General features: G+C 67.4%; 38 protein-coding genes, 1 tRNA gene, 3 pseudogenes and 1 other annotated feature (1 of these 43 cut by a window edge). Of the genes and pseudogenes, 19 read left to right on the forward strand and 23 right to left on the reverse strand.

Annotation, left to right across the window (positions count from 1 at the left end; all coding sequences use genetic code 11):
- The 4 genes from JUB11_RS21215 to JUB11_RS21230 all read left to right on the forward strand — a co-directional run.
- Nucleotides 1-28, forward strand: partial view of an ATP-grasp domain-containing protein gene (locus tag JUB11_RS21215; RefSeq protein WP_207460602.1) — the final stretch only. It extends 944 nt beyond the left edge of the window; the window shows 28 of its 972 coding nt (coding positions 945-972); the start codon falls outside the window, past its left edge; its stop codon occupies nucleotides 26-28.
- The gene (locus tag JUB11_RS21220; RefSeq protein WP_207460603.1) at nucleotides 21-1070 is read left to right on the forward strand and encodes a hydantoinase/oxoprolinase family protein; all 1050 of its coding nucleotides are present in this window, start codon (nucleotides 21-23) and stop codon (nucleotides 1068-1070) included. The genes JUB11_RS21215 and JUB11_RS21220 overlap by 8 nt, the downstream gene beginning before the upstream one ends.
- A 151-nt stretch (nucleotides 1071-1221) precedes the next feature.
- Nucleotides 1222-2670: an aminodeoxychorismate synthase component I gene (pabB, locus tag JUB11_RS21225; protein ID WP_207460605.1), complete on the forward strand. Its 1449-nt coding sequence runs from the start codon at nucleotides 1222-1224 to the stop codon at nucleotides 2668-2670.
- Between the two features lie 3 nt (nucleotides 2671-2673).
- Entirely contained in the window at nucleotides 2674-3483 is an 810-nt protein-coding gene (locus JUB11_RS21230) for an aminotransferase class IV (protein WP_207460606.1), read from the forward strand.
- Nucleotides 3484-3513: 30 nt separating this feature from the next.
- Here the strand turns inward: JUB11_RS21230 and JUB11_RS21235 are convergent, their stop codons facing one another.
- From JUB11_RS21235 to fae, 3 genes are all read right to left on the reverse strand, one after another.
- Nucleotides 3514-3819, reverse strand: coding sequence for a HigA family addiction module antitoxin (locus JUB11_RS21235; protein ID WP_207460608.1), 306 nt, complete (start codon nucleotides 3817-3819; stop codon nucleotides 3514-3516).
- Between the two features lie 96 nt (nucleotides 3820-3915).
- Complete coding sequence (locus JUB11_RS21240) at nucleotides 3916-4203, reverse strand: type II toxin-antitoxin system RelE/ParE family toxin (protein ID WP_207460609.1); 288 nt, start codon at nucleotides 4201-4203, stop codon at nucleotides 3916-3918.
- 163 nt (nucleotides 4204-4366) lie between these two features.
- On the reverse strand, nucleotides 4367-4903 hold the full coding sequence (gene fae / locus JUB11_RS21245) for a formaldehyde-activating enzyme (protein ID WP_207460611.1): 537 nt from the start codon (nucleotides 4901-4903) through the stop codon (nucleotides 4367-4369).
- Nucleotides 4904-5292: 389 nt separating this feature from the next.
- Here fae and JUB11_RS21250 point away from each other — a divergent pair, with 389 nt between their 5' ends.
- The 6 genes from JUB11_RS21250 (at nucleotide 5293) to JUB11_RS21275 (ending at nucleotide 10883) form a co-directional block, all read left to right on the forward strand.
- Nucleotides 5293-6075, forward strand: coding sequence for an ABC transporter ATP-binding protein (locus JUB11_RS21250; RefSeq protein ID WP_207460613.1), 783 nt, complete (start codon nucleotides 5293-5295; stop codon nucleotides 6073-6075).
- Nucleotides 6068-6790 carry an ABC transporter ATP-binding protein gene (locus tag JUB11_RS21255; RefSeq protein WP_207460615.1) on the forward strand — a complete coding sequence of 241 codons (723 nt, stop codon included), beginning with the start codon at nucleotides 6068-6070 and terminating at the stop codon, nucleotides 6788-6790. Before JUB11_RS21250 ends, JUB11_RS21255 begins: the two co-directional genes overlap by 8 nt.
- Nucleotides 6791-6902: 112 nt before the next feature.
- Nucleotides 6903-8108, forward strand: a complete 1206-nt coding sequence (locus tag JUB11_RS21260; protein ID WP_207460616.1) for an ABC transporter substrate-binding protein — start codon at nucleotides 6903-6905, stop codon at nucleotides 8106-8108.
- Nucleotides 8109-8203: 95 nt separating this feature from the next.
- Entirely contained in the window at nucleotides 8204-9091 is an 888-nt protein-coding gene (locus JUB11_RS21265) for a branched-chain amino acid ABC transporter permease (protein WP_207460618.1), read from the forward strand.
- A gap of 3 nt (nucleotides 9092-9094) precedes the next feature.
- Complete coding sequence (locus JUB11_RS21270; RefSeq protein WP_207460620.1) at nucleotides 9095-10063, forward strand: branched-chain amino acid ABC transporter permease; 969 nt, start codon at nucleotides 9095-9097, stop codon at nucleotides 10061-10063.
- A 34-nt stretch (nucleotides 10064-10097) separates the two neighbouring features.
- Nucleotides 10098-10883, forward strand: coding sequence for a 3-hydroxybutyrate dehydrogenase (locus tag JUB11_RS21275; RefSeq protein WP_207460622.1), 786 nt, complete (start codon nucleotides 10098-10100; stop codon nucleotides 10881-10883).
- A 130-nt stretch (nucleotides 10884-11013) separates the two neighbouring features.
- On the opposite strand, the gene rpmG is transcribed toward JUB11_RS21275, so the two are convergent.
- The 11 genes from rpmG to JUB11_RS21330 all read right to left on the reverse strand — a co-directional run bounded on the left by rpmG (nucleotide 11014) and on the right by JUB11_RS21330 (nucleotide 24294).
- The gene (gene rpmG, locus JUB11_RS21280; protein WP_207460623.1) at nucleotides 11014-11181 is read right to left on the reverse strand and encodes a 50S ribosomal protein L33; all 168 of its coding nucleotides are present in this window, start codon (nucleotides 11179-11181) and stop codon (nucleotides 11014-11016) included.
- 131 nt (nucleotides 11182-11312) lie between these two features.
- A complete protein-coding gene (locus JUB11_RS21285; protein WP_247887225.1) occupies nucleotides 11313-12821 on the reverse strand; it encodes a S41 family peptidase in 1509 nt (502 codons plus the stop codon).
- A 217-nt stretch (nucleotides 12822-13038) separates the two neighbouring features.
- On the reverse strand, nucleotides 13039-15270 hold the full coding sequence (gene rnr / locus JUB11_RS21290) for a ribonuclease R (RefSeq protein ID WP_207460629.1): 2232 nt from the start codon (nucleotides 15268-15270) through the stop codon (nucleotides 13039-13041).
- A 4-nt stretch (nucleotides 15271-15274) separates the two neighbouring features.
- Nucleotides 15275-18118 (reverse strand): type I DNA topoisomerase, encoded by a 2844-nt coding sequence (gene topA, locus JUB11_RS21295; protein WP_207460630.1) that lies wholly within the window; start codon nucleotides 18116-18118, stop codon nucleotides 15275-15277.
- 50 nt (nucleotides 18119-18168) lie between these two features.
- Nucleotides 18169-19290 carry a DNA-processing protein DprA gene (gene dprA / locus JUB11_RS21300; protein ID WP_207460634.1) on the reverse strand — a complete coding sequence of 374 codons (1122 nt, stop codon included), beginning with the start codon at nucleotides 19288-19290 and terminating at the stop codon, nucleotides 18169-18171.
- Between the two features lie 101 nt (nucleotides 19291-19391).
- The gene (plsY, locus tag JUB11_RS21305; protein WP_207460635.1) at nucleotides 19392-20000 is read right to left on the reverse strand and encodes a glycerol-3-phosphate 1-O-acyltransferase PlsY; all 609 of its coding nucleotides are present in this window, start codon (nucleotides 19998-20000) and stop codon (nucleotides 19392-19394) included.
- A 3-nt stretch (nucleotides 20001-20003) separates the two neighbouring features.
- Nucleotides 20004-21320 carry a dihydroorotase gene (gene pyrC, locus JUB11_RS21310; RefSeq protein WP_207460636.1) on the reverse strand — a complete coding sequence of 439 codons (1317 nt, stop codon included), beginning with the start codon at nucleotides 21318-21320 and terminating at the stop codon, nucleotides 20004-20006.
- Nucleotides 21317-22279, reverse strand: a complete 963-nt coding sequence (locus JUB11_RS21315) for an aspartate carbamoyltransferase catalytic subunit (protein WP_207460637.1) — start codon at nucleotides 22277-22279, stop codon at nucleotides 21317-21319. The genes pyrC and JUB11_RS21315 overlap by 4 nt, the downstream gene beginning before the upstream one ends.
- A gap of 92 nt (nucleotides 22280-22371) precedes the next feature.
- The gene (locus JUB11_RS21320) at nucleotides 22372-22902 is read right to left on the reverse strand and encodes a hypothetical protein (RefSeq protein ID WP_247887226.1); all 531 of its coding nucleotides are present in this window, start codon (nucleotides 22900-22902) and stop codon (nucleotides 22372-22374) included.
- 43 nt (nucleotides 22903-22945) lie between these two features.
- Entirely contained in the window at nucleotides 22946-23323 is a 378-nt protein-coding gene (locus tag JUB11_RS21325; RefSeq protein ID WP_207460640.1) for a DUF6152 family protein, read from the reverse strand.
- Nucleotides 23324-23403: 80 nt separating this feature from the next.
- Nucleotides 23404-24294, reverse strand: a complete 891-nt coding sequence (locus tag JUB11_RS21330; protein ID WP_207460641.1) for a transcriptional regulator GcvA — start codon at nucleotides 24292-24294, stop codon at nucleotides 23404-23406.
- Nucleotides 24295-24485: 191 nt separating this feature from the next.
- Here JUB11_RS21330 and JUB11_RS21335 point away from each other — a divergent pair, with 191 nt between their 5' ends.
- Complete coding sequence (locus tag JUB11_RS21335; protein WP_207460643.1) at nucleotides 24486-24770, forward strand: DUF1127 domain-containing protein; 285 nt, start codon at nucleotides 24486-24488, stop codon at nucleotides 24768-24770.
- Nucleotide 24771: 1 nt separating this feature from the next.
- Nucleotides 24772-25209, forward strand: coding sequence for a GFA family protein (locus tag JUB11_RS21340; RefSeq protein WP_207460645.1), 438 nt, complete (start codon nucleotides 24772-24774; stop codon nucleotides 25207-25209).
- A 15-nt stretch (nucleotides 25210-25224) separates the two neighbouring features.
- Here JUB11_RS21340 and JUB11_RS21345 read toward each other — a convergent pair whose 3' ends face one another.
- The 4 genes from JUB11_RS21345 to ruvX all read right to left on the reverse strand — a co-directional run bounded on the left by JUB11_RS21345 (nucleotide 25225) and on the right by ruvX (nucleotide 28770).
- Nucleotides 25225-25701 (reverse strand): hypothetical protein, encoded by a 477-nt coding sequence (locus JUB11_RS21345; RefSeq protein WP_207460646.1) that lies wholly within the window; start codon nucleotides 25699-25701, stop codon nucleotides 25225-25227.
- A gap of 167 nt (nucleotides 25702-25868) precedes the next feature.
- Nucleotides 25869-26780 (reverse strand): AEC family transporter, encoded by a 912-nt coding sequence (locus JUB11_RS21350; RefSeq protein ID WP_207460647.1) that lies wholly within the window; start codon nucleotides 26778-26780, stop codon nucleotides 25869-25871.
- Nucleotides 26781-26882: 102 nt separating this feature from the next.
- A complete protein-coding gene (locus JUB11_RS21355) occupies nucleotides 26883-27959 on the reverse strand; it encodes a hypothetical protein (protein ID WP_207460648.1) in 1077 nt (358 codons plus the stop codon).
- 274 nt (nucleotides 27960-28233) lie between these two features.
- Nucleotides 28234-28770 carry a Holliday junction resolvase RuvX gene (ruvX, locus tag JUB11_RS21360; RefSeq protein ID WP_207460649.1) on the reverse strand — a complete coding sequence of 179 codons (537 nt, stop codon included), beginning with the start codon at nucleotides 28768-28770 and terminating at the stop codon, nucleotides 28234-28236.
- A gap of 176 nt (nucleotides 28771-28946) precedes the next feature.
- On the opposite strand from ruvX, the gene gatC reads away from it, so the two are divergent.
- The 4 genes from gatC (at nucleotide 28947) to JUB11_RS21380 (ending at nucleotide 32986) form a co-directional block, all read left to right on the forward strand.
- A complete protein-coding gene (gene gatC / locus JUB11_RS21365; protein WP_207460650.1) occupies nucleotides 28947-29234 on the forward strand; it encodes an Asp-tRNA(Asn)/Glu-tRNA(Gln) amidotransferase subunit GatC in 288 nt (95 codons plus the stop codon).
- On the forward strand, nucleotides 29234-30715 hold the full coding sequence (gatA, locus tag JUB11_RS21370) for an Asp-tRNA(Asn)/Glu-tRNA(Gln) amidotransferase subunit GatA (RefSeq protein WP_207460652.1): 1482 nt from the start codon (nucleotides 29234-29236) through the stop codon (nucleotides 30713-30715). Before gatC ends, gatA begins: the two co-directional genes overlap by 1 nt.
- A gap of 21 nt (nucleotides 30716-30736) precedes the next feature.
- Nucleotides 30737-32188: an Asp-tRNA(Asn)/Glu-tRNA(Gln) amidotransferase subunit GatB gene (gene gatB, locus JUB11_RS21375; RefSeq protein WP_207460654.1), complete on the forward strand. Its 1452-nt coding sequence runs from the start codon at nucleotides 30737-30739 to the stop codon at nucleotides 32186-32188.
- A 183-nt stretch (nucleotides 32189-32371) separates the two neighbouring features.
- Nucleotides 32372-32986: a glutathione S-transferase N-terminal domain-containing protein gene (locus JUB11_RS21380; RefSeq protein WP_207460655.1), complete on the forward strand. Its 615-nt coding sequence runs from the start codon at nucleotides 32372-32374 to the stop codon at nucleotides 32984-32986.
- 88 nt (nucleotides 32987-33074) lie between these two features.
- Here the strand turns inward: JUB11_RS21380 and JUB11_RS21385 are convergent, their stop codons facing one another.
- Nucleotides 33075-33311, reverse strand: coding sequence for a hypothetical protein (locus JUB11_RS21385; RefSeq protein WP_207460656.1), 237 nt, complete (start codon nucleotides 33309-33311; stop codon nucleotides 33075-33077).
- Between the two features lie 206 nt (nucleotides 33312-33517).
- On the opposite strand from JUB11_RS21385, the gene JUB11_RS21390 reads away from it, so the two are divergent.
- Nucleotides 33518-33609, forward strand: a tRNA-Ser gene (locus JUB11_RS21390).
- A gap of 577 nt (nucleotides 33610-34186) precedes the next feature.
- On the opposite strand, the pseudogene JUB11_RS32860 reads toward JUB11_RS21390, so the two are convergent.
- The 4 genes and pseudogenes from JUB11_RS32860 to JUB11_RS21405 form a co-directional block, all read right to left on the reverse strand.
- Nucleotides 34187-34568, reverse strand: a pseudogene (locus JUB11_RS32860) (IS3 family transposase); the annotation flags it as partial.
- A gap of 79 nt (nucleotides 34569-34647) precedes the next feature.
- Nucleotides 34648-34731: a sequence feature (AL1L pseudoknot), on the reverse strand.
- Nucleotides 34675-34960, reverse strand: a pseudogene (locus JUB11_RS32865) (IS3 family transposase); the annotation flags it as partial. It overlaps the preceding feature by 57 nt.
- A gap of 213 nt (nucleotides 34961-35173) precedes the next feature.
- On the reverse strand, nucleotides 35174-36850 hold the full coding sequence (locus JUB11_RS21400) for a hypothetical protein (protein WP_207460657.1): 1677 nt from the start codon (nucleotides 36848-36850) through the stop codon (nucleotides 35174-35176).
- 5 nt (nucleotides 36851-36855) lie between these two features.
- The gene (locus JUB11_RS21405; protein WP_207460658.1) at nucleotides 36856-39555 is read right to left on the reverse strand and encodes a glycosyltransferase; all 2700 of its coding nucleotides are present in this window, start codon (nucleotides 39553-39555) and stop codon (nucleotides 36856-36858) included.
- Between the two features lie 1035 nt (nucleotides 39556-40590).
- Between JUB11_RS21405 and JUB11_RS21410 the strand changes: the two genes are divergently transcribed.
- Both JUB11_RS21410 and JUB11_RS32870 read left to right on the forward strand, forming a co-directional pair.
- On the forward strand, nucleotides 40591-41244 hold the full coding sequence (locus tag JUB11_RS21410) for a GDP-mannose 4,6-dehydratase (RefSeq protein ID WP_348771482.1): 654 nt from the start codon (nucleotides 40591-40593) through the stop codon (nucleotides 41242-41244).
- A pseudogene (locus tag JUB11_RS32870) lies at nucleotides 41244-41354 on the forward strand (GDP-mannose 4,6-dehydratase); the annotation flags it as partial. The gene JUB11_RS21410 and the pseudogene JUB11_RS32870, both read left to right, overlap by 1 nt.
- Nucleotides 41355-41457: the final 103 nt, after the last annotated feature.

Consider the following 41457-nt stretch of genomic DNA (forward strand, 5'->3'; position numbering starts at 1 on the left):
TATGAAGGACATGAGCGAGCATGGTTGAGAGTGTTGGGCGGGCGACGATCGGCTGGGACCTGGGAGGCGCGCACCTGAAGGCGGCGCGCGTCGGCGCGTCGGGCCGGCTGGAGGCGGTGGTGCAGGTTCCCTGCCGGCTCTGGCAGGGGCTGGGCGAGTTCGACGCGGCGGTGGCGGCGGTGTTCGAACGGATGCCCCCAGCGGACAATCACGCCGTGACCATGACCGGCGAGCTGGTGGACCTGTTCGAGAGCCGGTGCCAAGGGGTGGAGGCGCTGATCGACCGCATGGCGTCGGCCCTGAACGGCGCCCGACTGCGCGTTTTCGCCGGCCGTCTCGGGCTTCTCGACCCGGCCGACGCGCGCGGCGCCGTGCTCGACGTCGCCTCCGCCAACTGGCTGGCGAGTGCTGCGCTGGTGGCCCGCCGGCTGGAGGAGGCGCTGTTCGTGGACATGGGCAGCACCACGACGGACCTCGTGCCCGTACGGGCGGGCCGGGTCGAGGCGCGCGGCCGCACCGACCATGAGCGCATGGCGGTGGAGGAGCTGGTCTACACTGGCCTGACCCGCACGCCGGTGATGGCGATGGCGCGGAGCATGCTCGTGGCCGGGGAGCGCGTGCCCCTGATGGCCGAGTATTTCGCCACCAGCGCTGACGTCCACCGCGTGCTCGGCACTCTGGACGAATCGGCCGATCAGCACCCCGCCGCGGACAACGGCCCCAAGACCCCGCAGGCGAGCGCCCGGCGCCTCGGCCGCATGGTCGGCCGCGACCTGGAGGAGCTGGACATGGAGCGCTGGCGCGACGTGGCGCGCGACCTCGCCGAGGGCCAGCTGCGGACGATCCACGACGCGGCCCTGCGCGTCCTGTCGGCCTGCCCGCTGCCGCAGGGCGCTCCCCTGGTCGGGGCAGGGGCGGGGCGGGCGGTGGTGAAGGCGCTCGCTGATCGGCTCGGGCGTCCCTACCGGGACTTCGCGGAGATCGCCGGAGCCGAGGGAGAGGACCTCGCCGCTTGGACCAGCCATTGCGCGCCGGCGGCGGCGGTCGCGCTGCTTGGCGCCGAGGGGTGAGGGGGCCATATCGCAGGAGTACGCACCGTCCTCCACGACCATCGGAGCATGGACGCCGCACCGGCAAAGAGAGTAGGACATCCACAAGGATGGTCCGACAAATCCAGGGAGGATCGAGCGGAAGGCAAGGGCCTTCACCGCTCCAAAGCCCATGCAGCACTGCGCCGCCGACAGCACAATCCAGCACAGTGCCCCTTCGCCGGGCCGGTTCGATCTGCTGGTGCGGGAGATTCCCTTCCGCGACCCGCTGGCCGCCTTCGCCCCCTGGGCGGGGGAGCCGACGGCGGCGCTCCTGCACAGCGCGGCGGAGGCCGGGGGGCGGGGGCGCGTCACCTATCTGGCGGTCGAGCCCTTCCGCATCATCGAGGCCTTTGATGACGCCGTGACGGTGGATGGAGGGCCGGTCGCGGGCGACCCCTTCACCGTGCTGGAACGGGAACTTGCCGCCTTCCGCCTTCCGCCGGGCGTGGCGCCGGTGCCCTTCGCGACCGGGGCGGTTGGGTTCCTCGGTTACGAGCTTGGCCGGACGCTGGAGCGGTTGCCGGCCCGCCACGGCAACGACCTCGGCATTCCCGACATGGCCTTCGGGCTGTACGACGTCGCCATCGCCTTCGACATGGTGGAGCGCCGCGCCTGGATCCTGTCGAGCGGCTTTCCCGAGCGCGATCCCGCGGCCCGGCAGGCGAGGGCCGAGCGCCGCGCCGACGCCGTCGCGGCCCGAGTGGCGCAGGCTCCCGACGAGCTGCCGCCCCCGCCGCGCGCCGTGGCGTCCTGGCGGCCGGAGTTGAGCCGTGAGGAGTACATGGCGCGGGTCGCCCGCATCTTGGAATACATCCGGGCCGGCGACATCTTCCAGGCCAACTTCACCGGCCGCATGCTGGCACCCCGCCCGCAGGGTGTCAGCGCCTATGACATCTTTCGCCGCCTGACGGCGCTGAGCCCGGCGCCCTTCGCGGCCTATCTCGGTTGCGGCGAACGTCTGACTCTCGCCAGCGTGTCGCCCGAACGCTTCCTGAAGCTCGACGCCGACGGCCGTATCGAGACGCGCCCGATCAAGGGCACCCGTCCGCGCGGCGCGACGCCGGAGGAAGACGCCGCACTCGCCCGTGACCTCCACGCCAGTGTCAAGGACCGCGCCGAGAACTTGATGATCACCGACCTGCTGCGCAACGACATCGGCCGCGTCTGCGCCATCGGCAGCGTCCGGGTGCCGGCGCTCTGCGAGGTCGAGACCTTCGCCTCGGTCCATCATCTGGTGTCGGTGATCGAGGGCCGGCTGCGGCCGGGGCTCGGGCCCATCGACCTGCTGCGCGCCACCTTCCCCGGCGGCTCCATCACCGGCGCGCCGAAGATCCGCGCCATGGAGATCATTGACGAGCTGGAGGAGGCCCGGCGCGGTCCCTACTGCGGCTCCGTCGCCTGGATCGGCTTCGACGGCGCCATGGACAGCAGCATCGTCATCCGCACGCTGGCCCTGACGCATGAGGCCGTGGTCGCCCAGGCCGGCGGCGGCATCGTCGCCGATTCCGATCCCGGCAAGGAGCATGACGAGATGATGGTGAAGATCCGCCCCCTGCTGCGGGCGCTGGGAGAGGATTAGGCCATGCCGGTCTGGCTCGACGGCGCCCTGGTCGAGGATGCCGATGCCCGCATAGCGCCGAACGATCGGGGCTTCACGCTGGGCGATGGCCTGTTCGAGACGGTGCGCTTGCGCGGCGGGGCCGTGCTGCGGCTGGACGCGCATCTGGCACGGCTGCGCCGGGGCGCCGCGCTGCTGGGCATACCGCTCCACTGGACCGACGAGGCGCTCGGGCGGGCGCTTCTTGAGACGGCCCAGGCGTCCGGCTGTGCTGAGAACGGGGCGGCGCGCCTGACCCTCACCCGCGGCCCGGCCCCGCGGGGCGTCCTGCCGCCGCGCGATCCCAGCCCGACGCTGCTCGTCACCGCCGGCCCCGCACCGGGGCCGCTGCCGCCCGCCCGGCTGGTGGTGGCGCGGGTCACCCGCCGGAATGAGCATTCGCCGCTCAGCCAGGTGAAGTCGCTGAACTATCTGGACGGCATCCTGGCCCGGCGGGAGGCGGAGGAACGCGGCGCCGACGACGCGCTGCTGCTGAACACCGCCGGGCGGCTGGCCGAGACGACGATCGCCAACCTCTTCTTGGTTCTGGACGGCAGGCTTGTGACCCCGCCCCTGTCCGAAGGCGCCCTGCCGGGCGTCATGCGGGCCGCCCTGCTGGAACGGTTCGACGCCGTCGAACAGGCGCTGCCGCCGGAAGCACTGGAACGGGCGTCGGAATTCATCCTGACCAACAGCCTCGGCGTGAGGGCGGTCGCTTCGGTGGACGGGCGTCCGGTCGGTCAGGGGGCGCCGGGGCCGCTGTTCGAGGCGCTGAAGCAGGCTTTGGACGCCTGAGCTTGCTCCGTCCGGCTCGCCTACGACGTCTCACGCAGCGCGCGGGCGAACCTCGGTTTCGAGGCGATCGCCAAGTTCGTCCTTGGCAACTTCGATCTCGTAATTGGTCTGTAAATTGATCCAGAACCTCTCCGACATGCCGAAATACTTAGACAGGCGGAGAGCCGTGTCCGCCGTTATGGAGCGCTTTCCATCAAGGATTGCCGTGATCCTTGTCAGTGGCACGCTGATATCTTTGGCAAGTTTGTATGCCGATAAGCCCATAGGCTCAAGGAACTCCTCCCGGAGGATGGTGCCTGGATGGATTGGAGCGTAATCGCTCGGGGACGTGTGCATAGCTGGTGTTTCCAAGTCAGATTGCCCATCGATCTGAGCAATGGAGATGGTTGTTGTGCCTCATGGAGGTGAGTGAGGCGTGGCTCGCTCCGGGGTTCAGTGGTAATCTGTGATTTCCACGTTTCGCGCGCCTCCCTCGGTCCATTCGAAGCAAATGCGCCACTGATCGTTGATTCTGATTCTGATGCTGTGTTGTCCAGCGCGGTTTCCCGACAGAGCTTCCAAGCGGTTGCCGGGGGGCTTGGCAAGATCCTCAAGCGCCTCCGCGGCTTTGACCAACTGGATCTTCCTATGAGCCACCCTTTGAATGTCCTGCGGCAGCTTTTTGGAGAAGCGCCGCTGGGCAACCAACTCCGTTTCCTTGTCGCGATACAGAGGAGGCATCGTAGCACGTCGTCACCTGTGATCAGGTAACGTGGAACGGAACTATAATTACGTCAAGCGTTATCATCTGACCCGGAAGGCGGAGTCCCTGCGAGCCTGCACCTCTCAAGTCTCGGCCCGAATTCAAGCCACCCGGCCCCGAGGGGCCGGGCGGACGCGCGCCTTACTCGGCGTCGCTGTCGTTCATGCAGTGCTGGACCGACTGGCGGTTGGCGATCAGCTCGTCGATGGTCGGCTCGTTCTTCATCGCGCGGGAGATCGCGATCTTCGTCGCCTCGTAGTTGGTCCGGTAGAGGTCCTTCTTGTCGAGGTTCGGGTCGGTCGGGCAGCGCGGGTCGATCCAGATCATGGCGAGGATGCAGAGGTCGTCCACTTGGTCGCGCGGCAGGGTGCCGTCGATGACGCAGTCCAGCACGGCGTCGGCGGTGGCCGCCTGCACGATGCCGCCGAACAGGTCCACGTAGGCGCTCGACTTCATCGTGACCTTGGACACCATCATGGTCGCCGGGCGGACCATCTGGTTGCAGTCGCGCACCGCGAACATGCGGGTGTGACCGGCCGTCTGCCCCATCATGTTGGCGAAGGCCTGGCCGGCCGGGCCGCGGACGGAGCCGATCAGGATTTCCGGCATCGCGTCGGTGAACTGGCCCTCGGCGGCGAACACCGTCGCCTCGCCGGTGCGGAAGAAGATATCGGTCATGGTCTGCTCGCGAGTGGAGGGGAACCGTTGGAAGGGCGCACTATACGGAATGCCGCCCGCCGGCCAAGCCCGCCGAAAGTCGCGGGCGCGACCGCGGCACCTCCGCCTCTCCGGACCGGCACCGGCGGCGCCTTCCGCCCGCGACTGTCCACCAACCTCGTGCCGGGCAACGGACCGTTTGCGACTGCGAACTCGCCGTCTGCGACCCGGGGGCCGTTGCGAGCCCCTCGCAAGAGGCTGATTCTGCTTCTGTTTTAGGCGGTTGGTCGAACTGTTCATCCTGCGAACGGGGGGCGCTTTTTCGCACAAGCCGTGCTATAAGACAAAAAAGCGCCGGAATGGGGACGAACCCCGAACGACAATGGGCGAGAAGGGAGGACAACGGCACGATGAGTGACGACATCATTCTCGAAGCGCGGGACCTGACGAAGGAATTCAAGGGCTTCGTCGCGGTGAAGGAGGTCAACCTCCGGGTCCGCCGCGGCACGATCCACGCTCTGATCGGCCCGAACGGGGCCGGCAAGAGCACGGTGTTCAACCTGCTCACCAAGTTCCTGACGCCGACGCGCGGCACCATCCTGTTCAAGGGCCGCGACATCACGCGCACCCGTCCGGCGGACATCGCCCGGCTCGGCATGGTGCGCTCCTTCCAGATATCGGCCGTCTTCCCGCACCTGTCGGTGCTGGAGAACGTGCGCGTCGCCCTGCAGCAGCCGGTCGGCACCAGCTTCCATTTCTGGAAGCCGGAACGCAGCCTGCACCGTCTGCATGACCGGGCGCATGAGCTGATCGAGGCGGTCAACCTCACCAGCTACACCGACCACCTCGCGGCCGAGCTGCCCTACGGGCGCAAGCGCGCGCTGGAGATCGCCACGACCCTGGCGCTCGACCCGGAGGTGCTCCTGCTTGACGAGCCGCTGGCCGGCATGGGGCACGAGGACATCGAGCGTACCGCCCAGCTCATCAAGCGCGTGGCGGCCAGCCGCACCGTGCTGATGGTGGAGCACAACCTGTCCGTCGTGGCCCATCTGTCCGACACCATCACGGTGCTGCGCCGGGGCGAGATCCTGGCGGAGGGTCCCTATGCGACCGTCTCGCGCAACCCGCAGGTGATGGAGGCCTACATGGGCTCCGCCCCCGCCCCGACCGCCGGAGGAGCCGGACATGCCTGACGCCGGGGGAACCAAGACGGCCATGCTGGAAATCCGCGACCTCCAGGCCTGGTACGGCGAGAGCCACGTGCTGCACGGGGTCAACCTCGACATCCGCCAGGGCGAGGTGGTGACGCTGCTCGGCCGCAACGGGGCGGGCAAGACCTCCACCATGCGCTCGATCATGGGCATCATTCCCAAGCGCACCGGCACCATCCGGTTCGAGGGGAAAGAGCTGATCGGCATGGCGCAGCACCGCATCCCGCGGCTCGGCATCGGCTATGTCCCGGAGGAGCGGGGCATCTTCTCCTCGCTCAGCGTGGACGAGAACCTGATGCTGCCCCCGGTGATCCGCAGCGGCGGCATGACGGTGCAGCAGATTTACGAGCTGTTCCCGAACCTGAAGGGCCGGGGCTCGACCCAGGGCACGCGCCTGTCGGGCGGCGAGCAGCAGATGCTGGCGATCGCGCGCATCCTGCGCACGGGCGCCAACCTGATCCTGCTGGACGAGCCGACCGAGGGGCTGGCCCCCGTCATCATCGAGCAGATCGGCGTGGCCGTGCGCGCGCTGAAGCAGCGCGGCTTCACCATCCTTCTGGTCGAACAGAACTTCCGCTTCGCCTCCACCATCGCCGACCGCCATTACGTGATGGAGGAGGGGCACATCGTGGACATGATCCCCAACGATCAGCTCGCCCAGAACATGGACAAGCTGCACTCCTACCTCGGCGTCTGACCCCGGTCCGACGCCCGGGTGCCCCCGTCCGGCCGTGGCATGAACGGCCGGACCACCAAAAAGACTGCCAACAAGCGCCGGCGCCGCCGGCTGGACCTTAGGGAGAAGACGAATGCTCAAGACGCTTCTGTGCGGGACCGCTTTCCTGGCCCTGGCCGCCGCGGCCGGGACGGCCCAGGCGCAGGTGTCCAACAACGTCGTCAAGATCGGCGTGATGAACGACCGGTCCGGCGTCTACGCCGACCTGGCGGGCGAGGGCTCGGCCATCGCCGCGCGCATGGCGGTCGAGGAGTTCGGCGGCAAGGTCGCCGGCGCGCCGGTCGAGGTCGTCGTCGCCGACCACCAGAACAAGGCCGACATCGCCGCCAACACGGCCCGCCAGTGGGTGGACGTGGACAATGTGGACGTCATCGCCGACGTGCCGAACTCCGCCGCGGCGCTGGCCGTGCAGGGCATCACCCGGGACAAGAAGCGCATCTTCCTGATGTCCGGCCCCGGCTCCACCGACCTGACCGGCAAGGCCTGCTCGCCCTACGGCTTCCAGTGGACCTACGACAACTACGCCATGGCCGCCGGCACCGGCCGCGCGCTGGTCGAGCAGGGCAAGAAGAACTGGTACTTCATCACCGCCGACTACGCCTTCGGCCATTCGCTGGAGGCCGAGACCACCAACATGGTCAAGCAGCTCGGCGGCACGGTGAAGGGCAACGTCCGCCACCCGCTGGGCACCTCGGACTTCTCCTCCTTCCTGCTCCAGGCCCAGGGCTCCGGGGCCGACGTGATCGGCTTCGCCAACGCCGGCGGCGACACCATCAACGCCGTGAAGCAGGCCGCCGAGTTCGGCGTCACCCAGTCCGGCCAGAGCCTCGCCAGCCTGCTGCTCTTCATCAGCGAGGTGCACGCGCTGGGTCTGGAAGCGGCGCAGGGTCTGATGCTGACCACCGGCTTCTACTGGGACATGGACGAGCAGACCCGCGCCTGGTCCGCCAAGTTCGAGCAGAAGCACGGCAAGAAGCCGACGATGGTGCAGGCCGGCGTCTATTCCGCCGTGCGCCACTACCTGAAGGCCGTCGAGGCCGCGGGCACCGACGACGCCGACAAGGTGGCGGCGAAGATGCGGGAGCTGCCGGTCGAGGACATGTTCGCCAAGAACGGCAAGATCTACCCGAACGGCCGCATGGCGCACGACATGTACCTGGCCCGCGTGAAGAAGCCGTCGGAGTCGAAGGGCCCGTGGGACTATTACCAGATCGTCTCCACGCTGCCCGCCGCCACGGCCTTCATGGACCCGGCCAAGACCGCCTGCGCGCAGAAGTAAGCGCAGCCGCGGGCTGACCGGAACCCTCCGCCTTCCCGGCCATCTCCGGCGGGAAGGCGGGGACGGCTCAAAAAGAAGAAATGGGAGGCTGGAACATGTTCGAAATGCTGGGGATACCGCCCCAGGTTCTGTTCGGCCAGTTGCTGCTCGGCTTGATCAACGGCTCCTTCTACGCGCTGCTGAGCCTGGGGCTGGCGGTGATCTTCGGCATGCTGAACGTCATCAACTTCGCCCATGGCGCGCTCTACATGGTCGGCGCCTTCGTGGCCTGGCTGCTGCTGACGCAGCTCGGGCTGGGCTACTGGTGGGCCTTCGCTCTGACGCCCTTCATCGTCGGCGCCTTCGGCATCCTTCTGGAAAAGACGATGCTGTCGCGGCTGTACAAGCTCGACCATCTCTACGGGCTGCTGCTGACCTTCGGCCTCGCCCTGATCCTGGAGGGGCTCTTCCGCCATCAGTACGGCGTGTCGGGCCAGCCCTATCCGGTGCCGCCGTCGCTGTCCGGCGGGCAGAATCTGGGATTCATGTTCCTGCCCAACTACCGGGGCTGGGTCATCGCCTGCTCGCTGGTCGTGTGCTTCGGCACCTGGTTCGCCATCGAGCGCACCCGGCTCGGCGCCTATCTGCGCGCCGCGACCGAAAATCCGGTGCTGGTCCAGGCCTTCGGCATCAACGTGCCGGTCATGGTCTCGCTGACCTACGGCTTCGGCGTGGCGCTGGCCGGGCTGGCCGGCGTGCTGGCGGCCCCCATCTACCAGGTGAACCCGCTGATGGGCTCCAACCTGATCATCATCGTCTTCGCGGTGGTGGTGATCGGCGGCATGGGCTCGATCCTCGGCGCGATCCTGACGGGCATCGGGCTCGGGCTGCTGGAAGGGCTGACCAAGGTCTTCTACCCGGAAGCCTCCAACATCGTCGTCTTCGTCGTGATGGCGATCGTCCTCATGATCAAGCCCGCCGGGCTGTTCGGGCGGGAAAGGTGAGCCATGGCTGAAACCCACATGTCCTCCGTCTCCGCGCGGAGGGGCGCTTCGTCGGGCCTCCGGCCGGAACTCCTCTACGGCGTCGGGCTGCTGCTGGCGCTGGCCGCACCCTTCGTTCTGTACCCCGTCTTCCTGATGAAGGTGCTGTGCTTCGCGCTGTTCGCCTGCGCCTTCAACCTGCTGATCGGCTTCGCCGGCCTCTTGAGCTTCGGCCACGCCGCCTTCTTCGGCGGGGCGGCCTACGTTACCGCCCACGCCGCCAAGGTGTGGGGCTGGACGCCGGAGCTGGCCCTGCTGGCGGGCACGGCGAGTGCGGCCATCCTCGGCCTCGTCATCGGGGCGCTGGCGATCCGGCGCCAGGGCATCTACTTCGCCATGATCACGCTGGCGCTGTCGCAGATGGTATTCTTCCTGGCGCTCCAGCTTCCCTTCACGGGCGGGGAGGACGGCATCCAGGGCGTGCCGCGCGGCTTCCTGTTCGGCGCGCTCGACCTGAACCAGCCGCTCACCATGTATTATTTCGTGCTGGCGATCTTCGTGTTCGGCTTCGCGCTGATCTGGCGGACGGTGCATTCGCCCTTCGGGCAGGTGCTGAAGGCGATCCGCGAGAACGAGCCGCGCGCCATCTCGCTGGGCTACCGGACGGAGCGCTACAAGCTCGTGGCCTTCCTGCTGTCGGCCAGCCTCGCCGGGCTCGCCGGCGGGACCAAGGCGCTGGTCTTCCAGCTTGCCAGCCTCACCGACGTGCAGTGGCAAATGTCGGGCGAGGTCGTGCTGATGACGCTGCTGGGCGGCATGGGCACGCTGTTCGGGCCGGTGGTCGGCGCCACGCTGGTGGTCACGCTGCAGAACTACCTGGCCGGCACGAACCTGCCCGTGACCGTGGTCATCGGCGCGATCTTCGTCGTCTGCGTGCTGGTCTTCCGGCGCGGCATCATCGGAGAGATCCAGGCCCGGCTGTCGAACCGCTGAGCGGATAGAAGACAAGAAGACGGAGACCATTCTCATGACGTTGAAGGGCAAAGCGGCCGTCGTCACCGGATCGACGAGCGGCATCGGGCTTGGCATCGCGCGGGCGCTGGCCGGGGCGGGAGCCGACGTGGTGCTGAACGGCTTCGGCGACGCCGCGGAGATCGAGACGATCCGCGCGGGCATCGCCACGGAGTTCGGCGTGCGCGCGACCTACCACGGCGCCGACCTGTCCAAGCCGGACGAGGTCAAGGCCCTGGCCGACCACGCGGCGGCGGAGTTCGGCAGGGTGGACATCCTCGTCAACAACGCCGGCATCCAGCACGTCGCTCCGGTGGACGAGTTCCCGGCGGAGCGCTGGGACGCGGTGATCGCGATCAACCTCAGCTCCGTCTTCCACGGCACCCATCACGTGCTGCCCGGCATGAAGCAGCGCGGCTGGGGCCGGATCATCAACATCGCCTCGGCCCACGGCCTCGTCGCTTCGGCCAACAAGTCGGCCTACGTGGCGGCCAAGCACGGGGTGGTCGGGCTGACCAAGGTGGTGGCGCTGGAGACGGCGGGCACCGGCATCACCTGCAACGCCATCTGCCCGGGCTGGGTGCTGACCCCGCTCGTCCAGAAGCAGATCGACGCCCTGGCGGCGAACAAGGGCCTGTCGGGCGACGAGGCGCGGGCGGAGCTTCTGGGGGCCAAGCAGCCGTCCGGCGACTTCGTGACGCCGGAACAGCTCGGCGCCTTTGCGGTGTTCCTGTGCACGCCCGCGGCGGCCCAGATCACCGGATCGGCCCTGTCCATGGACGGCGGCTGGACGGCTCAGTAAGGGCCGGCCAGTGCTTTCCGGACGCCTGTCCCCAGGGGCGGGCGTCCGGCCCTTCCAGGGCATGCGGAACCCCCAAACGCAAAAGGCCGCCCCGAAGGGCGGCCTTTCCGATTCCCGGGAACCGAAGATCTTACTTGATCTTGGATTCCTTGAACTCGACGTGCTTGCGCACCACCGGGTCGTACTTGTTGAACGACAGCTTCTCGGTGGTCTTCTTCGGGTTCTTCTTCTTGACGTAGAAGAAACCGGTGTCGGCCGTGCTCACCAGCTTGATGAGGACCGTGTTCTGCTTGGCCATATTCTCAATCCCGCGACTAAAATTCCGTGCACCGCCGGCCCGGCGGGGGCGGCGTCGTAGCGGCGGAAGATAGCCGTTCGCGCCGCCATGTCAAGTGTTTGAGTCTGTTTCGCCCGTATCTCAGCTGTGTCTCAGCGCTCCGCGACCGTGTGGGTGGAGGCGAGCGCCACCGCGCGCTGGTACAGCGCCGGCTCTTCCACAAGACGCAGCGCGACCTTCAGGTCGAGTTCCGGCGCATGCTCCTTCCAGGGGCAGGCGGAGCGGAGATGGTTCAGCGCCTCCTCGTCGTCGGCCGCCTTGGCGCGCCAGCCGGCGAACTGGGCGGCCGAGCGGCCGTTGCCGTCGCGCAGCTCGGAGAGCAGCGCCACCGGGTCGTCCTGCCCGTTGCGGCTCGTGCAGACCATCGGCTGCACGCCCTGGCGGTGCAGGGTGTAGCCGGCCGGCGTGTAGATGCGGCTCCAGGTCAGGAAAAGCTCGCCGTCGTTGGGCAGGCGCGTGACGGTCTGGACGCTGCCCTTGCCGTAGGAGGAGGCGCCGACGACCACCGCGCGGCCCGAATCCTGGAGGGCGGCGGCCACCACCTCGGCGGCGGATGCCGAGCGGCCGTCCACCAGCACGACCAGCGGCAGGCCGTTCGTGACATCGTCGGGCGAGGCGTCGAAACGCTGCCGGCTGTCCGGGTGGCGCCCCTCCGTGGTGATGATGCGGCCCCGCGTCATGAAGAGGTCGGCGACCGCCACGGCCTGGTCGAGCAGCCCGCCGGGGTTGCCGCGCAGGTCCAGCACGAAGCCGCGCACGCTGGCGCCGATCGTGCCCTTGGCGGTCTGGATGGCTTCCCGCAGGTTGGCGGCGGTCGAGGCGTTGAAGCGCTCCACCTTCAGCACGCCGGTGCGCTCGACGATGGTCGTGCTGACCGTGTTGGGGACGACCCGCTCGCGGCGGACCGGCAGGCGGCGCGGCTCGCCGGCGCTGCCGCGCACGGTGATCATCACCATCGTGCCGGTCGGCCCGCGCAGCCGGTCGCGCATGTCATCCTCGGTCAGGGATGCCGCCATGTCGCCGTCGATGGCGAGCAGGGTGTCGCCGGCTCGGATGCCGGCCCGCTCGGCCGGGCTGCGGGGCAGCACGTCGCTGACCCAGGTGCGCCCGTCCTTGCGCTCCAGCGCGAGGCCGATGCCGCCGTAGCCTTCGCGCTGGGCGCGCTCGGTGCTGGCGCGGCGGGTACCGGTGTAGCGGGAATAGCCGTCGAGGTCGGCGGCCACCGCGTCGAAGACCGCCTGGTAGATGCGCTCCGGCGCCGCCTGGCTCAGCAGGGGCGAGCGGGAGCGCACGCTGTCCAGGATGCGCGCGGTGAGCGAGGCCCAGCCGGCGGCGTCGGAGGGGGCGGGTGCGGCGAACTCCTCCGCGGGCGCGTCCGACAGCTGGACGCGCACGAGGCTGTCGCTGCGTTCGATGCGCAGGGTCGGGTCGATGGAGGCCAGCCCCTTCAGCCCGTCCGGGCCGAGCCGGCCGAGATCCACCGGCTGGAGATAGGCCTCCGCGATTCGGCCATAGCCGACGGCGAAGACCTGTTCGCTGACGAAGGCGGGATCGGCCGACGCACGCCCGGGCAGGAGCCCCTGCGCGGCGAGGGTGAGCATGCAGGCCGCCAGCGGAGCGGCGAAGCGCCGTTTCGGCGTGGTTCCACGATCACGATTGCCCATGGCGCGCAGACCGCAGCCTCCCTATCCCAAGGGCTGGACCCGGCGCCGGGGCGCCGTTCCCGAATGGGTAAGGGATAGCACTTCCGTTCGAGCGCAAAGCGAGACAAATGCCGTGATGAACACCCGGAGCGGGAGGTTTATTCCACTCTGTGCCTCAGCCGCCACGCCGTTGCGGACGGGAGCCGGAGGGACGCGGCAAGGCCGCCGCCAGAGGGTCTTCCCCGGCCTTCTCCTCCCACAGGGTGAGAAGCGTGCTGCCGGTCAGGAAATCGGCCTCCCGCAGGACGAGGCGGACCCGGGCGCCCAGCCGGTAGGCGCGGCCCCAGCGCTTGCCGACCAGCGCGTGGGCCTTCTCGTCATGCTCGTACTGGTCGTCCGGCAGGGTGCCGGCGGGCACGAGCCCGTCGGCGCCCGACTCGTCCAGCCGCACGAAAAGGCCGAACCGCGACACGCCGCTGATTCGGCCGGAGAAGCTTTCGCCCACCCGGTCGGCGAGATGCGCGGCGGTGTAGCGGTCGATCGAATCGCGTTCGGCCAGGGCGGCGCGGCGCTCGGCCTTGGAGATGTGCTCGCCGATGTCCGGCAGCGCGGCCACCGCCTCGTCGTCGAGTCCGCCGACGCCCAGCTTGTGCGCCCGGATCAGGGCGCGGTGGACGATCAGGTCGGCGTAGCGGCGAATGGGCGAGGTGAAATGGGCGTAGCGTTCGAGCGCCAATCCGAAATGGCCGAGATTCTCGGGGCTGTAGACCGCCTGCGACTGGGCGCGCAGAATGATCTCGCTGACCAACGGCGATTCGGGGCGCCCCTCCGCCTTCTGCAGGATACGGGTGAAATGCTCGGGCTTCAGCGCCTCGACCTTGGGCAGGCTGTAGCCGAGGTCTCCCAGGAACTCGCGCAAGCCCTCCAGCTTGGCCATCTGCGGCTGGTCGTGGACGCGGTAGAGGAGCGGCATGCCGGCCGCCTCCAGGCTTTCCGCGGCGGCGACGTTGGCGGCGATCATGAACTCCTCGATCAGCCGGTGGCTGTCGAGCCGTTCGCGCGGGGCGATCTCCGCCACCCGGCCACGCTCGTCGATGCGGATCCGGCGCTCCGGCAGGTCGAGTTCCAGCGTGCCGCGCCGCCCGCGCGCCTGCCACAGCAGGCTGTAGGCGCCGTAGAGCGGGAGGATGACCGGCTCCAGCAGCGGCGCCGTAACCTCGTCGGGGCGGCCGTCGCGGGCGGCCTGGACCTGTTCGTAGGTCAGGCGCGCGGCGGAGCGCATCAGCCCGCGGACGAAGCGGTGGCGCAGCAGCGCGCCATGCCGGTCGATCCACATATGGACGGCGAGGCAGGCGCGGTCCTCGCCGGGGCGGAGCGAGCAGAGGTCGTTGGACAGCGCCTCCGGCAGCATCGGCACGACGCGGTCCGGGAAATAGACGGAGTTGCCCCGGTCGAAGGCCGTGCGGTCCAGCGCCGTGCCGGGGCGGACGTAATAGGCGACGTCGGCGATGGCGACCAGCAGGTGCCAGCCGCCCTCGTTTGCCGGATCGGAGTCGGGCTCGGCGAAGACGGCGTCGTCGAAGTCGCGGGCGTCGGCGCCGTCGATGGTGACCAGCGGCACGGCGCGCAGGTCGTCGCGGCCGGTCGGGGTCGGCGGCTTGGCCCGGGAGGCCTCGTTCAGCGCCGCGTAGGGGAAGTCGGCGGGAATGCCGTGGCTGTGGATCGCGATGAGGCTGATCGAGCGCGGCTCCTCGACCGAGCCGAGCCGTTCGGCCACCCGCGCCTGCGGCATGCCGAGGCGCCCGGCCGGCAGGATATCGGCCAGCACGAGGTCGCCCGGCTCGGCCTCGTTCCGGTTGGCCGGCAGGACGAGGAAGGCGGTCTTGTTGCGCTTGTCGGTCGGGACGACGCGCCCGCCCTCGGGGGCCGCGCGGTAGACGCCGAGGATGCGTCCCTCGGCGCTTTCGATCCGGCGGATCGTGCGGCCCTCATAGAGCCGCTCGTTGACGCGGCGCAGCTTGGCGAGGATGCGGTCGCCCTCGGCCAGGGGCGGCAGGCCGCTCTTCTTCTCGGGCAGCAGGAAGATGCGGGGCGGGCTGCCCTCGCCGGTCCAGGTCAGCGGGCGGGCCTGGAGTTCGCCGTCCTCCTGCACCCCGGCGATCACCAGCACGGCGACCTCGGGCAGGGACTGCGGCGGGGCGACGCGCTTGCCGCGCCCGCGCTCGACCACGCCTTCGGCCTCCAGCTCCTTCAGCAAGGCCTTCAGCCGCTCGCGGTCGGCGGTGCCGGAAAGCTTGAAGGCGCGCGCGATTTCCCGCTTGCCGACGGGCACCGCGCTGTCGCGGATGAAGGCGGTGACCGTTTCCTTGCTGGGGAAGCCCGCGGGCCTGCGGGGCGCGTCGCTCACGAGGTCACGCCCGCTTGCGCGCGGGGGCTTCCTTTTCCGCCTTCTCGGCCTTCGGCTTGGCCGCGGCCTTGGCTTTGGCCGGTGCCTTCTCCTTCACCGGAGCGTCGCCGTCCTCCTTGGAGGCAGCCTTGGCTGCGGTCTTCGTGGCGGTCGCCTTCTTGGCCGGGGCCTTCTTGGCGGGCTTGGCCTCGCCCGTCTCCTCGGAGCCTTCGGCCTTCGCCTCGGCTTCCTTCGGCGCCTTGCCCTTCTTGGCGGCGTCCTTGGCGACCTTCGCTTCCAGCAGCTCGAGCGCCTGCTCCAGCCCAAGGGTCTCCGGGTCGGTGGCCTTCGGAATGGAGGCGTAGACCGAGCCGTGCTTCACGTAGGGGCCGAAACGGCCTGAACCCATGGTGATGGGCTTGCCGGTCTTCGGGTGGTCGCCGAGCGACTTGGCCGGGGCCGACGCCTTCTTGGCCGCGTCGGCCAGCAGGTCCACCGCCCGGTTGATGCCGATGGTCAGCACGTCGTCGTCCGCCGTCAGCGACTTGTAGGTGCTGCCATGCTTCAGGTAAGGACCGAAGCGGCCGATGCCGGCGGTGATCTCCTCCTTCGTCTCCGGATGCTGGCCGATCAGGCGCGGCAGGCCCAGCAGGCGGAGTGCGGTGTCCAGGTCCACGTCGGCCGGGGCCATGCCCTTGGGAAGGGAGACGCGCTTGGGCTTCGGCGCCTCGTCCTTGACCTTCTTGGCCTTCTTCTTCTTGCCGTCGGCGGCGGGCTCCTCGACCGGCGGGGGCGGGGGCTCCGCCGGGGCGGGCGGGGGCCCAAGCTGGATGTAGGCGCCGTAGGGGCCGCGGCGGATGGAGACGGGCAGGCCGGTCTCCGGGTCCGTTCCCAGTTCGCGCGGGCCTTCCTGCGCCTCGTCCCCCTCCTCGCCGGGGACGGCGAGCGGGCGGGTGAAGCGGCATTCCGGGTAGCGCGAGCAGCCGATGAAGGCGCCCATCTTGCCGAGCTTCAGCCCGAGCCGTCCCTCCTGGCAGGCGGGGCAGGTGCGCGGGTCGTGGCCGGTGCCGTCCTTGCGGTCGGTCGGGAAGAAGTGGGAGCCCAGCTCCTCGTCGAGCGCGTTCAGGACCTGGGTGATGGTCAGGTCCTTCGTGCCGTCCACGGCGACGTGGAAGGCCTTCCAGAAATCGCGCAGCACGACCTTCCAGTCGATCCGCCCGTCGGAGATCTCGTCGAGCTTGTTCTCAAGCTCGGCCGTGAAGTTGTACTCGACGTAGCGGTGGAAGAAGTTCTTCAGGAAGGCGGTGACCAGCCGGCCGCGGTCCGACGGGTAGAAGCGGCGCTTGTCGATCCGCACATACTCGCGGTCCTGCAACACCTGGAGGATGGAGGCGTAGGTGGACGGGCGCCCGATGCCCAGCTCCTCCATCTTCTTCACGAGGCTGGCCTCGGAATAGCGTGGCGGCGGCTGGGTGAAATGCTGCTCCGGCGCGATCTCGCCGCGGGTGAGCGCGTCGCCCTCCTCCATGTTGGGGAGGCGGTTTTCCTTCTGCTCGTCGTCGCCCTCGTCGCGGTCCTCCTGGTAGACCTTCAGGAAGCCGTCGAACACGACGACCGAGCCGGTGGCGTGCAGCACCACGTCCTTGGAGGGCGAGGCGAGGTCCACGGCCACCTGATCCAGGACGGCGCTCTCCATCTGGCTGGCGAGCGTGCGCTTCCAGACCAGCTCATAGAGGCGCAGCTCGTCCTGGCCGAGATGGGCGGCGACCGCCTCCGGGCGGCGCGACAGGTCGGTGGGGCGCACCGCCTCGTGCGCCTCCTGGGCGTTCTTGGCGGCGGTCTTGTAGACGCGCGGGGTCGCCGGGACGTAGCGGTCGCCCCAGGTCTGGCCGATCACGGCGCGGGCGGAGTCGATCGCCTCGGCCGACAGGCTGACGCCGTCCGTTCGCATGTAGGTGATGAGGCCGACCGTCTCGCCGCCGATGTCCACGCCTTCATACAGGCGCTGTGCGGTCCGCATGGTGCGGGTGGCGCCGAAGCCGAGCTTGCGCGAGGCCTCCTGCTGGAGGGTGGAGGTGGTGAAGGGCGGGGCCGGGTTGCGGCGGGCCTGCCGGCGCTCGACCTTCGACACGGCGAAGGCCTGCGGGCGGATGCGCGCCACGGCGGCCTCGGCGGCCTGCTGGTTGGGCAGGGCGAACTTGTCGAGCTTCTTGCCGTCGAGCTGGGTGAGCTGCGCCGTGAAGGCGGCCCCGCCCGGCGTCGTGAAGCCGACACCGATGCTCCAGTATTCCTGCGGCTTGAAGACCTCGATCTCCGCCTCGCGCTCGCAGACCAGCCGCAACGCCACCGACTGCACGCGACCGGCCGACTTGGAGCCGGGCAGCTTGCGCCACAGCACCGGCGACAGGGTGAAGCCGACGAGATAGTCAAGCGCGCGGCGGGCCAGATAGGCCTCCACCAGCTCCTGGCTGACGGCGCGCGGGGCGGCCATGGCGGCCTGCACGGCCGACTTGGTGATTTCGTTGAAGGTGACGCGCTGGACGTCCAGCCCGTCGGTCAGGTGCTTTTCGCGGAGGAGTTCCGACAGGTGCCAGGCGATGGCCTCTCCCTCGCGATCCGGGTCGGTCGCGAGATAGACGCGCTCGGCGCCTTTCAGTGCGCGGGCGATCTCGTCGATGTGGCGCTTGGAGCGGTCGCCCAGCTCCCACTCCATCGCGAAATCCTCGTCCGGACGGACGGAGCCATCGCGCGCCGGAAGGTCGCGCACATGGCCGAAGCTGGCGACCACGGTGTAATCATCGCCGAGGTACTTGTTGATGGTCTTCGCCTTGGCCGGCGATTCCACGATAACGACGTTGCTGCCCGGCAAGAGAACCCGCCCTTGTGTCTGCGTGCACTGACCGGGTGTCGAAAAGGCATTCAGATCAGGCAGATCTGGTTGCCCGGCAGGCGCAGCGCCCGGCCCGCAAGCTCGAGTTCCAGCACCACCGTCAACACCACCGGTGCGGACAATTGGCACCCGCGGACCAGTTCGTCAATGCCAATGGGCGTCGGGCCGAGGTTTTCCAGAATCACCGCACGGGCGGAACGCAGCACCGATTCCTCCGGTTCGGCCATGCGGACGGCGCCGAAAACCGACCCCGGCGGCTCCGACGCCGACGGCGGGGACAGGGCCTCCAGCGCCCGGATCACGTCGTCCGCTCCCTCAACCAGGGTCGCCCCCTGGCGGATGAGGTCGTTGGGTCCGTGGCTGCGCGGCTCAAGCGGGGAACCCGGCACGGCCATCACCTCGCGCCCCTGTTCCAGCGCCATGCGGGCAGTGATGAGAGAGCCGGACTTCAGCGCCGCCTCCACCACCACCACACCCAGCGACAGGCCGGAGATCAGCCGGTTGCGGCGGGGAAAATGCCGGGCCTGCGGCTGGGTGCCGAAGGCGCTTTCCGCGACCGCGACGCCCTGGTCGAGGATGTCCCGGTAGAGCCCTTCGTTCTCCGGCGGATAGACCACGTCGATGCCGCCGGCCAGCACGGCGGCCGTCCCGCTGGAGAGCGAGCCAAGATGCGCCGCCGTGTCGATCCCGCGTGCAAGGCCCGACACCACTAGGAATCCCGCCTCGCCCAGGTCGCGCGCCAGCCTTTCCGCGAATTTCCGCCCGTTCAGCGAAGCGTTGCGGGCGCCGACCAGCGCCACCGAGCGCCGCGCCAGCAGATGCGCGTGGCCCAGCACGGAAACCACCGGCGGCGCGTCGTCCACGGCGGCCAGCGGCACCGGATAGTCCGGCTCGCAGGCGCAGAGCATCCTCCCGCCGGCGCGGCGCAAGGCGGTCAGCTCCCGTTCAACCTCGGCCTTCGCCGCGATGCGCAAGGGCTTCGCCCGCCCGCCGCGCCGAGCCAGTTCCGGCAGGGCGTCGAGCGCGGCGCGGGCCGTGCCGTAGCGTTCGATCAGTCGATGGAAGGTGACCGGCCCGACATTCTCCGAGCGGATCAGGCGAAGCCAGTCCAGCCGTTCAGTATCGGGAAGGGGGCGACGCGGTTGTGTCATGCGCCATGGTTGTACAACCGAACCCGCGCCGCTTCAACACGCGAATGTGTGGGGATGGGGAGGGGCCGCAAAAATCCCCCTCCCGGCTCCGGCGGCTTTCTTCACACTGTTTTCTTCAGCCCGATCCGCGGCTCCTCGCCCTTGAGAAGGCGGCGGATGTTGGCGGCGTGGCGGATGTAGACGAGGACGGCGATGAAGACGGCCAGACCGGCGTCCAGCGGGCCGTCGGTGTACCAGGCGACGATGGGAGCGACGCCCAGCGCCACCAGGGCCGAGAGGGAGGAGATGCGGAAGAGGCAGGCGATGAAGAGCCAGATCAGGCAGGCGACGACGCCGACCGGCCAGGCGACGGCCAGCAGCGAGCCGAGCGCCGTGGCGACTCCCTTGCCGCCCTGGAAGCCAAGCCAGACCGGGAAGGCGTGGCCGAGCATCGCGCCGCCGGCGGCCAGGACCGCCGCTTCCGGCCCGGCGGCGTAATGGGCGGCGATGGCGGCGATGGCGCCCTTGCCGCTGTCGAGCAGCAGGGTCGCGAGCGCCAGCGGCTTGTTGCCGGTGCGCAGCACGTTGGTGGCGCCGATGTTGCCGGAGCCGATCTTGCGGATGTCGCCGTAGCCGCCGAGGCGTGCCAGCACGAGGCCGAAGGGGATCGAGCCCAGCAGGTAGCCGAAAACGGAGGCGGCGATCAGGATCAGGGCGGAGGTTTCGAACACCGGTTACGCCTCACGCTGCCAGACGGTGCGGCCGTCCACGACGGTGCGCAGGGGCCGGCCCTGGACGGGGCGGTCCTCGAAGGGGGAATTCTTGGACTTGGACTGGAATTGCCCCACGTCCACCCGCCAGGGCACGTCCGGGTCGAAGACCAGCAGGTCGGCGGGGCCGCCCTTCGCCAGCCGGCCGAGCGGCAGGCCCAGTATGTCGGCAGGGCGGGAGGTCACGAGGGCCAGCGCCTTCACCAGCGGCATGTGGCCCTTGTGGACCAGCTCCAGCACCAGCGGGAACAGGGTTTCCAGCCCGATCACCCCGGCCTCGGCCTGGGCGAAGGGCAGGCGCTTCTGGTCCTGGTCCTGCGGGATGTGATCGGACGCGATGGCGTCGATGGTGCCGTCCGCCAGGCCGACGACGACCGCGCGCCGGTCCATCTCGCCGCGCAGGGGCGGGGAGACCTTGGCGTAGGTGCGGTAGTCGCCGACGTCGGCCTCGGTCAGGGCGAAATAATGCGGGGCCGTGTCGCAGGTGACCTTCAGCCCGCGCGCCTTGGCGCGGCGGATGAGATCGACCGATTCGGAGGTCGTGACATGGGCGAAGTGCAGCCGGCCGCCGGCCAGCTCCAGCAGCCGCAGGTCGCGCTCGATCATGATGATCTCCGCCTCGCGCGGGATGCCGGTGAGGCCGAGGCGGGTGCAGATCTCGCCCGCGTTCATCATGCCGCCCGACGCCAGGCTCGGCTCTTCCGGGTGCTGGATGATGAGCTTGTCGAAGGTCCGGGCGTAGCTCAGCGCGCGGCGCATGGTCTTGGCGCTGGCGATGGCGCGGGTGCCGTCGGTGAAGGCGACAGCACCCGCGCGGGACAGCAGCCCCATCTCGGTGATCTCGTTGCCTTCCGTGCCGCGCGTGGCGGCGGCGTAGGCGAAGATCTTGACCAGCTTCACCTCGCGGGCGCGGCGGGCGACGAACTCCAGCCCGGCAACCTCGTCCAGCACCGGGTCGGTGTTGGGCAGGCAGACGATGGAGGTGATGCCGCCCGCGGCCGCCGCGCGCGACACGCTCTTGATCGTGTCCTTCTGTTCCTCGCCGGGCTCGCCGATCAGCACGCGCATGTCCAGCAGGCCGGGGGCGAGGCACTGGCCCTGGAGGTCCACCACCTGCGCGTCCGGCGGCAGGCCGTCGCGGAACAGGGCCGGGCCGAAGTCGGCGACCGTCTCGCCCTCGGTCAGCAGCGCGCCGTGCACGTCCAGCCCGGTGGCGGGGTCGAGCAGGCGGGCATTGATGTAGGCGACGCGCGCCTCGGCGTTTACGGAAGTCGTGGTCATTCTGCGTTCCCCCGCCGGCCGCGGGTCAGGAGGTCGAGCACGGCCATGCGGACGGCCACGCCCAGCTCGACCTGGTCGAGGATCATGGAGCGCTTGAGGTCGTCGGCGACCTCCGAATCGATCTCCACGCCGCGGTTCATCGGGCCGGGGTGCATGATCACCGCGTGCGGCTTCGCCACCTCCAGCTTCTCGTAATCCAGGCCGTAGAAGTAGAAATACTCGCGGGTGGAGGGGACGTACTGGCCGCTCATCCGCTCGTTCTGGAGGCGCAGCATCATCACCACGTCGGCGTCCTTCAGGCCGCTCTTCATGGTGTGGTGCACCTCGCAGCCCAGCCGGTCGATCTGCGACGGCAGCAGGGTCGGCGGCGCCACGACGCGCACATGGGCGCCCATGGCGTTCAGCAGGTGGATGTTGGAGCGGGCGACGCGGCTGTGCAGGATGTCGCCGCAGATCGCCACCACCAGCCCTTCCAGCCGGCCGAGCCGGCGGCGGATCGCCAGCGCGTCCAGCAGCGCCTGGGTCGGGTGCTCGTGGTTGCCGTCGCCGGCGTTGATGACCGAGCAGTTGACCTTGTCGGCCAGCAGCTTGACCGCGCCCGAGGCGTTGTGCCGCACCACCAGCGCGTCCAGATGCATGGCGTTCAGCGTCATCGCCGTGTCGATCAGCGTCTCGCCCTTCTTCACCGAGCTGCCGTCGGCCGACATGTTGATCACGTCGGCCCCGAGCCGGATGCCCGCCAGCTCGAAGCTGGTGCGGGTGCGGGTCGAGTTCTCGAAGAACAGGTTGACCTGCGTCAGGCCGCTGAGGATGGCCGTCTTCTTGTTGGGCTTCTTGTTCTGCTCGACATAGCCGTCGGCGACGTCGAGGATCAGCGAAATCTGCTCCGCCGTCAGCCCCTCGATGCCGAGAAGGTGACGGTGCGGGAAGGTCGCCGTGGCGTGGGTAGGTGCGGTCATGAGCCGCGACTATAGGTGCGCCGGGCCCCGCCCGCAAGCGCGCGTGAACCAAGCGGCGGCGATCGGCCAAGCCCCTGATTCCGTAACGAAAACTACATGTAGGCGATGAGGCGCCCGGCGGCGAGTGCGGCGACCCAGAGGAGGAGCGACGCGATCCCGGCCAGACGGGCGGCCGGGGGCGGGGAAGGGTCGGTTCCCCAGCAGGATATTCGCCGCCCGGCCCCGCCGTGGAAGGCCAGTATGTTCAGCAGCGCCAGCGCGACCAGCGCGAGCTTCGCCAGGAAGGCCGGGTTGCGGACATAGGCCGTCGCCTCCACCGTGAAGAGGGCGAGCCCGGACATCACGGCCAGGACGAAGCCGGCCACCGACAGCGGCAGCAGGAGCCGCGCCAGCCCGTCGGCGGGCAGGCCCCGGCCGCGCCAGCCCGCCAGCCGCAGGTCGAAGCCGATCACCGCCCCGACCAGCAGGACGAAGCCCAGTATGTGAAGGATCTCCACCGCCGGGTAGAGCCAGAGCGATTCGCGCATCGCCACGCCCAGCGGCGAGCCCTGCAGCCAGGCCAGCCAGCCGGACCCCGCGTCGCCGGTCGCGGGCATCATGCCCGGGCCATGGCCGTGCTCCATCGGTCTTGCCTCCGGTCAGCCTTGCCCTATCAGCCTTGCCCTTTCAGCGCAGCTCGACGGGTTTCCCGTCCAGGCTGATCCGCTCGGCGCGCAGTTCGGACCCGTCGGACCGGCTGGCGTAGCCCTCGACCGTGACGGTCTGGCCCGTCTTCAGCGTGCCTTCCGGCAAGCCGCGCGCGCTCATGCGGAAGGGCGGGGCGAGCACCACGTGCCAGCTCTTCTCGCCGGCCTTCAGCGTGATCATCGCGTGCGGGTTGCCGAAGGCGACCTCCTGCACGGTGCCGGTCAGCGTTTCGAGCTTGGTGTCGTAGCCGCTCCAGCCGTGGTGCGCCGAGGCGGCGGGGGCGAAGGGCAGGGACGAGGCGGCCAGGAACGAAAGGGCCAGCGCCGAGGCGGCGAGCGGAACGCGGACGGCGGTCATGGGCATTCTCCTGCGTGGCGGGACCTTTGCGGGAACCGGTCCCATGATACGGGCCTTCGCGGCGAAAAGAGGGCGGAACGTCAGGCCGTGGCCCCGGCCTCCTCCAACAGCCAGTCGCGGAAAACCTTCACCTTCGGGCGGCTGAAGTAATGCGGCGGGGCCACGAGATAGTAGGCGTAGCTGCCCTTCATCGGCACGTCAAAAAGCCGCACCAGCCGTCCCGAGGCGATGTCCTCCGCCGCGAGCGCGCCACGGGCGAGCGCGACTCCGTGCCCGTCCGCCGCCATCTGGAGCGTCAGGGCGGAATCGGTGAAGCGCGGCCCCCGGTTCACGTCCACGCCCGCGGCACCGGCCGCCGCCACCCAGCTCTTCCAGCCGATCAGGTAGTCGTCGTGCAGGAGCGTGTGGTGGCACAGGTCCTCCGGCCGTTCGAGCGGCTTGCCGCCCTTCAGCAGCCGGGGGCTGCAGACGGGGAAGATCTCCTCGGTCAGCAGCGGCTCGACCCGCAGCTCCGGCCAGTCGCCGGAGCCGAAGCGGATCGCGACGTCCACGTCCTGCTGGGCGAAGTCCACGAGCTGCGCGCTGGTGTGGAGCCGCACGTCCAGCTCCGGATGGCGCGCCTGGAAACGGCCGAGCCGCATCACCAGCCACTTCGCGGCGAAGCTCGGCATGGTCGAGATCGTCAGCGCACCGGATGAATCCTGCTGGACCAGCCGCTCCGTCGCCTGGGCCAGCGTGTCGAGCGCGTCGCGCACCGGTGGCATGTAGGACTGCCCGGCCTCGGTCAGGATCAGCGCCCGGTTCAGGCGGCGGAACAGCGGCATGCCCAGCCATTCCTCCAGCCCCTTGATCTGGTGGCTGATCGCCGCCTGGGTCACGTGCAGCTCGTCCGCCGCCTTCGTGAAGGAGAGGTGCCGGCCGGCGGCCTCGAAGGCGCGCAGGGCGTTGAGCGGGGGAAGGCGGCGGGCCATGGATCGGGCTTTCGGAACGGACCGTTCGGACCGGCCTCTCGGATTAGCTTTCCTAATGACTTTATGAGAAAGCGTCGTTTGCGCGCAAGATCCGGGTCGCCCAATCTCCCTTTCAGAACAAAGCTTGTGGCGCCGGGCAGGACGCGCCGGCGGCGCGGCAGACCCCGCAAATTCGGATGAGGAGAAGGATCATGAGCCAGGGCATCCAGTCTTTCGCATCGCGTGCCGCAGCCGCAGGCACTCCCGCCCGCCCGAAGACGGGTGCCGGCTCGGGAACCGGGCGGGGGACCGGCCGGGGGATCGGCCGGGGGATCGGGGGAGCGCTGACCGCGTTGTTCGACACGCTGGCCCTGTGGGCCGAGCGGCGGCGGCAGCGCCGCGACCTGGAGGCGCTGCCCGACCACCTGCTGTCCGACATCGGCGTGTCGCGCAGCGACGCGGCCAACGAGGCGGACAAGCCCTTCTGGAGGGGATGACATGACGGACCATGGAGCGGACGGCGAGCGGACGGTCTGGACCGGCGGCTGTGCTTGCGGCGGCGTGCGGTACGAGGCGGGGGTGAAGCCCTCGCCGGTGACCTTCTGCCATTGCGGCCAGTGCCGCCGCCAGCACGGCCATGTCGGCGCCTATTCACGCATGCCGCGCGAGCATCTGCGGATCACCGCGGAGGAGTCGCTGGTCTGGTACCGGTCGTCGGACAGCGCGCGGCGCGGCTTCTGCGGCCGTTGCGGCTCCGCCCTGTTCTGGGACGGTGCCGGGCTGCCCTACATGGACGTCACGCCCGGAAGCCTGGACGAGCCGACCGGGCTGCACGCCGACCGGCACATCTGGGTCGATAGCAAGGGCGACTATTACGAGATCGGGGAGGACGGGCTGGAACGCCGGACCTCGGCCGAGGATCAGGCGGCCGGCTGAGCCGGCTCCGGCCTCTCAGCCATCATGCAGGGCAAGCGCGCTCAGCCATTCGCGCAGGGCCGGGGCCTCGCTCTCCGGCGGGCTGAGGCGCGGCGGCTCCACCCCGTGCAGGACCCAGTCGTAGATGTGGCGGGGCCGTCCCGTGTCGCCCTCCTCGGTGACGACGATGCGGTGCTGCTTCGCCAGGCCGGCGGCGTGGATCGCCTCCGAGAAGACGGCAACGGCCCGCCAGTCCGACAGGAGCGAGGCGGTCCGTCCCGTCCCGAACTGCCGCGCCAGATGCATGTAGCGCATCAGCAGCCATTGCGGCGCCGTGCCGATCTCCGCCTTGCGGAGGTCCGACACCGCACCCCAGCCCTGCCCGTTGCTGCGCAGCAGCGCGCAGGCCCGCTCGAAGCTGTTCGTGAAGGCGCCGATCTCCTCCCGGTTCAGCGGGCGCTGGACCGCGAGGTACAGGCCCCAGGGGCGCGTGCCGATCGCAAAGGCTTCCATTCCGGGACGACCAGGAAAATTTCGACGGAGGATTTCGGGAAGAAGGAATTTGGTGCGAGCGGAGGGACGGTTAACAAAGTGCGAAGAGTGCTTTGAGCAATCGACAATCGCAAGAGTTGGATTCGCGGCGCGACAGAAATGTTCCGGGAGAGGGGGCCTTCCCCCGGTCAGAACAGGACCAGCAGCAGCGGCAGGGTCAGGGCGGCCAGCATCGTCTGCACGGTGATGATCCCGGCGATCAGTCCGGTGTCGCCCCCCATCTGCCGGGCGAGCGCGTAGGCGCTGGCCGAGCAGGGCAGGGCGTTGAACAGCACCGCGATGGTCACCATCAGCGCGTCGATCCCCAGCGCCATGCCGGCAAGTCCGGTCGCGACGGGGACGAGCAGCAGCTTCGCGGATGCCGCCAGCGCGACGCCCGCCCCGGCCGCGCGGGCAGCACCGAAATCGAGGCCCGCCCCGACCGACAGAAGCCCGACCGGCAGTGCGGCGCGGGCCAGAAGCTCGACGACGCTGCCCAGCACCGGCGGACGGCCGATGCCCGTCAGGTTGAGGAGGGCGCCGATCGCCACGGCGACGATGATCGGGTTGCGGACCAGCCCGTTCAGCACAGCCCGCACGCCGGTCCCGCGGGAATCGCGCCCGAAGCGCGTCATCACCACGACGCACAGCACGTTGACGAGCGGCACCACCACCGCGATGCCCACGGCGGTGAGGCCGAGCCCGGCCGAGCCGTAGAGCGTCTTGGACGCGGCGAGGCCGACATAGGTGTTGGGCCGCACCGACCCCTGGAAGACCGAGGAGAAGGCCGGGCCATCCATCCGCATGAGCGGACGTGCCGCCAGCACCAGCGCCGCCGAGGCCAGGACGCCCGTCACCATGGCGGCGGCCATGCCCGCCACCTCCGCGCCGATGTCCGCGCGCGCCAACTCGTCCACGATCAGGCAGGGGAAGAAGAGAAAATAGGTCAGCCGGTCGGCGGAGGGCCAGAAACTCTCGGGCAGCATCCGTCGGCGGCGCAGGAGCTGCCCGAACAAGATCAGCAGGAAGATGGGCGCGAGCGCGCCGAACACGTCGGACATGGGTGGCGGTACTCGGGAGGACGGGAGCATGGCGCGGAGGGCCGGGGTTCCGGCCTAACCCTCCGCGCCATGCTTGTCCAGTGCCTGCCTTCCGGGTTGCCTTCAGACCCGCAGGCGGAAGCCCAACTGGCCGTTCACGAAATCGACCGCGTAGTCGTAGATCGCCAGCGGGTGGACGCCGGTGTTGAGGAAGCTGCCTCCCTGGGGGCCGGGGCCGCCGGGCAGGACCGTGGAGGGGGAGGCCGGCTGATCCAGGTCCGTGTTGGTGTTGGCGTGCGCGTCGGCGCTCGGGTTCGCGTTTACGAAGCCGTAATCGACCACCAGCGCGCCGGCCGCATCCCGGGCCTGGATGCCCACGGCCTTGCCGGCCCAGTCGATGTGAAGATGCGCCGGGCTGGTTCCGGCTGCGGGAGGCGACGGCTCGTACACCGCGAGGAACATGTTCTCGATCCCGGCATCCATCAGCATCTGCGCCTTGGTCTGGACGGCACCGCCGTCGGGAGACGTCACCCGCACGTCCACCCACGGAAGCTGGTAGCCGCTCGGGCTCGTGGGATCGGCCGTCAGCGGCATGAACCGGAAGCCGGCGAGCGTGTCCGCCGTCTGTCCGAGCGTCACCTTGCCCCGGCCGTAGGCCGACAGGCTGTAGCCGGCCTGGAAGGGGGCGCCCGGTTCGCGGCTCATGCCCACGACGTTCATGAACGGGTTGTCCAGCGCCGTGTTCGTCGAAACGCCGGGCAGCGGCTGTCCGTTCGGATCATCCATATAGGACTGCGCCTGCAAGCCGAAGCCGACGCCCATCATGTAGGGAGCGGCGCTCCCATCATGGGCCAGCGCCCGGACCGTGCCGATCTCGATGGGCGTCTCACCCTCGGGCACGTCGGTCAGGGTCAGGCCGGTGACCTCGACGATGGTGCCGCTGACGGTCACGGTGCTGGGCTTGTAGGTGAGCGTCATGCGCTGGCCGGTGGACTTGACCCAGGGCAGGAACGCGCCGCTCTGGTCCTGCAGCATCGTCGCCGGAAGGACGAAACCGACGGAGCCCGTGTCGATGTTCACCGTCGTGGTCGCCCCGCCGGGCAGACACAAGGTGGTGAAGAACGGCCCGACGAGCCCGTCCTGTGCGGAACGAACTTTCGGGAGGATCGTCGCCGTCTGACTGCCGTACTGATAAGCCACAGGATTTACTCCGTTTGGGGTAGGCACTCCCGAACGCTATGCCCGCGCGGGCAGCCTCTCAACCAGAATCCTTTGAAAGTTGTGTGATATCGGCAAAGGACGGAGCGGACGCCAAGCGCCGCATTCCAACGTATGACTTGATGGCCGGAAATAAGGCCCGGCTGTCTTCACGACGGTGTTGCTGCCGAAGGAAAGAAAAAGCCGCGCCATAGGGGCGCGGCGACTTCATGCCTAAGGGTTTTTCCGGTGCCGTTTGTGGACGGTCAGGATCGCCTCAATCCCGCCCGTCGTCCCAGTCATCACTCTGCTCCGCCTCTTCGGCGGCGATGCGCCGCTGGTGGGCCAGCGCGTCGAGGGCGCCCTGCAGGATGTAGGCGGCGGCCATCTTGTCCACGACCTCGTCCCGGCGCTTGCGGGTCATGTCGGCCTCGCCGATCATGAAACGCTCGACCGCCGAGGTGGACAGACGTTCGTCCCAGAAGGCGATCTGCGCCTCCCAGCCCAGCAGGTCCGCGCGCTCCAGCAGGTTCTTGGCGAAGGCGCGCGTGGATTCGGCGCGCGGTCCCTCCGACCCGTCCATGTTCAGCGGCAGCCCGATGACCAGCCCGCCGACGTCGTAGTCGCGGATTGTCTTGCCCAATTCCTTGGCGTCCTGGGTGAACTTGGTCCGGCGCAGGGTGCCGATGGGCGAGGCGACGACGAGGCCGGGGTCGGCGATCGCCATCCCGACGGTCGAGGTGCCGACGTCGAGCCCGAGGAGGCGCTTGTTCCGGCCGAGCGAGGCCGCGAGTTCGGGGAGGGTGTGGATCATGACGAGGGACCATAGGTGGGGCGGGGCTGGACGGCAAGTGCCCCCACACTCCCCCGAAAAGTCAAGAAGCCTTAAAGTCAAGGAGCGTTGCGGTGCCGGGCCTCGGGTGCTAGCTTCCCCACCGATTTTTCCCGGACGTCCCGTTCTTCATAAGAACCTGGAAGAGAGTAGAAGGCATGTCGCTCGACAAGGCCACCGTGGCCAAGATCGCGCATCTGGCCCGCATCAAGGTGCCGGACGATGAACTGGAGGATCTGGCGGGCGATCTCAGCCGGATCCTGTCCTTCGTCGAACAGCTCAACGAGGTGGACACGAAGGACGTGGCCCCGATGACCAGCGTCGCCGCGCAGAAGCTGCGCCGCCGCAAGGACGAGGTCACCGACGGCGGCTACCGCGATGCCGTCCTTTCCAACGGCCCGGAAACGGCCGAGGGCTTCTACGTCGTTCCGAAGGTGGTCGAGTGATGGCCGAGCTGACCCGTCTGACCATGGCGCAGGCCCTCGACGGCCTGTCGAAGAAGGACTTCACCGCGGTCGAGCTGACCGAGGCGCATGTCGGGGCGATGGAGGCGGTCCGTCCGCTGAACGCCTACATCACCGAGACGCCGGACCAGGCGCTGGAGATGGCCCGTGCCTCCGACGCCCGCCGAGCCAAGGGCGAGGCTGGCCCGATGGACGGGCTGCCCATCGCGGTGAAGGACCTTTTCTGCACCAAGGGTGTCGCGACCACCGCCGCCAGCCGCATCCTGGAAGGTTTCGTTCCGCCCTATGAATCGACCGTCACCGCCAACCTGTGGCGCGACGGTGCGGTCATGCTGGGCAAGGTGAACCTGGACGAGTTCGCCATGGGCTCGGCCAACATCACCTCCCACCACGGCGAGGTGGTCAGCCCCTGGAGCCCGGGCGCGCCAGGCAGCTGGTCGCGGCGGATCGTGCCGGGCGGCTCGTCGGGCGGCTCCGCGGCCGTCGTCGCGGCGCGCGCGGCGCTGGGCGCCACCGGCACGGACACCGGCGGCTCGATCCGCCAGCCGGCCGGCTACACCGGCATCGTCGGCATCAAGCCGACCTACGGGCGCTGCTCGCGCTGGGGCGTGGTGGCCTACGCCTCCTCGCTGGACCAGGCCGGGCCGATGACCCGCACGGTCGAGGACGCGGCGATCATGCTGCGCTCCATGTGCGGCTTCGACCCGAAGGACTCGACCTCGGTCGACATGGCGGTGCCGGACTTCCGCGCGGCGCTGACCGGCGACATCCGGGGCCTGCGCGTCGGCATCCCCCGCGAATACCGCGTGGACGGCATGCCGGCGGAGATCGAGGCTCTGTGGAGCCGGGGTGTCGAGTGGCTGAAGGCCGCCGGCGCCGAGCCGGTCGAGATCAGCCTGCCGCACACGAAATACGCGCTGGCCGCCTATTACATCGTGGCCCCGGCCGAGGCGTCGAGCAATCTCGCCCGCTACGACGGCGTGCGCTTCGGCCGCCGGGTCGAGGGCGGCAGCCTGAACGAGCTGTACGAGAACACGCGCGGCGAGGGCTTCGGCAAGGAGGTGCAGCGCCGCATCCTGATCGGCACCTATGTGCTGTCGGCCGGCTATTACGACGCCTATTACCTGAAGGCGCAGAAGGTGCGCACGCGCATCAAGCAGGATTTCGACGAGGCGTTCCGGAGCTGCGACGTCATCCTGACGCCGACCGCGCCGAGCACGCCCTTCGCCATCGGCGACAACAGCGACGACCCCGTCCAGATGTACCTGAACGACGTGTTCACGGTGCCGGTGAACCTCGCCGGGCTGCCGGGCATGTCGGTTCCGGCGGGGCTGGGCGGCGACGGGCTGCCGCTCGGGCTGCAGCTGATCGGCCGTCCCTTCGACGAGGAAACCTTGCTGCGCGTTGGACAGGCCATCGAGACGGCCGCCAACTTCACCGCCACCCCGCCGTTCATGGCGTGAGCCGGACGAGAGTAGAGAGCCATGTCGTACATTCAGGGCGAGACGGGCGATTGGGAGATCGTGATCGGGCTGGAGGTCCATGCCCAGGTCATTTCCAACGCGAAACTGTTCTCCGGCGCCGCCACCGATTTCGGATCCGAACCAAACAGCCAGGTCAGCTTCGTTGACGCGGCCTTCCCGGGCATGCTGCCGGTCATCAACGCCTTCTGCGTCGAGCAGGCGGTGCGCACCGGGCTGGGGCTGAAGGCGGAGATCAATCTTCAGTCGGTCTTCGACCGCAAGAACTACTTCTACGCGGACCTGCCGCAGGGCTACCAGATCAGCCAGTTCCAGCAGCCGATCGTCGGCAAGGGCGAAATCGTTCTGGATCTGCCGGACGGCAGCAGCCGCACGGTCGGCGTCACGCGCCTGCATCTGGAGCAGGACGCCGGCAAGTCGCTGCACGACCAGCACCCCTCCAAGACCTACATCGACCTGAACCGGTCGGGTGTTGCGCTGATGGAGATCGTTTCGGAGCCGGACATGCGCACGTCGGAGGAGGCGGGCGCCTATGTGCGCAAGCTGCGCTCCATCCTGCGCTATCTCGGCACCTGCGACGGCAACATGGAGGAGGGCTCCATGCGCTGCGACGTCAACGTGTCGGTCCGCCGGCCGGGCGAGCCGTTCGGCACGCGCTGCGAGATCAAGAACGTCAACTCGATCCGCTTCGTGATGCAGGCGATCGAGTACGAGGCGCGCCGCCAGATCGAGATCCTGGAGGAGGGCGGCAAAATCGACCAGGAGACGCGGCTGTGGGACACGACCAAGTTCGTGACCCGCTCCATGCGCTCCAAGGAAGAGGCGCACGACTACCGCTACTTCCCCGATCCGGACCTGCTGCCGCTGGAGCTGGAGCCGGAATGGGTCGAGGACATCAAGCGCACCCTGCCGGAGCTGCCGGACGACAAGAAGGCCCGCTTCATCCAGGACTTCAAGCTGTCGCCCTATGACGCCGGCGTGCTGGTGGCCGAGAAGGCGCGCGCCGATTACTTCGAAACCGTGGCGAAGGGCCGCGACCCGAAGATGGCGGCCAACTGGGTGACCGGCGACCTGTTCGGCGCGCTGAACAAGTCGGGCAAGGACATCGAGGAGAGCCCGGTCACCGCAGAGAACCTCGGCGGCCTGATCGATCTGATCGCCGACAACACCATCTCCGGCCGCATCGCCAAGGAGGTGTTCGAGGCGATGTTCGAGACGGGCGAGAAGGCCGCGGACATCGTCGAGAAGAAGGGGCTGCGCCAGGTCACCGACACGGGCGCCATCGAATCCTCCATCGACGCGGTGATGGCCGCCAACGCCGACAAGGTGGCGGAGTTCCGCTCCGGCAAGGACAAGCTGTTCGGCTTCTTCGTGGGCCAGGTCATGAAGGCGACCCAGGGCAAGGCCAACCCGGCCCTGGTGAACGAGATCCTCACGGCCAAGCTCAAGGGCTGACGCCAGGGACCAGACCGTTCCGCGAGGGGCGGTCCTTGCCCTGATACGGCTACAGACGCCCCGTCCGCCGAACTGGCGGGCGGGGCGTCCGCATATCTGCCAAGGCGAAGCTTGGGCTGGCGCGCGGGCTCCGCGCGTCTAATCTCGCTGGGGAGCGAACGTCCGCTTCAGCGAGGAGACACCATGATCGACCTCTACACCTTCGGCACGCCCAACGGAAAGAAGGCCTCCATCATGCTGGAGGAGGTCGGGCTGCCCTACACCGTCCATAAGGTGGACATCACCAAGGACGAGCAGTTCGATCCGGCCTTCCTGGCCGTCAACCCGAACAACAAGATCCCGGCCATCGTGGACCAGGACGGACCGGACGGGCAGCCCTTCGCCCTGTTCGAATCGGGCGCCATCCTGATCTATCTGGCGGAAAAGACAGGGAAGCTGCTGCCCGCCGACCCGCGTGGCCGGGCGACGACGATCCAGTGGGTTATGTTCCAGATGGCCGGCTTCGGCCCGATGCTGGGGCAGGCGCACCATTTCCGCCGCTTCGCCCCGGAGCAGGTGCCCTACGCCATCAAGCGCTTCACGGACGAATCGGCCCGGCTCTACGGCGTGCTCGACAAGCGGCTGGGTGAATCGGAGTTCGTGGCCGGCGACTATTCCATCGCCGACATCGCGCTTTACCCCTGGGCGATGCGCTGGGAATGGCAGGGCATCGATCTGGACGCCTACGCCAACGTGAAGCGCTGGATGGGGCAGGTTGGCGCCCGCCCGGCGGTCGAGCGCGGCATGGCCGTTCCCTGACGGTCTGCCAGCGGCAGGAAGGGCCGCTCCGGCGCCCCGGTGGCCGGAGCGGTCCTCTGTTCAGCCTCGGGCTTCAGGCCCGGGGCCGTCAGGCGACATGCAGTTCGTGGACCTGCAGGTGCTTCGGCCGCCGGCCGCGGCGCTTGGGCATGGCCAAGGCGAGGGCGCTGCCGTCCTGACCGCGCAGTTCGGCCTTAAGCTCCTGGAGGGAGCGTTCCAGCAGCTCCCGCTCGCGCTTGTCCTCGCGGTCGGTGATCTCGAAGTAGCTCAGCTTGATCTCGACCAGATCGATCAGCGTCTCGGCGCACCGTCTCGAAAGCCCCATGGCATCCCCCGCGGATGAGGTTCATCGGTCACACGGACGATCCTCGCCCCGTCCAGGCAGAAAGTCGATAAAATTTTATATAGATTTGTCCCTTTCCGTTTGTTTTGGCCGTGCGTGCAGAAAGCGCAGCCGAAAGCGTTGACAAGCCCATCCCCGGACGGCTAGAAACCTCCCACGCCAGCGGTGCTGTTGAGCACCGGCCCTGCGGAGGGGTGGCCGAGCGGCTGAAGGCAACGGTTTGCTAAACCGTCATACCGGGAAACTGGTATCGTGGGTTCGAATCCCATCCCCTCCGCCACTTTCCCGAAAGGCAAGAGGGGCAAAACCTGGGCAAGGCCTTGGCCGTATAGAACGGTACAGCGCTAAAACGTAAAATTCCTAATGCGTCCAGAGCATAGCTTGGAACCTTGAAGGTAGCGTCTGCTCGGACTTTTGCTTCTGTTACCCCCAAAAGGGGTTGGGTCCGCGAAGTGGCTCAGCTTTTTACTAGAGCCTAGCAGGCTTGAAGTACACTGTCTGGCGTCTGGCGCGGCCATCAATCAAGCACCGTCGATCGAACAATTCTGTCGTGCGTGAGGGCTCAGGGTTTCCACTGTGCAGCCTTTCCGCTGCTTTACGGGCCTCCTGACGCTCAAGCTTCTCCAGTGGCATTGTCCCCCTTTGTCACGACAGCCTCCGGTTCCAGGCGAAGACAAGCGCCCTTCCTTGCAGCGTCCATTTTGAGCCTCAGGATGGCCCTCTGGGCATTTTGGCTACGGGGGGCTGGCGGGAAACTTTCTCAGAGTGCACTTGGGGCGCTCCTGAGGCTCGTGGCGTTGATGAAGGATATTTGCCGTTCAACCGCATCGAGTTTCCTGGAAGCTGTTTGGGTTGAGTCACGCCGCCGTGGCGACGTCCTCCGCTTGGGCATAGCAACGTGCTTCGGCCTTGGCGGGAGGAATGTTGCCGATGGGTTGGAGCAAGCGTCGGTTGTTGAACCAGTCCACCCATTCCAAGGTGGCGAAGCCTGGAACTGGCGGTTCACCTGGTCAGCCGGCTCTCACGGTTCCGTAGCGGAACCGCTGCCGCCGCAAAGGGGCACGGCACCGCACGGTCGCCGATCGTGGTCCGAACCGCCTTGCCCCGCATCGTTCCCCTCAGGCCCATCTGGCGCATCAGGCGTGCCACCGTGCGGCGCGCCATCTCCAGGCCCTCCCACCGCACCTGCCGCCAGATCTTCCGTGCCCCATAGACCTGATTCACATCCCAGACCCGCTGGGATGGCCCCGCTCAGCTCCGCGTTGCTTCGCGAGCGGGCCGGCGCCTTGGCCGGATCGGCTCAACCCGGTGGACGGCGCGGTGCTCCCCGATCAAGTCGGGGACCGATGAAGGCGATCATTTCCTGAACGGGCGGTCGAACTCCGCCTGGGCGAAATACGCCGAGGCCTTGCTGCGGTGATCTCGTTGGCTTGGCTCAGTCCCCGGACCTCGCGCTCCAGCGCCTTGATCCGCTCCTGCTCATCCGTCGTTGGGCCGGGCCGTTTGCCCTGGTTGCGTTCGGCCTGACGGGCCCTGCCCCGCAGCGTCTCGAGAGTGCAGCCGATCTTCGACGCGATCGAGCTGATCGCCGCCCACTGCAAGGCGTGTTCCCCTTCGTGCTGGAACACCATCCGAACGGCGCGCTCGCGGACTTCAGGGGCGTATTTGACTGATGCCTGTTTCGTCGTGAGGACCCCGCTCTCTCAGAAGATGGAGCTTCCGGGAACCCCGGTGCGGTTCAGGCAACTGCGGCCCAGCTCTTGCGCGTGAAGTGCGCAAGAGTCACCGAGCCGGGGCAACTCCATTTGGTTGTAGTAAGCGGGGCGGCGCAGTGCGCCGCAGCATCAGGCCGCCGAATCCATAGCGAATTCCGGCGCGGGTGATGCGGGGGCCGCCGCCTGTCCTGGGGAAACGGGAAGCTCGTAAAGCGGGACGGCGGTTTCGAAGAACCAAGTGGCGAAGGCCTTGCGCTCTTGGGGCAATCGCAGACGCGCGTCCGCGCTCCTGCCCCAGCGCCGCTCCCAAACGATCAGCATTAGCTTGGTGAAGGGCGGATCGCCGACCGGAGATGCATCGTTGATGATAGCGGTCTCGTGAATAATCTTCCAGATGCTGTTGGTTTTGAAACATGGAATGTCTGCTGCGCCATCGGTCAGGCACCAGAGCAGATAACGGAGCGCGCCGTCGTGCAAACGAAGCGGAAAGGCCTTGCGCAGGTCATCACGCGCCCACCAGACGGCGTGCATCTGCTGGTTGATGGAAACCGGCAGGCCGGGCGTTATGCCGTCAAGGGCGGGGCTATCCAACCAATGCCTGAATTCAGGAGTATCGGCCAGGGGACTATCCGCGCCCAGGAGCCATAGACAATAGCACGCCCGACCCGAAACGGCCGAAAGGTCGAAAGCAGCCTGCAAGTCGGGGCGCTGCTCCCACAATGCTACCGCGATGGCCGGTAGCGGAACAGCCATACCGGACAGTTCGAGGACGGAGTTTGGCGATCCAATAAGGGCCATAACCTCTGCGTGTGAGGAAAAGGGGGTAGGCACCCGGGCGGAGGCGAAAGGTTCCATTTTACGGTAACAACGCCGTACCTCGTGTGGGATGCGGGTTCCATTGGCGAAGCGGTCGAACCCATAGGGGATTGTCCGGCATTGCTCATGGCCGCTCGCGCGGACCGCGGCGACATACGCGTCCGCCAACGCCTGCAGGTCGCCCAGATCTTCGTAGGTAAAGCGGTTCTGGTGCTTCGAAAAAGATCCAGAGACGCTGGGATTGATGCCGCTGAAATGGACGAAATGCACGGGTCGGCCGGCTGCTGTCAATCCCTTCGGGGTATTGGCTACTGGACGATGCAGCAGGTTCCAATAGGCAAGGTTGTAACCGGGATGGCGCAGGATTTTGATGTTGTTGAAGAAGCAGGGCGCGAGGTCGATCCATTTCTGGTCCGTGAACACCCCACTCTGGGGCTCGTCGTAGACGCAGTGATAACGAAGCTTCTCGCACCACCACTTCAGGAATGCGTCGGCGTCCGCACCTCGGGACAGGGCGAGGAAGCCGAGGTTGAACACGCCCGCGCGCATGATCGCCTGGTCGTCCGGCAGCATACCGTCATCGAGTGACTGCGTGATGTGCGGCGTCAACACCATGAAATGGTCTCGAAGCGCGTCGTGCACATGGTTCAGCCGGCGTAGGACGTAAATGTCCGGATCCAGGTACACCGCATTCCGGTATGCCTGATTGCGGAATAGCTTTGCGAAGGCGTAGGGCTTGATCGCGGTGGCGAATTCGATAACGTTGTAGCGAAACTTGAAGGCTTCGAATTCCGGAAGGTCTAAGGCGCTTGGGTGGACGACGGGAAACGGCTCGCTGTTTTCGTTTATTCCGTGGCCCCAATCGTCCGCGATGAACCAGATGAAGTTTACGTTATGATAGGCTGCCCGCAGGGATTGATACAGCGAGCGCACATAGGCGGCGTAGTTACGAGCCGCGATGGTGAAAAAGACTGTTTCTTTTGCTGACATTGCCATCACCTGCTCGAAATGACGCCGACGCGGGACGGCGCGTCAGAGTTTAACACCGTTTGGGCCAGCGCTTGCATTCGGGCGCGAACCATGCGCCCGATGGTCTGCGGGTTGAACTGCTCGCAGATGAACCGCTGCGCGTGCCGCCCGAGTTCCGCTCCGCATCCCGGATTGTAGTAAAGGTCGCGCATATGCCAAGCTGCGTGATCGACATCCGGATCGGCCCAGGACTGCCCTTTGCCAAACGGGTATTCTCCCGGCCCGACGCCGACCAAGTCGGTCCGGACCAGCCGGGCGTTCCAGGCGAGACAGAAGTCCTTGGTCGCCGAATAGTCGGTCACGATCACGGGCTTGCCGAGCAGCATCGCCTCTGCTGGTCCGAAGCCGAAGCCTTCAGCACGGTGGAGCGACAGGTAGCAATCGCACAGTTCGATCAATCGCACGATTTCGTTCCGGCGCAGAACCTGGTCGAAGAGGTGGATGCGGGGGTCCTCCGCTGCTGCCGCTGCTAGGGCCTGCCACACCGGGTTGCTAGCGTCCGCATCCATCGACTTAAGAACGAGGCATGCTTTCTCTTTGCCCGTCGGAAAGGCCCGTTTGAACGCTTCAATGCAAGCGAACGGATTCTTGCGCGTGATAAAAGACTTCCAGTCAAAGGCGAAGAAATAGCAATAGCTATCCTCCGGCAGCCCGAAATGGCCGCGCGTCAGCCGCGCACTCTGCTCGTCCGGAGGATCAATCTGGACGGGCAGTGGGATGTACGTCACCGGCTTGGTCGTCCGGCGCCGGATGGCGTCGAAGATGAAGCGGCTCGGCGCCCAGATCTCATCAACCAAATCGATGGAAATGTCGAAGGCCTCGGGGAACTCTGCCAATTCCCACAGCCAATAGCCGATGATGTACCTGTCTTTGAAGAAGTCGGTGCCGAGCGCCCCGAGTGAATGCAACATCTGGTCGGCATTGATGTGCAAAATGGCGCAGGGATGCTCATGCTTTTCCTGTACCAGCCATTGATCGACCGAGGTATCCCGTTGGTGATGGCCGGCCGCGCTGATGTTCACCACCGAATGCTCAATGCCGGATTGCTGGAAGGCGCGCATCGACATGCGCATGTGCTGGCCCATGCCGGACTCCGCCCGCGCGTACCCGATCAGTGTCGCGCTGGGGCTTATGGGACGGATTCCGCTCCGGCCGGCCTCGGAAGCGTCGTCGGCTCGGACCGCTTCCCGAAGCAAGTCCAGTCCAGATGCTAGCGGCGCCGGCAGGGAGAGATGCGCAACCCAGGGCGCAAGTAGCCACCGCCATCCCTTGACCGACTCCAGGGCAGCGTCCGCCGGCATATCGGGGGACTGGCTTGCCAGGAGCCATGCGAGCAACGGAACTCGGGTGCCCGATTCCTGCAAAGGCACACCCGTGGGGGTGTTGAGCAGATCCGTGGGCAAGAGCCGGGGATCGAGGCCGAGCGATGCTGCTCCATCTGTCACGAACCACAACATGTATTTGGCGGCGTCGCAGGGCTCGCCGATAGAAAATGCGGTCTGCAAGTCGGCGCGGCTCTCCCAGAGCCATAGCATGAACCGCGTGAGGAACAGGGAGACGCTGTGGCTGTAGACGATGACCTGCCGCTCGGCTGCGATCTCGTTCGCCACACTCCAGGGAATGAGGTTGTCCGGAAGCTGATTTCGGACGCCCGCGTCGGTGAAGAACCATATTGCCTTGTGAGCCACGGACGCCTGCGGCGCCGGCACAATGACCGACACTCCGTCCTGCCCGGTCCGCACCGCCTCCACGATGCCCGGCAGGCCCTCGCTGCGCGTCACCAGTGCGGGCCAGGGGAGAAGCATCTTGGGAAGGGAATCTGTGGCGATGATGCCTTCGAGAAAGGCCATGGTGCGCCGGGCGGCATCTCCATCGGCCGCTTCGCTTGCCGAGGACGCCAGTTCCCTTACGGCATCCTGGTGCTTGAGCATGAGGCGCAAGAAGACGCTTTCCCCAGGCGCAGCCGGATGCGCCGTTGCGCCCGGCGGACGGAGCAGTTCTTTCCACGGCACGAAGTGCTTTAGCCACGGATAGTCGTTCTTCTGGTTCATGCACCAAACCAGGAACCGGTACCGCCCCTCCGGCTCGCCGATGTTGAAGTTGGTCTGTAAATTGGGGTGACAGCTCCAGACAATGGCCAGCATGCGGTTGAGTTCGCAGTCACCCTCCACCTCGTTCCACTTGCCGCAGTACGGCTGCATAAGGCCCTTCACCGGTAGGAGATGCGTCAGCGGGGGTGTTCTGGAGAAAGCATGTTTGACGAATTCAAAGATGATTTTCGTTCTGGATGCAGTTGCGTTGTCGTTCACTTGGCCGCGCCAGAAACAGTACATCACCATCGACAGCGGGATGGCTTCAGTCTCCGGCTCCCTCTGCAGGGAGCAGTTCGCATAATCGGTGGCGTGAAGCGGCTTGGGAATTTTGTAAAGCTGCGCTCCGGTCGTCCAGTACCAAAAGAGAAAGGCAGCGCGTCCCTGCTCAGTGGAAATATCGAAATGACTCTGGATCTCGGGGTGCACCGACCAGAACAGATACATGAACTTCGTAAGGTGGCAGCCTGCGATCGTTGTCTTGAATTGGGCGTTTAGGCGGTCATAACCCATCACCTCGGCATCGAATCCGTACTGGTCCGCAGCATTCAAGTAGAACCAAAAGGCATATGCCATTCGGGAGTTTGTATCTGACAAGGAAAATTGGGCGCTGAGATCCGGCCTTTGGCGGTGAACGCCAAGCATAATTTTGTTTATAGGAACGATGTCGGTTATTTTCCCGACATCTTCTTGCAGCAGGTCCTTTATATTCACCGAATGTCCCCAAAAGCTCCAAATAAAAGGTCGACCATTATCGGAGGCATTCCGATCTTTCGGCGGAACTGTCTCTAACTTACGCGTAAGCACAAATTTTTACTATCTGTTGTGCCAGATGCCAAGCGCCGAATCATGTGGAATGCTTAATGTTACAGGCGCCGGGCGCGCGTGGCGCTGTAGGGTGTCACGTTGTAACGATGGAGTTTAGTGAAGTGAGGCGCGTTGGCTGGCGAAGCTGGGGAGGCGTTCCATTTCGGGCCGGGACTGATCATTGGCGTGGAGGTTGGCGAATAGCGTCAGCGGCGGTTCACCATGGCTTTGCTCCTGGAGATGATGATCGACTTGCCGCAGCAGGACCCCACCCAATGCCGCTGGCGGCCGTTGTTGCGTTCCAAGGCGACGCTCTGATTTTTCAATGATAGTGCCGCCCGGCCGGCAGGACCGTGTCATCGATGGCGAACTGGTCCGTGCAGAACAGTCGCGTGCCCCAGCGTTGCAGGCGCTCATACAGAGGCCGGAAGGTGGCCTTGCCACGGTTGCCGCATTCCCAATCGATCAGGCCCCCGTCATCGCGCTCATATGCCTTCCGGATCCAGAGTTTCTTAGCCTTTCAACCGAGATAATGTCACATCTCGTCGATCTCGATGATGTTGCCCAGGGTTCCGCCCGTTTTACGGATGCATCGTTACACCGTGACACCCTCGACTCCTCACCAGCCGGGCTCCGTGCACGCGCATTGTTGTCGCATGTCCTCGCTCAAACGAGCATTGCCGCTGCAACTCGGGTCGGGTATTAGATTGCGCTTGCAACGTGATAGATGACTGTCCGCGCATGGTTCAAGCGGGCCGAACCGAGAAGGAACAAGGGCTTGTCAAAAGTCGCTTGGTCACCGGCGTGACCGGCCAGGACGGAGCTTACTTTTCCGAGCTTGCTCTGGGGAAGGGCTACACCGTCCACGGCGTGAAGCGGCGCTCGCCCTCCTCCAACAGCGGCCGCGTAGAGCATCTGTACCGGCTGTACGCCTCCAACCGCATCTTGATCAACCAGGAGAGCCCGATCTGCGGCGAGACCTTCGTCATGCGCAAGATTACCCGCACTGTCGCCGCCGTCCATCTAGGCCAGCAGGACTGCCTGTGCATCGGCAACCCGGACGCCGAGCGCGACTGGGGGCACGCCCGTGACTATGTCGAGGGGATGTCGCGAATCCTGCAGCAGGACACCCCTGACGACTATGTGCTGGCGACCGGCGAGATGCACACCGTGCGTGAGTTCGTCGTGCGTGAGTTCGTGGAGCGGGCCTTCGCCCACGTCGGTCGCCGGATCGTCTGGCACGGTGAAGGCATGGACGAGCAGGGCATCGACGAGCGCAGCGGCAAGGCAATGGTGCGCACCGACCCGACCTACTTCCGCCCAACTGGGGTGTACCTGCTGCTGGGCGACCTGTTGAAGGCTAAGGGCTGGCTCGGCTCGTCCCACAAGCCCCGCTTCCGCGAGCTCGTCTGCGACATGGTCGAGGCCAACATGACTCTGAGTGGCGGGGGTTCCTGATGCCGGGGCATGGGAAGCGGGCCCTAATCTTCGGCATTTCCGGGCAGGACGGCGCCTGGCTGAGCCAGCTTCTCCTCAACAAGCGCTATGAGGTGCATGGGACCTCGCGCGACTGCGAGGTGTCGGGACTATCCGGAATTTCGTGCTCGGCGGGGGTATGCTGAGAACGGAAGGAGCCCCCGATGGCACGACGCAAAGAACCGATCATCCCCG

The organism is Azospirillum sp. SYSU D00513 (assembly GCF_017356015.1).
GTDB lineage: Bacteria > Pseudomonadota > Alphaproteobacteria > Azospirillales > Azospirillaceae > Azospirillum.

Excerpts from the sequence above, each read along its gene's own strand:
- JUB11_RS21315 (WP_207460637.1), bottom strand. The coding sequence starts at position 22,279 with ATGACCGCACCTACCCACGCCACGGCGACCTTCCCGCACCGTCACCTT.
- JUB11_RS21405 (WP_207460658.1), bottom strand. The coding sequence starts at position 39,555 with ATGGCATATGCCTTTTGGTTCTACTTGAATGCTGCGGACCAGTACGGA.
- JUB11_RS21240 (WP_207460609.1), bottom strand. The coding sequence starts at position 4,203 with ATGCCTCCTCTGTATCGCGACAAGGAAACGGAGTTGGTTGCCCAGCGG.
- JUB11_RS21320 (WP_247887226.1), bottom strand. The coding sequence starts at position 22,902 with ATGGAGCACGGCCATGGCCCGGGCATGATGCCCGCGACCGGCGACGCG.
- JUB11_RS21380 (WP_207460655.1), top strand. The coding sequence starts at position 32,372 with ATGATCGACCTCTACACCTTCGGCACGCCCAACGGAAAGAAGGCCTCC.
- JUB11_RS21235 (WP_207460608.1), bottom strand. The coding sequence starts at position 3,819 with ATGCACACGTCCCCGAGCGATTACGCTCCAATCCATCCAGGCACCATC.
- JUB11_RS21250 (WP_207460613.1), top strand. The coding sequence starts at position 5,293 with ATGAGTGACGACATCATTCTCGAAGCGCGGGACCTGACGAAGGAATTC.
- pyrC (WP_207460636.1), bottom strand. The coding sequence starts at position 21,320 with ATGACCACGACTTCCGTAAACGCCGAGGCGCGCGTCGCCTACATCAAT.
- gatB (WP_207460654.1), top strand. The coding sequence starts at position 30,737 with ATGTCGTACATTCAGGGCGAGACGGGCGATTGGGAGATCGTGATCGGG.
- JUB11_RS21335 (WP_207460643.1), top strand. The coding sequence starts at position 24,486 with ATGAGCCAGGGCATCCAGTCTTTCGCATCGCGTGCCGCAGCCGCAGGC.
- JUB11_RS21275 (WP_207460622.1), top strand. The coding sequence starts at position 10,098 with ATGACGTTGAAGGGCAAAGCGGCCGTCGTCACCGGATCGACGAGCGGC.
- JUB11_RS21340 (WP_207460645.1), top strand. The coding sequence starts at position 24,772 with ATGACGGACCATGGAGCGGACGGCGAGCGGACGGTCTGGACCGGCGGC.
- JUB11_RS21260 (WP_207460616.1), top strand. The coding sequence starts at position 6,903 with ATGCTCAAGACGCTTCTGTGCGGGACCGCTTTCCTGGCCCTGGCCGCC.
- gatA (WP_207460652.1), top strand. The coding sequence starts at position 29,234 with ATGGCCGAGCTGACCCGTCTGACCATGGCGCAGGCCCTCGACGGCCTG.
- gatC (WP_207460650.1), top strand. The coding sequence starts at position 28,947 with ATGTCGCTCGACAAGGCCACCGTGGCCAAGATCGCGCATCTGGCCCGC.
- JUB11_RS21270 (WP_207460620.1), top strand. The coding sequence starts at position 9,095 with ATGGCTGAAACCCACATGTCCTCCGTCTCCGCGCGGAGGGGCGCTTCG.
- JUB11_RS21330 (WP_207460641.1), bottom strand. The coding sequence starts at position 24,294 with ATGGCCCGCCGCCTTCCCCCGCTCAACGCCCTGCGCGCCTTCGAGGCC.
- JUB11_RS21350 (WP_207460647.1), bottom strand. The coding sequence starts at position 26,780 with ATGTCCGACGTGTTCGGCGCGCTCGCGCCCATCTTCCTGCTGATCTTG.
- JUB11_RS21220 (WP_207460603.1), top strand. The coding sequence starts at position 21 with ATGGTTGAGAGTGTTGGGCGGGCGACGATCGGCTGGGACCTGGGAGGC.
- dprA (WP_207460634.1), bottom strand. The coding sequence starts at position 19,290 with ATGACACAACCGCGTCGCCCCCTTCCCGATACTGAACGGCTGGACTGG.
- JUB11_RS21345 (WP_207460646.1), bottom strand. The coding sequence starts at position 25,701 with ATGGAAGCCTTTGCGATCGGCACGCGCCCCTGGGGCCTGTACCTCGCG.
- JUB11_RS21265 (WP_207460618.1), top strand. The coding sequence starts at position 8,204 with ATGTTCGAAATGCTGGGGATACCGCCCCAGGTTCTGTTCGGCCAGTTG.
- JUB11_RS21400 (WP_207460657.1), bottom strand. The coding sequence starts at position 36,850 with ATGTCAGCAAAAGAAACAGTCTTTTTCACCATCGCGGCTCGTAACTAC.
- pabB (WP_207460605.1), top strand. The coding sequence starts at position 1,222 with ATGCAGCACTGCGCCGCCGACAGCACAATCCAGCACAGTGCCCCTTCG.
- JUB11_RS21385 (WP_207460656.1), bottom strand. The coding sequence starts at position 33,311 with ATGGGGCTTTCGAGACGGTGCGCCGAGACGCTGATCGATCTGGTCGAG.
- JUB11_RS21255 (WP_207460615.1), top strand. The coding sequence starts at position 6,068 with ATGCCTGACGCCGGGGGAACCAAGACGGCCATGCTGGAAATCCGCGAC.
- rpmG (WP_207460623.1), bottom strand. The coding sequence starts at position 11,181 with ATGGCCAAGCAGAACACGGTCCTCATCAAGCTGGTGAGCACGGCCGAC.
- JUB11_RS21230 (WP_207460606.1), top strand. The coding sequence starts at position 2,674 with ATGCCGGTCTGGCTCGACGGCGCCCTGGTCGAGGATGCCGATGCCCGC.
- JUB11_RS21285 (WP_247887225.1), bottom strand. The coding sequence starts at position 12,821 with ATGCTCACCCTCGCCGCGCAGGGGCTCCTGCCCGGGCGTGCGTCGGCC.
- ruvX (WP_207460649.1), bottom strand. The coding sequence starts at position 28,770 with ATGATCCACACCCTCCCCGAACTCGCGGCCTCGCTCGGCCGGAACAAG.
- fae (WP_207460611.1), bottom strand. The coding sequence starts at position 4,903 with ATGACCGATATCTTCTTCCGCACCGGCGAGGCGACGGTGTTCGCCGCC.
- JUB11_RS21325 (WP_207460640.1), bottom strand. The coding sequence starts at position 23,323 with ATGACCGCCGTCCGCGTTCCGCTCGCCGCCTCGGCGCTGGCCCTTTCG.